Here is a 51566-nt window from a genome sequence, read left to right on the forward strand (position 1 = left end):
CTTTCTCTTAAAGCGACGCTTACTAATATATCATGTGAATTCGCTATATGTCAATAACTTTTTCAATGATTTTTGTCAGCTTGATTGCTTGCCGCTCTTAAAGCGACAAATAATAATTTACCATGGTTCCGTGATTGAATCAAGGATTTTTTCATAAAAAATTAAATCCCTTTTCTACAATAGAAATAAAAAAACTCGGCCGCGTTTAAGGCCGAGTTTCTATATTGAGTATTAGTCACGATTACGCATTTGCGGGAAAAGCAACACATCTCTAATGGAAGGAGAGTCTGTCAGCAGCATGACTAGACGGTCGATCCCTATACCTAGTCCACCAGTTGGAGGCATTCCATATTCTAGAGCCTCGATGAAGTCTTCATCCATCATATGCGCTTCGTCGTTTCCTTCTTCCCGTTCTTTCAATTGCGCTTCAAATCGTTCACGCTGATCAATTGGATCATTAAGCTCAGAAAACGCGTTGGCATGTTCGCGTCCTACGATGAATAGTTCAAAGCGATCCGTAAAACGCTCATCCTCTGGATTTTTCTTCGCAAGCGGAGAAATCTCGATCGGATGTCCATAAATAAATGTAGGCTGAATAAGCTTGTCTTCTACACGCTGCTCAAAGAACTCATTTACGATATGACCAAATGTCATCGTATCTTTAATTTCAATCCCATGTTCATGAGCAAGTTCCTTAGCTTTTTCATCACTCATCTGTTCCCAGAAATCCACGCCAGTGTATTCCTTAATAGCATCAACCATGTGCAGGCGTGTCCATTCTGGCTCTAAATCAATTTCCTGTTCATTATAAATGATTTTCGTGCTTCCAAGAACATCTTTCGCAATGTGAGCAACCATATTTTCAGTCAAACTCATCACATCATGATAATCTGCGTAAGCCTCATAAAGCTCAAGCATCGTGAATTCTGGGTTATGGCGCGTAGAGATTCCTTCATTACGGAATACCCGTCCGATTTCATATACTTTTTCCATTCCACCCACGATTAAACGTTTTAGGTGCAGCTCAATAGCAATACGCATGTACAGCTGCATATCCAATGCGTTGTGGTGAGTAATGAACGGTCGTGCTGAGGCTCCACCTGGAATGCCGTGCATTAATGGCGTTTCAACCTCTAAGAAGCCCAAGTCATCCAGGTATCTTCGCATGGACTGAATAATTTTACTACGTGTGACGAACGTATCGCGGCTTCCTGGGTTTGTAATCAAATCTAAGTAACGCTGGCGGTATCGCTGCTCTACGTCTTGTAAGCCATGGAATTTCTCAGGAAGAGGGCGCAAGGATTTTGTAAGCAAGTGGAATTCACCAGCTTTCACAGATAATTCCCCTACTTTTGTTTTAAACATAACACCTGTTACCCCAACAATATCTCCAAGGTCGGCGGTTTGAAAAATCTCATAAGCCTCTTCGCCAATAGCGTCTTTTCTAATATATAATTGAATTTGTCCCGTCAAATCCTGAATGTGAGTGAAGCCAGCTTTTCCTTTTCCGCGCTTCGTCATAATTCGTCCAGCAATAGTCGCAGGGATTTGCTTCTCTTCAAGCTCCTCTTTGCTGTACTGGTCATATTTCTCTTGAAGATCTTTAGCATAATCTGTTCGTTCATATTTGCTGCCGAAAGGATCCAATCCTTGTTCGCGGTAGGAATTCATCTTCTCCCGACGCACCCGCATATGTTCGTTGAGTTCTTCTGACACTGTAATCACTCCATTCTTCATCTATTTTTAGATCGTAAACAATCCGTTTCAATAAATAAAAACTGCCAGCTCTGTACTGGCAGTATTCTAACTATGATTTAGTATAGAAAAGTCCCTCGATCGTGTCAATCTAAGTAGGGATTTAGGACACTTTCATACTCTCTTCCAGCTCATTAGCAGATTCATTAAAATATTCAGCATCGTTTCGTGCAACAATCTATATCAAACTACGGTTTAAAATTAAACCTCTCCCCATATACGCATGCTTTCCACTTCCTCTGCAGGAAGCCCTCGCAAGATTTCTTCTGCACTACGATTCATGTGAGGAAGGATTACTTCTGGAGCGAGTTCAGCTAAAGGAACCATTACAAAGGCGCGCTCATGCATATGTGGGTGAGGGATCATTAGACGCTCTGCTTTCATATTTTCGTGATTATAGAGTAAAATGTCAAGGTCTATGGTTCTTGGTCCCCATTTTACGATCCGCTCACGACCTAATTCTGCTTCTATACTCTGACAATGGTCGAGCATCTGCAAGGGCTGTAAAGATGTAGTCACTTTCACTACCATATTTAAAAAATCACTTTGATCTGTGTAACCGACAGGAGCTGTTTCATAGACCGATGATTTTTCAGTTACTTGAATTTCACTGTGTTCTTCTAACATCTCGATTGCACTTTTTAAAAAATCTTCTCTCTCTGCAATATTGGACCCGAGTGCGATGTAGGCCGTGTTCATTCGTCTCTGCTCCTGTATATTTCAATAGCAACTGATTTATAGTGACCAGGGATAGGAGGGTCCGGCTTGTACACTTTAACGAGACACGCATCAATAAGAGTAAACTGTCCAAGCAGTTCTCGAGCTAATTTCTCAGCCACAGTCTCTACTAAGTCATACGCTTCTCCTTCCACCACTTTTTTCGAAGTTTCATAAAGCGCACCATAGTCAACTGATTTTGTCATATCATCAGACTCTGCTGCAGGTTTCAGATCAAGCTCCAATTGTAAATCAACATAAAAGCGTTGACCAAGCTTGTTTTCTTCCGGAAAAAGCCCATGATATCCCCAGAATTCCATTTGATTTACATAAATTTTATCCATTCGATTCACCCTTTCCGATCATGGCATCCATCATTTTTGTCATTCGTACAATTGGTTTGACATCATGTACTCTCACAATATGCACCCCCTGGGAGATTCCATAACATACAGTGGCACCAGTACCTTCCATCCTTTCTTCCTTTGGAAGGTCTAGTGTAAGGCCGATGAATGATTTCCGTGAAGTTCCTAAAAGCAAAGGATAACCCAGCTCATGAAACTGGTGGAGATTCCGCATAACGACTAAATTATCTTGAGGAGTTTTAGCAAAACCTACGCCAGGGTCTAAAATGATGTGATCATCCCTAACTCCAGCACCTTTGGCAATCCTTATGCTATCTTTTAATTCTTGTTTCATATCATCTACTAGTGATTCGTAATTCTTCTCTTTTCTATTGTGCATCAGGATAATCGGTACCTCGAATTTTGCAGCAACCTTAGCTATTGCGGGCTCCTCTTTCGCACCCCATACATCATTGATAATAGATGCTCCAGCTTCTATAGCCTGTTTTGCTACTTCAGCTTTGTACGTGTCTATAGAGATCGGAATGTCCAATTGTTCTTTCAATGCACGTATGACAGGAACTACTCGGTTGAGTTCTTCTTCTTCCGTTACAGGCTCGTGCCCGGGACGGGTCGACTCTCCTCCGATGTCGATAATATGAGCACCATCGCGCTGCATGGCTAACGCCTGAGTGACAGCGGCATCTATCTCGTTGTACTTACCTCCGTCTGAAAAAGAATCTGGAGTAATATTTAATATTCCCATAACTAAAGACTGGGTGGACAAGTTGTATGTTTTTTTATCTGTCGTTAGAGTAAATCCCATGAAGCGTTCCCTCTTTCCGTCAAATCTTCTTCCCCTATCTTACATCATTTTAAAAATTCTATCACTCCACAGAACAAAGGGGCAACCTCACTGTTAGCCAGCAAAACGGCAGGCGGAAAGTGATTCCCCCTTACGCAGAACGGGTTACTTATACTGCTAGACGCTGGGCGCTTGAGCCCGAGCTCACTGCCCAGGACAAAAAAGTAATAATGTTATAATTTTTCACCCAACAAAAAAACTACGCCCTGACTAAAGGACGTAGTTTATGGTTTATTCTTCATCAAATTGATATAGAGGAGTGGAAAGGTAACGCTCTCCATTACTCGGTATAATCGCAACGACTTTTTTACCTTTTCCTAATTTTTTCGCAACTTGTTTAGCAACATGGATCGCTGCTCCTGAGGAGATACCTCCAAGGATACCGTCTTTTCTAGCAGCCTCACGTGCTGCAGCGAAAGAATCTTCTGTAGAAACCTGAACCACTTCATCATACACTTTTGTATTCAAGATGCCTGGAACAAAACCGGCCCCGATCCCTTGAATTTTATGCGGTCCCGGATCTCCTCCAGATAGTACTGGTGAGCCTTCAGGTTCAATGGCATAAATTTTGACATCTGGATAACGTTCTTTCAATACTTTACCTGCACCACTAATCGTACCGCCGGTTCCAATTCCAGCAACGAACGCATCTAATTGATCACCCATTTGTTCAACAATTTCAGGACCAGTGGTTTTTTCATGAATGAGAGGGTTCGCTTCATTGTTAAATTGCTGCGGCAAGTAGTATCCATGCTTATCAGAAAGCTCGGCGGCTTTCTTAATTGCACCCTTCATTCCTTCACTACCCGGTGTTAGAACTAGCTCTGCGCCATAAGCGCGCAATAGATTCCGACGTTCTTGACTCATCGTATCCGGCATAACGAGTACCGATTTGTATCCTTTAGCTGCTGCGATCATCGCCAGCCCGATTCCTGTGTTACCACTTGTCGGCTCAATGATTGTGTCGCCTTCTTTCAAATTACCCGCTTTTTCAGCTTCTTCAATCATTGATAAAGCAATACGGTCTTTTACGGAGCTCCCTGGATTCATGTATTCAAGTTTTAAGTAAATGTCTGCGCTGTCTTCATCAGCACTCCCTACAAGCTTAACCATAGGGGTTTGACCAACTAATTCACTAACATTATTTGCTATTCTCATTTTCTCACTCCTAAAACCAAGTATTTTAATAGGATTTTCATCTAATGTACTTGACTTGCCTTCTGTTGTCAAACATTTCAGTAAATTGACCATCATCTAAGTGAATATAGAAAAGGCGAAACAAACCCTCTTTTAAATTGAAAGATTTGTTTCGCCTTTTATTATATCATCGAACCTATACCCATATGCTATTCTGCAGCATTTGATTGCAGTTCTTTTAATTGTTCAACATCAAACTGATAATCTTCGTTACAGAAATGACATTTCGCTTCTGCCCCTTGATCCTCATCAATCATACGCTGTATCTCATCGTCACCAAGACTTGAGATGGCGACTTCTACTCGTTCGCGTGAACAGTGACACTTGAATTGAACAGGCATGGAATCCAGAATTTGAACATTTTCTTTTCCTAATACAGTGTGCAGGATTTCTTCTGGGGTTTTACCATCACGAACCAAGCTTGAGATGGCTGGCATTTCTGTTAATCTCTTCTCAATTTGGCTTGTAGTCTCCTCATCCGCTCCAGGCATCATCTGAACGATAAATCCACCAGAAGCAAGAATAGAATAATCCGTATCAACAAGTACCCCCGCTCCTACAGCCGAAGGAACTTGTTCAGAGTTAGCAAAATAATATGTGAAGTCTTCACTAATTTCCCCGGAAATAAGCGGCACTTGGCCTGTGAAGTGATCTTTCATACCAAGGTCTTTGACGACACTTAGTGTACCACTGGTCCCTACGGCACGAGCAACATCGAGCTTGCCTTGATCATTTAAATCGAAATCAACATGAGGGTTCTTAACATAACCGCGAACTTCACCTCTAGAGTTTGCATCAGCGATAATAGCCCCGGCCGGTCCATCTCCTTCAACTTTTAGAGTGATTTTATCGTCACCCTTTAACATTGCTCCCATCATGGCACTAATTGTAAGGGTACGACCAAGAGCTGCAGAAGTTGTAGCCCATGTATCTTGTCTGCGGCGTGCTTCTTCTACCGTATCTGTCGATTGGACAGCATATGCACGTACTTGTCCGTCAAAAGCCATCGCACGTACTAAATAATCTGCCATTCTAAATCATTCTCCTTTATAAGCTTTTTTCTCTTTGTTGCGTTGATATATTTTATGAAGCCCTTTAAGTGTGAGGTAAGGATCAACATGCTCAATTGTATTGGACTCACCCGCAATCAATGACGCCAGCCCTCCTGTAGCAATAACCGTAGGGGTTTGATCTGCTGTGGCCTTCATTCGGCGAACCACTTCATCAACTTGACCAACGTACCCGTAAAAGACACCCGATTGCATGGCTTCGACCGTACTTTGTCCAACGACATTCTCCGGGCCCTTGATTTCAATTTTCGGAAGCTTAGCTGCCTTTGCATATAGGGCTTCCATAGAGATGTTGATACCAGGAGCAATAGCCCCTCCTACATACTCTCCGTTTTCGTTGATATAACAATACGTTGTGGCTGTACCAAAATCAATGATTACCAGCGGCAGCTTGTATTCATCAATCGCTCCTACTGCATTTACAATCCGGTCTGCACCAATTTCATCGGGATTTGGGTATTTCATTGCCAGGCCGTGATCTACCTCTCTAGCTCCAATAATCATCGGCTGCTTTTTAAAATAATAACGAGACATTCGCTCGAGCGCAAACATAATGGGAGGAACCACCGATGATATGATGACTCCATCCATATCTTCAAACCTTAAACCTTCATGATCAAATAAAGATTTGATCAGCATACCAAATTCATCTTCTGTTTTATGTCGGTCTGTTTTTATTCTCCACTGGTATTGTAAAGAGTCTTTATCAAAAACACCTAGTACAGTGTTGGTATTTCCCACGTCAAGAACAAAATTCATATTTCTTGCCTCCCGCGTCATTTCCTTCGGCTACCATCATACCATATTCTGCCCAATAAACGCTTTAGAGTGATTTCAATCCTTTCGTAAATAACGGAAGAAAAGCCACACCGCCTATTGACGGTGTGGCTTTTATACTTATTATTAAGAACGGCGATCCTCAGAATCATCATCGTCTTTTGACGTTTCATTGCTCTCTTCGGTATCTACAGAAGTTTGTGCATCCTTCTGTTCAGATTCATCCGCTTGTTCTTCTTTTGATTTTACGTTCACCCTTACATCCTCATCCGTTGAAGATGTATTATTCTTGATTTTTGCATTGTGCTCACGAGCAAGCTCTTCTAATTCCTCATCTGTCGGAAGACGACCTTTGTCAAACAGGGAGCGAATTTGAGTCGCATCGAGAGTTTCAACATCAAGCAAGGTTTTCGCAATGAGTTCTAACTTATCTTTGTTATCTGTAAGGATCGTTTTCGCACGATCGTAACAGTAGTTGATGAAGTTTTGAACTTCTTGATCGATTTCGTAAGCGATTTGATCACTGTAATTTTGTTCATTCTGGATATCGCGTCCAAGGAATACTTGTCCGCCAGAATTAGAACCGAATTGAAGTGGTCCGAGTTTTTCACTCATTCCATACTCTGTAACCATCTTACGAGCGATGCTTGTTGCACGCTGGAAGTCGTTATGAGCACCAGTGCTCACTTCACCAAACATAATTTCTTCAGCGACACGACCGCCAAGTAGACCTGTGATTTTATCAAACAGTTCAGGCTTCGTCATGAAGTAGCGATCTTCTTTTGGAAGCATGACCGCATAACCACCTGCTTGTCCACGAGGAACAATCGTTACTTTGTGAACCATATCGGCATCATCCAGTACCATACCAATAACGGTGTGGCCACTTTCGTGATGGGCAACGATATTACGTTCTTTCTTGGAAATGACACGACTCTTCTTAGCTGGACCAGCGATGACACGATCGATCGCTTCATCGACGTGCTCCATTGCTACTTTGGTCGCGTCTGCACGGGCAGCAACAAGCGCTGCTTCGTTCAGCAAGTTTTCCAAGTCTGCACCTGAGAAGCCAGGTGTACGGAGTGCGATTGTTTTCAAATCAACATTTTCAGCTAACGGTTTGTTTTTAGCGTGTACAGCAAGAACTGCTTCACGGCCTTTCACATCTGGGCGATCAACCGTGATTTGACGGTCAAAACGTCCAGGACGAAGAAGGGCTGGGTCTAGAATATCCGGGCGGTTGGTTGCTGCAATAATAATGATTCCTTCATTGACACCAAACCCGTCCATTTCAACTAGCAATTGGTTCAACGTTTGTTCACGTTCATCGTGTCCTCCGCCGAGTCCAGCTCCACGCTGACGACCTACCGCATCAATCTCATCAATGAAAATGATGCCTGGGGCGTTCTTTTTCGCGTTTTCAAACAAGTCACGCACACGGGAAGCACCGACACCGACAAACATTTCAACGAAGTCAGAACCACTGATTGAGAAGAATGGTACGCCAGCTTCACCGGCTACGGCACGAGCAAGTAATGTTTTACCTGTACCTGGAGGTCCCACTAACAGGACACCTTTTGGTATACGCGCCCCTACAGCAGAGAATTTGCGAGGGTCTTTCAAGAAATCGACAACCTCAACAAGTTCTTGTTTCTCTTCATCTGCTCCGGCTACGTCTTTGAAACGAACCTTTTTCTTCTCTTCCGTGTACATCTTCGCCTTACTCTTACCAAAGTTCATGACACGGCTTCCGCCGCCTTGAGCCTGGTTAAGCAAGAAGAAGAATAAGATGAATATAATTACGAACGGAATAATGGATGTAAGAAATGTCACCCATGCGCTCGGCTGTTCTTCTTCTTCAACGTTTAAGATACTCTGTTCCTGACCAGTCTCGGTGACGTTCGCAATGACTTCATCATTGGATGGAAGCTTAGCAGTAAACGTCCCTTCACCCTCCTGACTATCAGCAAGCTGTCCGGTGACACGGATCACCCCATTGACAGGCTGTATCGTCATTTCTTCGATTTGACCGTTGTTTAGTTTATTGTAAAACTCGTTAACATTTAGTTCTGTTTGTGGCTCACCTTGACCTCTAAATAGACCGACGACGCCGATAACTACGAGGAAGATAAGTAAATAAAAAATAGTATTACGAAATATCCGGTTCATTGCCTACCTCCTCCCAAGCGAGAAAACTATAGTAAATCGTACCATAACAAAAACTGACGAGACAACTAATTAACCTTAAAAAATGAACATTGAAAGCTAAGGTATGAGAGCGTTTCATTATCCACCGTAAACTTCTGGTTTCAGAACCCCAATGTATGGCAGGTTACGATACTTTTCTTCGTAATCCAATCCATATCCTACAACAAATTCGTCCGGAACTTCAAAGCCGATGGTATCTGCTTTGATATTTGCACTACGGCCCGCAGGTTTATCCAAAAGGGTTACGATTTTGATGGACTTTGCTTTACGATATTTGAACAAGTCAACTAAATAACTAAGTGTCAGTCCGCTATCAATGATGTCTTCAATTATTAAAATGTCACGACCTTCGACTTTTGTATCAAGGTCTTTAACAATTTTAACTTCTCCAGAGGATTTCATACCTCCGTGATAGCTTGAAACGTCCATAAAATCCATTTCCAAATGCGTTTCTACCCTTTTCAGAAGATCTGCCATAAAAGGAGTGGCCCCTTTCAGCACTCCAATCGCTAACGGAAAGCGCCCTTGATACTCTTCCGTCAACTGAGCACCGATCTCCTTACACTTTTCCTGGATTTCTTCCTCAGAAATCAAGACCTTTTCAATTTCGTTATGCATGTTTGCTCCTCCTACGTCTCTGCATTATTTTCATATTTTATCCGAAGCCATGTACCTGAGGAATTCCTCGTACATTCTCCACCTTTTTTTAAACCTACAAGCCAGAGGATTTCACCGTTACGATCTGTAACTAGTGGCCATGTGTCACGAAGTTCTGCAGGGATCTTTTGGTCAATAAAAATATCTTTTACCTTTTTCGACCCGTTCATTCCCCGCAGTCGCATTCGGTCTCCATTTCGTCTCGAACGTACGATGAGAGGTAATGTTACGTGATGGGAATCACAAATAAACACGTACCTTCCCTCTTCACTATGCTTATCAATCCGTTCTGCAATCAATTGGGAACCGTCAGCAAGCTCTACTTTCTCTCCTAAAGGAAGGAGCAAATGGAAAGCTTCTTTTTCGTCTTTCCCTTTGAAAGAAATCGTGACATCCTCATAAGCCCGGACCGCTTTTAACCCCCGGGGCAAATCTATCTCCGCATTCGGTTTATGATCATATAAAAGGCTCAAAAACATTTCCTCATGCAAATAGGAAATATCTTCTGTTTGATTTACGTACAGATAGTTCAATATTAGATGAAAGGCACTTCTTTGTAAAGCAAGCGGGAATGTTTTGAAATCTTCAATAGAAAATTGTACGAATTTATCCATATTTGAAGAAAATTGTACCTTTTCCAAAACTTTTTCCGCCTGTTCCTTTATGTATGAATGGTCTTCCCTCATCCTCTCACTCATTGACTGCATGTGGATATTTAACTTCGGATTTTGTTCTTTTAAGAAGGGCAAAACATGTTTTCTGAAAGCATTTCGAGTATAGTCTGTATCTTCATTGGATGCGTCGATTCTTGGTTCGATGTGATGTTTAGTAATATACTGGCCGATCTGATCTTTAGACAGACACAAAAATGGACGGATGATTTTTCCTTTTCCAAAAGGTCTTTGAACAGGAATCCCCTGAAGTGCTTCAGGTCGAGCACCGCGAGTCAATTGCATGATCATCGTTTCCGCCTGATCATCTCCATGATGCCCAGTAGCCAATCCATCTGCTTTTTCCTCGTTCATGACTTTCTTAAAAAATTGATACCTCAAATGACGAGCAGCCTCTTGTGTGCCCATTCCCGTCTGCTTCTTATACGATTGGACATCTACAGAAGTACCGACAAATTCCACCTGCCACTCTTCGCACATTTGTTTTACATAAGAAAAGTCTTCAGCTGATTCCTCCCCTCGAAGCCTGTGATCGACCGAAACCGCCACGATCCGTAAATGCCATGAGTCTCTCAGCGAACTCAAAAAATGAAGAAGAGCAATAGAGTCCGGCCCTCCTGACACCGCAACGAGAATGGTTTGGTGAGGGTGAATAAGCTGATGTCTTCTAATGAACGAATGGACAGTCTGATCCATCAATGGTCACTCCTGTTTTGGCTAAATCTACCTGCTGTTACTATCTCTTATCGTATCACTCTTCATCGGTTCTGCAAAAGAATACACTTACATCCAGAAACTTAAAATAGAAATCCCTAAAAATAATGTGGTACTTATCGAGAAAACCAGCAGTTCCTTATTCTCCGACCCATGTTCCCGTCTTCTTTGCCTGCGTGAATTTGAGATGGATTTCTGTTTTTTCATCAGAATTTCAGACAACGCGAGTTTCATATCCGAAGCAGTATGATACTTTCCCTTCCAGCATTGCAAGATCAAACGCTGGTAAGGACGAAGAGCAGAAGAAGAAGCTAGTTTTGACTCCAGAGTTTTCTTTGGATTGCCCGCTTTTTCAAAGCGCTTTGGATAAGCCATTTCAAGCATAATCATCGTAACAGCGAACAAATCATAAGTCGGTTCTGCTTTCCGAGTTCCCATTCCCCAATAACCTCTGTCATAAAACTCGGTATACTCCTTGATCGCCCTGCCGATTTGCGTAACACCTCCGACATCAATCCAGCGAACAAGCGAATCGGACATAAGCAAGTTATCCGTTTTTAAATCACCGAAAACGTAGCCAGCCTTATGAAGGTGCTCCAATTGACTCAACAATTGAATAGCACAGATCCCTATCCATTCCTTTGATTTTCCATTTAGAAAAGTGCTAAGAGATTCACCTTCAACATATTCCATCACGTAAAAAGGGTACGTTTTCATTGAATTCCCTGCCCAGTCATCGACATCAACGAAAGAAGGCCCAAGTTTGACCCCTTGGACCTTACCGAATTTTTTGAGCATATTTACTTCAAGCATAAGGCGTGAACTATCCGTACCCAGCTTGAGGGCATACGTATCCCCCTGCTCTGAACGGCACAAAAAAACCGTGCCGCAAGCCCCTGAACCGAGTACCCGAATGATGGTGTAGGCGTTCCCATTCCATTTTCCACGCAAACTAGTGCCTGGACGCAAATTAAAATCCGGTTTCTTCATAAGGATCTACTCCATCTTGCATACTTTGAAACATCGGTTTTTCTGTAAATGCATACAGCGCTTCTTTCAAAGCAGGCCCAGTCGGAGTGTACCCTCCACTCAATAGTTTCGAAAAGATCCCGTTGATTTCACCTAATTCAGGCGTCCAATCCACCATTTTTCTGATCGTTTTCTTCTGATCTGGGAATGTATACACACTAAATTGATTGGAACCCGTTCTCGCATTTAAACTTAGAGAGAGATCATATAAGGCTTCTTTGACCGTCGGAAGTTTGTGATGCATGCTTGCACTTGTATCCACGAGTACAAGTACTTCAAGATCACAACGTTCCCCTAAATCATCGACAACCTCGACCACTTCCCCTCGTTTCTCAGGTGGAAGCTCCTCAATGGTCTGATCTTTCCCTAAGATTTCTTGTAATTCTTTATTGACGACTCCTTGAATCGTTTGAGTCATCGCCTGTCTTGTCACCATTTGCACAGTTTGAGACAAGCTTTTTTGGTAGACGATTTGACTGACGCCTCCCCCTGCCTCGGCAATCGATTCGACTTCATCAAGCCCCTGTGGCTTGCCTTGCTGCCGATCATCAAGGACGCCAATCACATTCACCGTAATCCCCTGATTTCTTGCGAGAGCTGCTACAGCGATAGGGTCCTCTCCATGATTCGAGCACCCATCAGTTAACAAAAGAATTTGCTTTAGTCGGCCTGGTTTCATAATGGTGATCCCTCCTGTTTCATTGTCACCATCATCGCCGAAAAGGAGGAATTTTATACTCACCTTCAGGCCTGTTTTTTCTGTGTGGGAATGGATTTCCACTCCGGCATGTAGCGGTCGATTCTTGCGACGAGGATCGTCATATCATCGTGAATTGAACCAGCCTGGGTGCGTATGACCTCTTCTAAAAGAAGGTCAGCAATCACCTGCGGATCATCAGTCGTAACCTCCCTTATTTTCCTCTTGATCCACATTTCCACGTTCTCCACGTATTTTGGCCCTTCCAAAATTCCATCGCTCATCATGATTAGAAGGTCGCCTTCCTCGAGTTGTTCACTAGTCATATCGACATCTACTTCCGGAATGATGCCCATAGGCAGGTTCCCTGACTCTACGGTAAAAATTTGATCTCCTCTCTTTATAAAGCTTGGCGTGCTGCCAACTTTAATGAATTTAGATGTTGCTTGATGTAAATCAATAACAGCCAAATCGAGCGTTGAAAAAATTTCATCGTTCGTACGTAAGGAAAGAATCGAATTGATGGACTGGATGGCGACGGACTCCTGTATTCCTGACTGTAAAATTTGTTTTAGCAGTCTTAGAGTTTCCATACTCTCCTCGTGAGCTCTTTCCCCATTCCCCATTCCATCACTGATTGCAAGGGCATACTTACCTCTTCCCAATTCCATCATTGTAAAGCTATCTCCGGATACAATCCCTCCCCCTTTAGCCGCATGAGCTACTCCCGTTTCGATGGAATAATGCTTTGCTGATCCGAAATTTAAATAACACCGCCCGCTCGGATAAGGAGAAATTTCTTCCATTGTTACAACAATTGTTTCTCCTAAGATATCAGAAAGCACAGGAGCAATTATTTTTGCTCCTTCTCCGCGGTAATTTTCGATTTCCACAATGAGTTCCATATCAATGTTCCCGGCATCTAAAGAATAGATTTCTAGTTTCTGAATAATCATCCCCATTCTTTCTAACGCATTATAGATAACTTGCTCTTTTTTCTCATGGTGCTCCCGTTCTTTAACGATTTCCTGTGCAAAATTGCTCATGACCTCAGAAACTCCTTGAAGTTGTTCCGCTACGAACCTGCGACTCTCCAACACTTGTTTTTTCAATTGTTTATTCGCATGGTAGAAGGACAACTCATATTTCATCGTGTCAATTAATTTTTGCGATTTTACACAGTGTTGATCTACAGCTTTACGTACAACCCGATTCGGTTCCCCCTTCTCATCCAGCTCGTGCATCAGTTCCGTCATCATGTCATGGGTCTGATCGAACATGTTGACCCAGCACTTCTCCTTCTTAAAACAGGATTGGCACGTTTTCTCCGTAACATGACTGAGGAAGTAGTCTACCTCTTCCTTTTCTTCTACATCTGCAGGCGGACGCTCTAAATAATTGAAACTTTTGGATAAAGCTTGAAACACATCGGAAAACTTCCCCACTCTGACAGCAGTAACATCGCGGACCTTTTGTAAATATTTTTGTTGTTCAGAATGATGTTCATCGGTCCCTGGGACAAACCGTGATAGTTGGCTAATCCACGAATTTGGAGTAAACACAAAGAAGAGGACTGCCCATGCCGTTGCCCAAAGGGATGAGGGTAAATTGGCCCCATTACTGACATAAAACCCGATCAATAATGTCCCCACTACGAGCCCGGCGCTCACTCCTGCCTTCTTTCCTTCTTTTAATAAACCGCCTAATAAGCCTGAAAATGCGAGCAGGCTCATTTGATAGACGTGATCCATATTCGAAAGGCTCAGCACTAGTCCTGTCACGACTCCCACGGTTGAACCAATAGCTGCTCCTGCAGTAAAAGCAAGCAGGATAACAAGGTAACGCGAAAAAACATCAACAACAGCCACACCTTGAATTTCCCAGCCGATCAAGCCGGTTAACACTGAGGCGAGTAATATGATTAAGCAGACGATCTCCTCATTTTTCAACGTTGGTTGATATCTTTGGGGTGTTAATAAAGGAAGACTCTGCATAAAGATAAGTACAAGGATAAAACTAAGTACCCCTTCCGCGACCATCAGGGTAAGTTCGTAGAGCTGCCAACGGTCGAGCAGTGCCAGACTGATCATACGTGGAACGACACTGGCCATCAGCGCGAGCATCGGCAGCCATCTCTGGAGGTGACTTATTTTGTACAGCCCCAGAGTTAAGAGCAAAAAAGTCGCCGACGCTCCTGCAATAAAACCCGCATGGCCGTAACTGTATGTAGACGCCCCTGCGGCCATCATAATAGTTACTGGTATGACAAGAGGACGCTTTAGCCACCAGATCACGGCCAGGAAAGCCACACCGAATGGAGCCATAGATGATAGAATAATAGCTCTTCCCAATAATAGGGCCAGGACCATATGGAAGACCCCTTTGTTTGACATGAAAGTAAATAATCCTAATGATGCCTTTTTCAATCCTCTGCTGACGTTAGACTGCTTTAACGTGTTCTGGCGATCTTCTCGTTTCGTCATCGTACCTAACATTTATTAATCACACTCCTTTGTTATGGATTCTATTAAATCACATGGTAGACAAGCATTTTGTCAAAACAACAGGAGAGCAGAAACAAAAACTTCGATGCTTTTTTCAACAACTGCATCCGTTTCTACAAATTATCCCTCCCCAACCTTCGAGAGTATCCAAAAACCTCCTTCTTTCCCTAGCGAAATATACATACAATTCTGATATTTTTATTTTGTATTGACACTTTTTTTATAATGGTTTACTATATTCCTTGTGACTTTGAAAAAAACATTCTTTCACATGGCGGTGTAGCTCAGCTGGCTAGAGCGTACGGTTCATACCCGTGAGGTCGGGGGTTCGATCCCCTCCGCCGCTACCATTTTCATCACATACATACTAGGCCCGTTGGTCAAGTGGTTAAGACACCGCCCTTTCACGGCGGTAACACGGGTTCGAATCCCGTACGGGTCATCGAAAACATTCTTGTCCAAAAAAACTCCGCATTCTCGAATTCGAGAATGCGGAGTTTTTTATTATTTATCACCCTGATTAATAGAAAACATCAAATTGATCCCAAACGGTTTCGAGTCTACCTAACTTTTCATCAAATTCGTTTTTCCTTTCCTTCGCTGTATAAATCACGAGGGCATTGATCAAACTCAAGGGAGCCACAAATGAATCAATGAAAGCAGGCATTTGACTTTCTGCTGTCAGGGTAACATCCGCATATTGAATGAGCGGGGATAACAGACCATCAGTCAAAGCAAGCGTCATCGTACCTTTCTCTTTTGCGTAGGAAAAGATGTCGACTGTACTTCTTGTGTAGCGTGTAAAACTGATTCCTATGACAAGATCCTCTTCACGTAAATCATAAAGCAAGTCTGAATCTTTCTCGATCGAATCAAGCATTACAACGTGGTCCAGTATTTTTTCCAAGTAATAGTGCATGAAAAGACCTAAGGCTGCTGCACTGCGATTGACAACGATGTACACCCTTTTTGCCTGCAATAAATACTGGATCGCTCTACGGAAATCTTCTACATTTAAATTCTTCATCGTCTGCTGGATGTTTTCAATATCCCCACTTAGCACATGAGGAATGTCTTGATCTCCTTCCCCATACACCTCATTAGACATTTGCAGCCTTTCCGCTGTGGTTAATTGCTGCTGAACAGATGATTGAATGTGTTCCTGAAACTCAGGATATCCTGAAAAACCTAAAAATACAGCGAATCGCACAACCGTCGCATCACTGACATTCACAAGCTTCGCTAACTTACTCACATTTAAAAATGGCACTTCGTTCGGTTTCTTGAGAATATATTGAGCAATTTTTTTGTGCGACTTACTCATCTCCGGCATTTTTTCGTAAATAATCTTGTACACATTTATATCCATGTCAAACCTCTTTCTTTCCTCAATCTACCCTTAAGCTTAACATGTTTCTTATTTAGAAGGTTTACCATCTATTTCAGGCGGTTTAGTACTGTTCTTATCGCCTGTTCATGTGCTTCTACAGTTCGAGCAATGTCTTTCTCTGTATGTGCCGTAGACAAGGAATAACGATTAAGTGGCTTCGTGTAGACACCAAGCTTCAACAATTCATAATCGATCTCTTTTCTTAGTGATGAATCAGCTTTAGCCATATCTCGATAATTCTTAATTTCTCCTTGTGCCAAAATGATATTGAAAATGCTTCCCTGACCAACCGTCTGCATCGATATACCATACCGTCTGTATAAGTCTTCAAGTTGGTTTCTAAGCGATTTCGTCATAGCAATAAGATCATCCATTGTATCTTCACTTTCAAGTAGTTCAATTGTAGCAAGCCCAGCTGCTAACACAGTTGGATGGCCATTGTACGTCCCACTATGAAACAAAGCGTGATGTTTATATTGGTTTTCAGCTCCAGCTGTCAAAATATCCTTACCGCCATCTGGCGCAAGAATTCCCATAATTTTTTTTGAACCGCCAATCGCCCCTACAGGGAAACCTCCTCCAAGCACTTTTCCTAGCGCTGTAAGGTCTGGTTCAACTCCATAAACCGCTTGGGCTCCTCCTAAAGATAAGCGGAATCCTGTTTTCACTTCATCTAAGATGAGCAGAATACCAAGTTCCTCTGTTAAAGACCGTAGACTCTTCATAAACTCTTCTTCTGCAGGGATGAAACCACCCTGGACAGGTTCCATGATGATGGCAGATATTTGTTCTGAGTTTGCACGTAAAATTTTTTCCGTTGATGGGAAATCATTAAACGGAAGAATGATCGTATTTTCTTGATAATATTCCGGTAACCCCAGTGATTCTGGAACAGGGTTCGGCTTTACAGTCTCTCCTGCTTTTTCATGATCTGGATTCACACTGAGTAAAACCTGGTCATATCCACCGTGATAATGACCTTCAAATTTAGCAATTTTTGATTTACCTGTATAAGCCTTTGCAACTCTAAGGGCAAGTAAAGTAGCCTCTAAGCCTGAGTTCGTATATCTGACCATTTCCATTCCTGGATAAAGTGATATTAATTTTTCAGCCATTGTAGTCTCTAATTTGTGAGGTGTACCGAAAATCGTCGTACCAGCTTCTTGCATTTGCTTCATTACGGCTTCATATACGGCTTTATGTCCATGCCCATGAATCAAGGCCCCATAGGATAGAAGATAATCAATGTACTCGTTCTGATCGACATCATATAACTTACTTCCTTCTGCCTTCTCCATAACAATTGGATGGGGGTCGATATATTTAATATTCGCTGTGACCCCGCCTGGAATAACCTCTTTCGCTTTATCAAATAGTTCTGCTGATTTCTTCATCTTTTCGTCTAGTGGATGTAACTCTGTAGGCTTCAAGAATAGAACCTCCATGATTATCAATATTTATTTCAAAAATAATATAACATGAAATAAATATTTCATAAATAGATAACTATTATTAGCATTAATCTACCGTCAGATAAGTCTCCCATCCCTGAAGACTCAGTTTCAAGATGACTATTCACTGTGGGGAGATTGTTTCCGTTTTCTAGCACCAGGAAAGGCGAGAGGGGAAATAGTTCGCTTTCCGAGGGGATGACGGCAAGCCTCCTCGATCGCTATGTGAAGTGAGCGAGGAGGCTCGGTCGTTCCCCCACAGGAAAGGGAGTTATTTTCCAGCCATCCCGAACACTTTTACAAATAAAAGCCCATGATACCTCGGAATCAAATCTTTCAGAATACTGCTATATAAGTGAACAAGTCCTTTTAAGCACTACATGTGAAAGATTGACTGTAAATAAAAAAGAGCAGGTCCATATGGTATGGACCTGCTCTTTGTATGAAAACGTGCATCTTTTACTCATTGTCACAGACAGCAAGCTATCCTCTTTTAGCACCTCGACCTCCACGTTTGGATTCGGTGTGCTTCTTCAGTGATGCTAAGCGCTCGTCGCTATCTTTCATAAAACGGCTCATTTTCTGCTCGAATGATTCAGCCGGTTTACGAGGTTTTTGCGGGCGACGATTGTGGTTTTCTTTTGCTTTTTTGATGGATAAACCAATCTTACCATCATCTCCAACATTAATAACCTTCACTTCCACCTGGTCTCCCTGGCTTAAGTGTTCATTAATGTCTTTTACATAGTTGTCGGCAACTTCACTAATGTGAACGAGACCGGTCTTCCCATCAGGAAGCTCTACGAACGCTCCGAAATTAGTGATACCTGTTACCTTACCCTGCAGCTTGCTGCCTACTTCAATTGACATAAAAAAAATGCTCCTCCTTAAATTTTCGATAAAAAAATTATCCTTCTTATATATTATATATAAGCTTTGAAAAGAGTGTCAATATGAAGGGTCTTCATTTGGAATTTTAAAGATGATTTCGCCTTCTTTTGAAAAGAAATAATTCGTCCTGGCAATCTGCAAAACGTACTCTTCATTATTTAAGAGCTCAATTTCCTGTTTCAACTCTTTCTCCTCTTTTTCCAAAGCGGTCTTCTCCTGTTTTAACTGTTCGTACTGCTCAAACTTTTCTGCGTACAGCCTTTGTTGTTGCACGTGGTAGATCACCATGGAACTCGCTACGATCGTTACTAACAGGGCAAACAATACCAGTCGGCGAACTAAACGCTTTTTCTTTTTCTGGTGTCTCTCCAGATAAGCATCGTAGTGTTTCATGTATGTAGAATCTAAGCGCGCAACCGATTCCGGCTGTTTTTTTGCCATGCAGTTTGACCTCCTTTACTTATTGAATCTTTTTTTCCATTTGCTCATTGTATTCTTGATTTTATCCAGAAACCCTGCTAAATGCCTTAAGTAATTTTTCATGTTTTTCGGCACCAATCGCCAAATCAAACGAAAAATAAGCTTAATTGGATAAAATACGACAAGAAACAATAAGAATATACCCTTTAAAAGTATCTTATAAACAACAATAAGTAAAGAAAAAATTAGGAAAATCATGGATTTTATCGGCCATATGACAAGATGGTAAATTATTTTTTTTATTATTCGCAGAATGGCTGAACCCACTCTTATCATCACTTCAAGTGCTTTTAAGTAAAGATTCTGAAAGAGTGCACGGTATGTTGCGTAACCACAAGCAAGAGCAACAAACACATAAACACGGAGCTCACCATAGTTGGCTAAATAAAGAATATAAAAGAGAAAAGCAGCTTGAATCAACCAGAATAACAGTTGATAAATGATTTCAAGCAAGCTCTTCTTATTTCGATTATGAAAAAATCGCTCAAACGTGTCCACAGAAGCTCCGACAAACATCCCCCCAGCAAGCATGGTGAAGATCGTTACGAACTGAGTGGTGAGGGTCATTTGAACAGCTTGCTAAACAATCCTTTAGCTTTCTCCCCTTGGTTCTCGTCCAAGTAAGACATCTCATACATTTTTCCCTTGATAGACACGATGCCTGAGTCGAGATCTAGATTTTTCATTTGAAGGTTCTGGCCTCTGATGACCAAGTATCCCATTGAAGTTTGAAGTAAGAATTCTTCACTATCAAAGCTGTCCACCTCTTTGACTCCTGAAATTTCCATGTTTCTTCTATTCCAAATTTTAATATTATGCTCAGCTTGTTGATGACTGCGGACGTTTTGGTTTTTATCATACATTTCCATCTCTAACAGCCCCCTTCTCTAGTACAAGCTATGAGAAAAAGCTGACTTTTAGAACGATGGAAAATAAGGAGTTACTCCCTCGGAAAGTGGGCGATTGCACTAAACAGCTTTCCTGACCCTAGATAACTGAAACAGGAGAACCCAAGAATAAAAGGAAAGAACCACTGCTAAGCGCAGTGGTTCACTCTTATTTCACGGGTTCTTCTTTTTTGATTTCGTATAAGGAAGCTGCTTCATTTTTGTTTACATTCTCTTTTAATGATTTCACTTCGATTGTTAAAACTTTCTGGCCGAACTGTATGGTAAGTTCATCTCCGATTGCTACGTTACTCGCTGCTTTACTTTGATTGCCATTAATGCTGATCCGTCCTTGGTCCGCCACTTCTTTTGCCAAAGTCCGCCTTTTAATCAGGCGTGAGATTTTTAAGAATTTATCTAAACGCAATTCATTCCACTCCTTTATGTTGTTCCTTCGCTTCAACCCAAAGTTCTTCCAGTGCATCTAAATCATAATCGTTCAAGGAACGCCCTTTACCTTGAGCTGATTTTTCCATAGCAGACAGTCTTGTTCTGAATTTTTGGTTTGTCCTTTGGAGAGCACTTTCACTATTTATATTGTAATGTCTGGCAAGATTCGCAATGGCAAACAGCCAATCACCGAATTCCTTCTCCATCTCTACCTGATCTCCCTGATCACGTGCTTCTTGGAATTCTTGCCACTCCTCCTTCACTTTTTCAATGACTAGATCAGCAGAATCCCAATCAAAGCCTACTTTGGCAGCTTTCTTTTGAAGCTCTTCCGCTTGTAATAATGCAGGAAAACTCCCTGGTACAGCATCGAGGATTGAGGACGGCTTTTCGCCTTTCTCTTCCTGTTTAATGGCTTCCCAATTTGTCACAACTTCCTCTGCATCGTTAACGGTAACATGCTCAAACACATGCGGATGACGACGAATCATTTTATCTGTTACCGATACTATTACGTCATCAATAGAGAAAAACCCTTCATCTTCCCCAATTTGGCTGTGCAGCATCACCTGAAGCAACACATCGCCAAGCTCTTCCACCATATGCTCGTCATCTTGTCGATTAACTGCATCAATGAATTCATACGCTTCCTCTATCAAATATTTACGTAAGGATTCATGGGTTTGCTTTCGATCCCAAGGACAGCCATTTGGTCCTCTTAAGATCCGAATGACTTCTCTTAAACGGAAAAACTGATGATTCAGCTTGTCCTTTGGTACGGGAGGGATATAGACACTCGTCAGATTGTTGACCTCCACATTACGGTCAAGCTCCTCTAACGGCACAGTAGTCACCTGCTCCTGGCTGCTTCCCGCCGCTGTTACGATCGTAACAGGATAGGCAGGCGGCAAATCTTCCAGAAGTGTTATCTTTACTTCAGATGCGATCATCGAATCATAGACTTGGCACAATATCGTATGGTTCACCAATTGCATTTGTTCTCTGTGGAGATCATTAGCGTCTAAAAATTGAAGGCCTTCAATCGGATCAATTTCTAAAGCGGTAAACGTAGCATCTAAGAAACTTTGGCCTCCCTGGATGTTTAAATGAACATGACCGTGGTCACGCTTTTCTATTAAAAGCTGGACCGTCCGCTCTGCAAGCATCGGGTGCCCAGGGACGACATAAACCAGGTCTGCCTCCTGCGCTGCTTGAACCAGCTTTTCAACGATCGTCTTATAAACATCTTGAAATTGGGTCTGCTTCTTATATACATCATCAAAACTCTGGAAGCTCAGTCCGTCATTTTGCAGCTCAACCAAGACGGGATGGTCTAGCGTCCGTACGTAAATAGGTTTGTCTTTACTCGTTAACTGGCGGTAGATGCCTAATGGAAGCTGTTCTTTGTCTCCTGCACCTAATCCTATTACCGTAATCGTATTCATGATTTCAATCCTTTCGGAAGTAGTCGTTGCACCGTATTATAAAAAGGCATAGGCTCGAGCTCTTTTTTTGTGAAAGTACCAAGCATCAATAATAATAGAAAGTATACTAGGCCTCCAAGAGCCGTCATTATAAGTGTATAAATAAGTAAGAGAACGCGCCCATCGGCCATGATCCTCTCTCCAAAATCATGGAACAAGATCAAAAATAAGATCATTCCCGTAAGGGCAGCACCAATTTTCAACCAGGGCATGTTCAACCATCGATTTAGCGGTATTTCTTTTCCTAAGAGTACGATATTTCCCGCTAAAACGAAAGCTGTAGCTATTGTGGAAGCTGCTGCTGCCCCATGTAAACCAAAAGCCGGGATAAGCAAGTAATTGCCGAAGACTTTTAGGCCAATGGCTAATAGAATCAAAGTGGCGGTATGATGTACATATCCCAGACCCTGCAATACAGATGCTGTCGTTAGAGACAGAGAAGCAAAAAGAATGACGAGCATCATGACCCTTAGAGCACTTGTTCCTTCAGTATTTTGAAAAAATAGCTGGTTTATCTCTGGAAATAAAACAATCAGTCCGGCTGTTGCACCCAAAGCCATGATCAAACTGATTTTCGTTGAATTGTACATATAAGTTTTGACATGTTCAGGATCCTTTTCATAACGTTTCCTCGTCACTGAGGGAATTAAAGCTAAAGCTACTGAGGAAGCAAGGACGGTCCCTAGTTGAATCAAAGGCTGTCCTCGATCAAAAATTCCTTTCAGCACTCTTGCCTTTTCCATCTCTACTCCAAACTCCAGAAGTCCAGGCACTAGTGAAAGTGAGTCAACGAATTGCATAGATAGTAACAGTGTATAGTTTAAACAAATAAATAATCCGTAAAACAAAATAGTTCGTATGTAGGAAACAGATGTGCTCCATCTCTCATTTTTCCAAATGGACTGTTTTTTTACGTAAAGTAATAACACACCCAGCCCTCCGCATGCGCCTAGAAAAGAGGCGGCTGATGCTCCGATCCCAACGGCATAAAGGCGGTCAAATTTTATGACTAAAACGGCAGTAGCAATAATTGTGCTCACTCGAATGAGCTGATCTACAACTTGGGACACCGCTGTTGGTTTCATTTGATTCATACCTTGGAATACACCCCTGAATAAAGAGATGATAGGCACTAGTAAAAACACAAAAAAAGCCGACCGTAAAGATGGAATGAGTTTTTCATCCCCCATGACAGCAGCTATAGCAGGTGCCTGAGTAAACCCTATTACAAAGATCAGGCCGCAAATTCCCATTAGCCAGGAGAATACCGGCAAATAAAAAGAAGGGAGAGATAGGAATGATTTTTCTTCCCTTAATTCTGAGACAAGCTTTGAAATGGCCGCTGGAAATCCATACAAAGAAAGAATTAAGGCTACGCCTAGAATAGGATAGACTTGCTGGTAAACATAAAACCCTAAATCTCCTGTAATATTTTGCAGTGGCACCCGATAACCTGCACTCAATATCTTACTGATTAATCCTGCAAAGGTTAAGATTAATGCTCCTTTAACGACGGATTGCGATGTTTGATTGGTCATTGTGGACCCTTTCTCTGTATGATGTATATTCTTCCCCATTATATCATACGAAAGGCCAGACCCTTTACCGTTAAGGACCTGACCTCATTGTCTATTCCATCTGTTTAGCAAGAAAGCTGGCTGCTGTCTGAACCGCTTTGTTTGAACCTTCATCAAGTGGAGATCCTTCCTTGTTAAAAGCGACAACACAACCGATTGGATCACCCTGTGCGATAATAGGTTGAATAATGTATGATATGACATCCTCTTCTTGTCCACGGACGAATTCTACTGGAGTCGGATGTTTCTCTGAAGCCATGCTTCTAGAGTCCATCACCTGCTCTACTTTCGAACCAATAGAACGATTCATATAATCTTTCTTCGCTCCACCAGCTACCGCAATAAATTCATCTCGGTCACAAATCAAAACAGGCATTTCAAGGGTTTCACTTAGAGCATCTGCATATTCCTTTGCGAAATCACCCAGCTCACTAATTGGGGAATACTTCTTCAGAATGACCTCACCTTCTCGATCAACGAAGATTTCCAGTGGATCCCCCTCGCGAATCCTTAAAGTGCGACGGATTTCCTTGGGAATAACAACACGACCTAAATCATCTATACGACGTACTATACCAGTTGCTTTCATTCTTATGCTGCCTCCTTTTCTTTGGTGATGTTCCTATTACTATCCTATGAAGCGCATGCAGAATAAGCGGGTGATTAAGGATAGTATGATACAGCAGAATAAACCTATACATCCTTGGTATGGATTTTTTTATAATATACCGGGTAATTTGGATAATTTTGTTAAGAATTGCAGATAAGAGTTTCTAAAAAGATACCCCTCGCCTTGAAGGCGAGGGGTAGAATGATGATTATGCCGTTGTCGTTTCCCGTTCCATTTCTGGAAGTTTACTGATGAACTCCTCTACAATGTCATAACGCTTAGGCTGGGATTTTCGATCCCAATTGAAGGTTACTTTTAACTGGTTATCTTCCGTCCCCAGCTGGACAATCCGTCCGTATTTATTAGCAAACTCAAACAGTTTTGCCCCATCAATTTGCTGACTTTGTTCAGATTCCATAACCATTTCAAGTTTTTTCTTCTTCTCAGATATGGACTCAATTCTCGCCTGCTTCGCAAATAGGCGAATGGAAGAAACACGGAATAGATTCTCTACCTCTTCTGGATAATCCCCGAATCGGTCAATAAGTTCATCACGAAGATCATGGATATCTTCCACAGATTCTATCGCCTGGAACTGTTTATACATGTCGATTTTCTGCTTTTCATCACGGATGTATTCTTCAGGGATATAGGCATCCATGGACATATCAAGTTCAGGTTGGAAAGGCTGTACGGCTTCTGGCTCTTTGCCCTGACGTTTAGCCTCAATAGCATCCTTGAGCATTTGAGAATACATATCAAAACCTACTGAATCAATAAACCCATGCTGCTGTGCGCCTAAAAGGTTACCGGCTCCACGGATGGATAAGTCGCGCATCGCAATCTTAAATCCGGACCCAAGCTCTGTAAACTCCTTAATCGCCTGCAATCGTTTCTCAGCAACTTCAGTAAGAACTTTGTCCTTCTGATAAGTAAAGTAGGCATAGGCGACTCGGTTGGAACGTCCAACACGTCCTCGAAGCTGATAAAGCTGACTGAGCCCCATCCGATCGGCATCATAAACGATTAAAGTGTTTACATTCGGAATGTCTACTCCCGTTTCAATAATTGTCGTGCTGACGAGCACATCGAATTCCCCTTCTAAGAAGGAAAACATGACATTTTCTAGCTCTGTTTCATTCATTTGACCATGTGCAAACGTCACACGGGCTTCAGGGACCAGTTCAGCGATTTCCTGCGCCATCCGCTCAATATTCTCTACTCTATTGAATAAGAAAAAGACTTGCCCGTCGCGCGCCATTTCCCGCTCAACGGCTTCCCTCAGGAAAATCGGGTTATACTCAAGCACATAAGTTTGAATCGGGAAGCGGTTTGCAGGCGGTGTTTCGATGACTGAAAGATCTCTTACACCAAGCATGGACATGTGGAGTGTCCTCGGTATCGGCGTGGCGGTTAAAGTTAAAACGTCAACGTTATGCTTCAACTGTTTTATTTTCTCTTTGTGCTTCACTCCAAAACGCTGCTCTTCGTCTACAATTAATAAACCAAGATCCTTAAACTGCACGTCTTTGGATAAAATTCTATGAGTACCCACTACAATATCATCAAGACCTTTTCTTATTCGTTCTGTGGTCTCTTTCTGTTGTTTTCTCGTCCGGAAACGGCTCATAAGCCCGATATTAATCCCAAACCCTTGAAAACGTTCCTGAAGGGTTTCATAGTGCTGCTGAGCTAAAATCGTCGTAGGGACTAAAATAGCGACCTGCTTTCCATCTACTATGGCTTTGAAGGCTGCACGGATAGCGACTTCTGTCTTTCCGTACCCTACATCGCCGCAAAGCAGACGGTCCATCGGTCTGATTCGTTCCATATCTTCTTTGATTTCTTCGATACAGCGAATTTGGTCTTCTGTTTCTTCATAAGGGAAAGCTGTCTCAAATTCTCTTTGCATTTCATCGTCTTCACTGAAAGCATATCCTTTCGATGCTTCACGCTCTGCATATAGTTGAATCAAATCATCAGCGATATCCTCAACAGAGGATTGAACACGGCGCTTCACCTTGTTCCATTCACTGCCGCCAAGCTTATACACTTTCGGCTCTTTTCCTTCTGAGCCCACATATTTTTGGATCAAATCTATTTGGTCGATAGGTACGTAAAGCTTATCGTTTCCGGAATATTTCACCATCAAAAAGTCTTTATGGTTGCCATTCATTTCAAGAGTTTCAATTCCGAGATACTTACCTATACCGTGGTTGGCATGAACGATATAGTCGCCCACTTTCAACTCTTGATAATTCTTAATCCGCTCCGCATTGGACATTTTCTGTTTCCGCTTCGGTTTAGCAGTTCGTTTCTTAAACAGTTCATTTTCAGTTAGAACCGCTAGGTTGTGCATCGGCCATTCAAACCCGCTGCTTATGTTCCCGATCATGATCGTTGGCTTAGTGAGCGGTAATTTTACTTCATCCTTGGCAATGACTGCTTCCATATCATAATCATCGAGTACGGACTGGATTTTTTCCCGGCGATTCTCATCAGGAGCTAGAATGATGACAGAGTAGTTCTGCTTTTGCCAGCGGTCCATCTCGCTTTTAAGTAAATTCATCTGCCCGTGAAACTGCTGCATTTGTCTGCTGGATATATTGACGATATTTTGCGGGTGCGTGTTTGGAATATGACGCATGAACACAGACATATAAAGGCGCGGATGTTCCATCTTCGCCCATGTATCATGCCAGTCATAGGAAATCTTCAAATTACGAACCATTTGATTCGCTTCCAATAAACTTTGGTGCCATTCAGCCTCTTCCTGATCGAGCCGGTTCGCCGTTTCCTGAATCCGACTCATTTCATCAAGAACGAGCAGACCATTTTTTGGAAGATATTCTAGTAAACTTACAGGCGAGTCATAAAAGTAACCAATATATTTATATATTTCCTGAAAACGTTCCTGTTGTTTAAGCCGATCCAGGTCCTCTTCAATGTATTGATTCAACGTTTCTTTTGCCTCGGTTTTAGTCAGCTTCTGCAACGAATGGCTAAGCGCTTCCTCCAGGCGGTGATACGCCCTGGCATAGTCTTCATCCCTCAGCAAAAGCTCAGTAGCCGGGCCTATAAAAACCTCTTTCAGCTTTTCATGTGAACGCTGAGTTTCTGAATCAAATGTACGGATCGAATCCACTTCTGTGTCGAACAGTTCTATACGATAGGGATATTCAGCAGTCAATGGATAGATGTCCATGATGCCGCCGCGCAGCGAAAACTCCCCGGGGGTCGCCACCATCTCTGTCCGTTCATATCCCATCCTGACAAAACGTCCGAGATATTCATCTAAATCGATATCTTCTCCAACACGAAAAGGGAGCTGATTGTGCTCCCAATAGGATTTCGGTGGCATAATCCGTTTTAATGCAGCCACAGGGGCAATAAGTATGCCGGTATCTTGTTTGAGCCATTGGCTGAGAGAATCGATACGCTGACTTCGGAGCTCTGGGCTTGCAATTGCAATCTCAGAAGCGATCAGTTCATTCACAGGGTAAAGATGAACTTGATTTGATTCAGTCAGCTCTTGAAAGTCCTCATACAGCTGCTGGGCTTGAACCAGTTGGTGGGTGACCAGCAATACCGGACGATTCAACGATTCCTTGATTAGGGATATCATTAAACTTCGGGAAGCTCCCGACAACCCCGCTACCATCTGTTCATTCATCCCTGATTCAAAACCCTCAACAACTGACTGGATATCATCCTGCGGATATAAATAATCCTTAATTCCTTGCATAACGAACTCCTCCACCATCCTGTCAAGCTCTTCGCCTGGAAAAGCTTTCAGGATTTACTGAATAAAGTGATCTAACTCATGGTAGTGTGGATTCTGATCAAGTGTTTCTTTGCACGAATCACAAATCGTTTTAATATCCATATTCCCGTTTCCGTTCATATGAACCATTTGTTGTTGATCTTCATTATTTAAAAGGTCAAAACCTAATTGTGATACGTCTACATGTTCAGCATCCAGCTCACCAACTTGATTGTTGCAATGCCGGCAAAAATAACGAATTTTCATATCCATCCTCCTAAAGGCTTGATGGTATTTAGTTTTGCCGGCTTACATAGGGCTTATACAGAATCAGTAAACCATTACTGCCAGTTACTTTACATTAAATTCATTCATAACTTCATTAAATGGCTGCTCAATCCATGCTTCACAGGCTTTAACAGCGTCCTGGATGCTGTCCTTTACAGCCATTTGCTGATCTTTATCAAAAGTTCCTAAAACATAATCAATGACAGACATGGGAACACTCGGTCTGCCGATTCCAATTCGCAATCGTTTAAATTCCTTTGTCCCCAATTGGTCAATGATATTTCGTATACCATTATGGCCGCCATGACCTCCTTTTTTACGCAAACGATTTTTTCCGGGAGGTAAGTCTAAATCATCATATACAACCAGAACATCATCTAACTCAATATCAAAATAATCCATGAAAGCCCTCAAGGACTCCCCTGATAAATTCATGTAGGTCTGGGGTTTCAAAAGAAGCACCTTTTCCCCATTCACATGTTCAGTTGTATATACACTACGAAACTTCGTCTGGCTCAGGGACCATTGATTTTGGCGTGCCAGCTCATCTATGACCATGAATCCTACATTATGGCGTGTCTGTTCATATTTTTTACCTGGATTTCCAAGTCCGACGATACACTTCATCAAAAACTTCCTTTGCTTTATAATGCTATTTCTCAATTATATCAAAGCTCTTACAAAAAAGTTGTCTAATTCTATCGACGAGTAAGAGCCGTTCGATACCCTGCACTACATCATAGAAAAGGGGCGGGCCTTCTGGCCTCACCCCTTGATCATGACTTCGTTTATTCTTTATCTTTATCTTCGTCTGCTTCTTCTCCTTCTTCATCATCACTTTTCTCATTGATGACTTCAGGTTCAGCATCCGCATCTTCTGTTTCAGGCTCTTCCGGCATTTCCTCTGGAGGAGTGACAGATACAATTGTCGTATCTTCATCTTCGGTGATTTCATAACCCCGCGCTTCCTTCAGATCCCCTACAAGGATACTGTCACCGATATTCAACTCAGACACATCGATAAGGATTTCTTCAGGAATATCAGCAGGTTTTGCACGAACTGCAATTTCATAAAGAGGCTGCTGCAATACGCCGCCTTCTTTCGATCCAGCTGCTTCTCCTTCCAAGTGGATAGGAACTTCAACGTCCATTTCCTGACCCATATTAACAACGTAGAAGTCTGCGTGAATAAGCTCGTCCTTCAAAGGATCGATCTGGTATTCGTGCAGCATGACATCAACGCTGTCTTTACCTTCGATATCAAGTGAGATGATGGCGTTTTTACCTTCATCACGAACAGTTTTTAGTAACTCTATGCTGTTAACAGCAACTGTAATCGGTTCTTTATCTTTCCCGTAAACAACGCTGGGTACGCTTCCTTCAAGTCGTAGTTCACGTGTTACAGATTGTTTGAGATCTTGTCTTTGTTTTGCTTTTAATACGTTAGCCAAATTCATCAACCTCCAATAAATTTACCAATCATTTATAACAGTTTCCCGTTATTGACAAGAGTTAAACCCATTTTATTAAATTTTTAATCAAATAAGATACTAATGGACTGACGTTCATGAACTCGGATGATCGCTTCACTGATCAACCCTGCTACGGAAAGCTCTGTAATTTTATCGCTGGTTTTATCTTCACCGAGCGGAATGGTGTTCGTTACAACCAACTCTTTAATCTTAGAGTTGTTGATACGGTCGATGGCTGGACCAGAAAGCACAGGGTGCGTACAGCATGCGTACACTTCTTTTGCTCCATTTTCAACTAGAGCATTAGCCGCAAGTGTAATGGTTCCTGCAGTATCAATAATATCGTCGATCAAAATCGCCGTTTTTCCTTCAATGTTACCGACAATGTTCATTACTTCGGAGACATTTGGACGCGGACGGCGTTTATCAATAATGGCAATTGGCGCTTTCAAGCGATCCGCCATCTTACGAGCACGCGTTACACCACCGTGGTCCGGAGATACGATAACAATATCTTCAAAATTCTTTTCTTCGAAGTAGTCAGAAAGGATTGGGACACCGACGAGGTGATCAATCGGTAAATTAAAGAATCCTTGAATCTGTGGTGCGTGGAGATCAAGCATAAGGACGCGAGATGCTCCAGCCGTTTCCAGAAGATCTGCCACAAGTTTAGCTGTAATCGGCTCACGAGCTCTTGCTTTACGATCTTGTCTAGCATACCCATAATATGGCATAACGATATTGATCGTACGTGCAGAAGCTCGTTTTAGTGCATCAATCATAATCAACAGTTCCATGATGTGCTGGTTCACTGGTTCGCATGTAGACTGAACAACATAGACGTCGCACCCACGGATACTTTCCTCGATGTTGATTTGAATTTCGCCATCACTGAATGATGTTACGGTGCATTTCCCTAATTCCACTCCGATATTTTCAGCAATCTCTTTGGCCAATTCAGGATTAGAGTTCAGTGAAAACACCTTTAATTTTGAATCCTTGTACCCATTTTCCATGGATCGAACCCTCCGTTAATCTTTTTTGATCGACTTCATTTTATTTGCATAACCTTCTTTATTCGTCTGTCTTGAACGAGCAATGGACAGAGCTTCTGCAGGTACATCTTCATTGATTGTAGATCCAGCCGCTACATACGCCCCTTCACCTACTGTGACAGGAGCAATCAAGTTTGAGTTACAGCCAATAAATGCATCATTCTCAATCGTAGTCAGGTGCTTATTTTGTCCATCATAATTCACTGTTATTGTACCACACCCGATATTTACCCCGCTTCCGACTTCAGCATCGCCGATATAACTCAAATGAGAGGCTTTGCTTCCATCACCAAATGAAGCTTTCTTAACTTCCACAAAATTTCCTACCTTTACATCGTCTCCGAGAGAGGATTGTGGTCGGATATGTGCGAAAGGTCCGATCTGTACACGTTCTCCAATTCGGCTGTTCGCCGCTACACTTTGTTTCACCACAGTCTCTTTTCCTATATGACAATCTGTAATCGTAGAGTGAGGGCCAACGACTGCGTCATCGGAAATCTGGGTATCTCCTTCAATGACACAGCCTGGATATATCACTACATCCTGTCCGATCTTGACATCAGGACCAATATAAGTCTGCTCAGGGTCTACGATTGTTACACCGCTTCTCATATGTTGCTCATTGATTCGTTGTTTCATGAGTTTTTCAGCTTTAGATAAAGCAACACGATCATTAACCCCAAGTGATTCAGAGAAATCAGGCGTTTGATAAGCACTGATGACTTCGGCTTGATCCTTAAGAATTTCGATCACGTCCGGAAGATAATATTCTCCTTGAACATTGTCGTTGGATACGTTTTTTAACGCTTCAAAAAGCGCAGCATTATCAAAGCAATACGTACCTGTGTTGATTTCCTGGATTGCCTGCTCTTCTTCTGAAGCATCCTTCTGTTCAACAATTCTTTCCACTTGGCCGTTTCCTCCGCGAATCACACGTCCGTAGCCAGATGGATCTTCAGCATGAGCTGTCAGAATTGTAGCCTTTGCCTTCTGTTCATCATGCTGATCTAGAAGCTTTTGCAACGTCTTACCTGTAAGTAGAGGAGTATCTCCACAAACTACAACAGTTGTTCCTTCTTTATCTGCCAAAATATCTTCTGCTTGTAAAACTGCATGTCCTGTGCCTAGCTGCTCTTCCTGAATGACATAATGGCTATCTTCACCTAATTGATCTTGGACTTTCTCAGCACCAAAACCAACAACCGTAATCAATTCTTGTAAATTAAGTGTATTTAACTGGTCAACAACATGCTGAACCATAGGCTTTCCGCATACCGGATGCAGAACCTTATAAAGCTTTGACTTCATACGTGTACCTTGGCCAGCTGCTAAAACTACAGCATATCGATTAGTCATGAACGTACCTCCATCCTAATTATCCACTATGAATAATATCTTAAAACAAGCATGATTTCAACAATTCTCCCTATAGGTAAACAGTCATGTGAAAGTATGCCAAACACAAATACATTTGGACTAAATGTACTCACTGAGAAGGGTGGATAAAAAAGGAATAATAAAAAAGAGCCTAACCTCGCAATTGAGGTCAGACTCTCTTTGTTCATAAGTATTAGGAAGCTCCGGCTTCTTCAAATTCTGCCTCTGCTTCTTCTGCTTCACCAGCACGGTGGTATTCCTCAAGAACTGCATCTTGGATTTTACCTCGTGTACCGGAATTGATCGGGTGTGCAATGTCTCTGAATTCCCCATCTGGGGTACGTTTACTTGGCATTGCTACGAACAACCCATTGTTGCCATCAATCACCCGTATGTCATGAACAACAAACTCCTGATCTAAGGTAATAGAAGCAATTGCTCGCATTCTTCCATCGGTATTAACGCGTCGCAGTCTTACGTCAGTTACTTCCATTATCATTCACCACCTTTTTCCCAAAAAGAACTTATGTACATGAATTCCACAAAACGGTAGAAATTCCTGCCTATTTTCAAAAAAATTTTTATAATTAGGATATTCTAATAATTCACATAGATTCTTCTAGCTTTTTTCTAATTCCATATATGAGGAATAATCTTATCTGGACTTAATTTCTAAATAACTTAGGTTTGAAGGTTCACGTTGCCAATTAGATGTAGAATCCGTGGGTTCGCTGCTCTTCTCAAGTTTGCCTTCCCGGGTCTAACTTATCATGCCGGATGTCGATAAGAGTCTCAACCTTCCCGTACCTCCTAACACTCTTAAGAAATAAGGTACTCTAAGGGGTCACGTTACAAACTACTTTGAAATTGATTATATAACAGGATCTATGCCCGTGAAGACTATGAAGGAACTAGGCGAGACCCTACAAGGAACAAAGCGACTGAAGAGGCTTGCCAGTTCCCCCGCAGGAAAGCGAGTGGCCAATTTTTTAACAACATAACTCAAGATTTATTTACGAATCAAGCTCAGACTATAAAAAAGAAGGTCCTCCATTGCGGGGTGGACCTTCTTTATAGAGCCTAACTCTTATATATAATTTAGTAGGTTGCCAGGGCGAACTTCAATGGTTTGACGACGATCATCAGCATTCATAATTTGTACAACAGAAATATAATCGTCGACCACCCGATCCTCTTCTTCATCTTCTGCTTCAGCAAGCACGCCGATCCCGACAACTTCAGCATTAAATTCTTTCAACAAGTTCCGCATCCCACTAATAGTTCCGCCAGCTTTCATAAAATCATCGATGATACAAACCTTAGATCCTTCTTTCAAAGATCTTTTTGTTAAGACCATCGTCTGGATCTTTCTTGTTGATCCTGAAACATAGTTAATGCTAACCGTTGAACCTTCTGTCACCTTCGGGTCGCGTCGTGCAATGACCACGGGTACATTCAAGTAAGAAGCCACAGCATATGCTAGTGGAATTCCTTTTGTAGCAACGGTAATAATAGCATCGATCTCTTTATCTCTAAAGGCTGAAGCAAATAAGCGTCCAATATTTCTCGTCGTTTCTGGATCGCCAAGGATATCGCTCATAAATAAGTATCCTCCGGGAAGAAGACGATCAGGATCTTCTAAACGTTCACAAAGCTGATTAACAAAAGTATCACTGTACGACCTAGAAAAAGCGGGAATATATTTCACTCCTCCTGCAGCTCCGGAGACGGATTCCAAGTAACCGATTCCTTCATGCTGGAACATCTTGTTGATGATACCGAGATCTTCACTAATGGAGGATTTAGCTGCTTCATAATTCTCAGAGAAAAATGGGAGGGAAATCAATTCACGCGGGCGTTCTAAAATAAAATGAGTCATTGCAACCAACCGTTCACTTCTTTTCATGTAGTAGACACCTCAAAATCCGAATATTATTTACTAATATACCAAATTTGTACGGATTTTATCAAGTGTTCTCCCGATATCCGAGCATACGCACCATATATACTTCATGGCAAAACCCTTTTAAACTGTTATAAATCCGCTGAGCACGGGCATCTTGATCTACAAGTGAAAAAACCGTCGGGCCGCTGCCGCTCATTAACACAGCGTCCGCCCCTGCGTGATGCATTTGATCCTTAATCTGTCCTACTTCGTCATGCAGCTGGAGCGTTACCCCTTCTAATGTGTTTCCTACATGCGCACAGATGCCTTCAAAATCGCAACGTTGAATAGCAGCAATCATTCCTTGTGTATCAGGATGTAAAGCTCCTTCCAAATTAAGGTTCTGATAGACCGTCTGAGTAGAAACCCCAACGGGAGGTTTGGCTAAGACTACCCAGCATGGAGGAGGGGCGGGTAATGCTTTTATTTTTTCACCGCGTCCTGTCGCATGCCCAGTACCTCCATAGACACAAAAGGACACATCAGATCCAATTTCAGCTCCCAGCTCGGCTAATTGGTCTATACTCAAGTTCAGCCCCCAAAGCCTGTTCACTCCTCGCAGCACGGCTGCCGCATCACTGCTTCCTCCAGCAAGCCCGGCAGCAACAGGGATATTCTTCTCTATAAAAATCCTTACACCTTGTTCAACTTCATAACGGTCTTTAATCAGCTTGGCAGCTCGATATGCCAAATTCCTTTCGTCATTCGGAACAAACCGACTTTCCGATTCAACACGGATATTGCCGTCTTTAAGAAGATTGAGCTCGATTCGGTCAGCTAAATCGACGGTAGTCATAACCATTTCCACTTCATGAAAACCGTCCTCACGTTTATATAAGACATCCAAAGATAAATTAATCTTAGCGGGAGCCTTTTCAAATAATTGCATGTACGTAAGCACCTCAACTTCACTGTTTATCTTCATGCATTGTACCATATTTTCGCTTGAAGAGGCGCGGAGATTAACGTCGCAAGCTTTACACGTCAAAAAAGCCCCCAGATGCTTAAGAGCACCTGGAGGCCATTTCTTTATAGCTGATCTTTCATCATTTCTTCTTCTGCCATTTGAATTGCCCGTTTTACCATATTTCCGGCATCACGTGTTGTAATACCGCCCCATCCATCCTGCTGTACCTTGTCGTAAAAACCAAGTTCTTTCGCGATCTCTTCTTTCAACGAATCGGACATTATTCCTCTTCTGCGTCCCATCGTCTTCAGCTCCTTTCGCCTTCAACTTGATACGACAATAGTAGTATGCTTCTTTTTGTTGTTATCATCACAGCAGATGTATGTAAGGATGGGAAGCTTTTCTAGTGTAAGATCTCTAAAAGTGTGCAAAATAAAAAGCAGTAAACTTAGCGTTCACTGCTCAAGAGCCATTGTCTGCAAATCATCGAAGTTCAGTTCTACTGTTTCTGTAAGAACATCGGCATAGCTATACGAAACACGTTCAAAAGCATTTTCTTCTTGGTCTAGTTCTACAATAAAAACGGCAGGATATGTTTCTGCAAGAATTCCTGAGCGTTCAATCGTTTTACGACGACCGCCGTTCGCTTTTAATGTTAGTCGTTTACCAATTTGCCCTTCCAGGGATTGCTTAATTTCCACTAACGTTTTAGCCACTACACTCCACCTCACTGTTTTTTATCTTACCATAGAACTGGGACAAAGTCAAATAAACATCACATTATACCAATAGCTATAAAAACATGTCAATCATAATATTTTTAAATAGCTTCTCGGATAGGTTATCCATTAAAAGGAAATCTATGCACCAAATAAGAAAAACTTGTAAATTATGAGGTTTTATAGCGGCTTTTCTGTGTCCATAAAAAAGATCCACATAAGGTAAGGGTATGAAAACTTTTTTGAAATATGAATGAAATCGATGGAAAAAACCGCTGCTGAACATTCTTACAGCAACGGTTATAGATTTTCCCCTGTCTCCTCTGTTCCTTCAATTTCTTCTGCTTCTTCTGAGTATGGAATTCCTATTCTTAAAAGTCCTTTTGTCTCTACTCCGCCGAGACCTTTTTCGCCACTAATTGTATTTCGGATAACTTCCCATATGTTAATATGATCCATAAACGACGTATAGGCTACCCGAGCGGCTACATAAACGGGATCGATAGCATGAATATTCACACGCGCAGGTGAACTGGCAAAGTTTGCTCCTGCTTTAATAATCGATTCAAAATGAGACTGACATGCGCCCGCAAAAATAACGAGCTGATCAAAATTAGGATACTTGCGCCTAATATTTCTGACCGCTTCCACAAAGTAACGAGAATGACGGTAGGCTTCCAGTTCCCTGGTTGTTCCTTTAGCTTTCGAGTAGGAATCGTGACCAGTTAAAACGACAATTTGTGGATGGACTTTTTCAACCAAATCCATGATCCGGTGCGGCATTTCTTTTTCATGGAGATATTGCCCATGAACCTGCAAGCCTAATTGTTCATACAGCGCAATACATTTTTTCAAAAACAGAGGATCTCCATCAAGATGAAGAATACGGGGAGGGATTTGAAAGTACTTGGCTTCTGTTCCAGTCTGATATCCATTTCCTGCTTCCGCATCTCTTTTCTCTTTTAATAACCGGTAATCTTGCCGGAAAAGACGATAGGAGTAGGCTTCCTGTTCATCTACTTGCTGTTTACGTCTATGGTACTCTGAGCCTGAAACCTTCTCCAAATCATCATATGGAGCATCGGCTTCAAGGCGGATATGCTCTCCCATGAGCTTAACTATTGGACGATCGGCTGATTTCACTCGAAAAATAATATCATGTTGATAGGACTTTCTTGTAACAAGATCTCCATTCACTATCATGAACTCCCCACCTCACACCAAACGTTACTGTAGTCTATGTGAGAATGGGCATGATGTGTCCCGGTTTATTCAGAATACAAGCAATCCGCTAGCTTTGCGAACTCTTGCATCGTTAACGACTCCCCACGTCGCTTAGGATCGATATCGACAGAATCTAATTTTTCTCGAAGTTCTTCTTTATCCATCTTTCCTTTAAAATGACGGGCTAAGTTATTCATAAGCGTTTTTCTCCTTTGCCCGAATGACGCTTTAACTAGGTCAAAAAAGAACTCCTCATCCTTTACTTCAACAGGAGGGGAAGATCTCATTTCTAAATGGAGTACAGACGAATCGACATTTGGCTGCGGCATAAACACGGTCTTAGGCACATTCATAGAAACATTTGCCTCTGTGTAGTATTGAACAGCGATGGATAATGAGCCATAACTCTTCGTATTCGGTTCAGCAGCCATTCGATCTGCCACTTCTTTTTGAATCATAACTGTAATGCTGTCAATCGGCAGGCGATCCATCAACAGCTTCATTAGAATAGGAGTTGTGATGTAATAAGGAAGGTTCGCAACTACACGGATTGGCTGCCCTGGTTGGAAATGCTCTTTAATCACTTCTCTCACATCAGCCTTCAGGATATCCTGGTTGATGATTTCCACATTATCGTATTCGGATAAAGTGTCATTTAAAATAGGCAGCAATCGCTGATCGATTTCAAATGCTACAACTTTTTCAGCATTCTGAGCAAGCTGTTCGGTAAGGGCTCCAATCCCTGGACCAATTTCAATAGCCCCTGCAGAAGCATTTATCCCTGCGTGGTCAATGATATTCCTTAGAATGTTTACATCAATCAAGAAATTTTGTCCCAGGCTTTTTTTAAATGAAAACCCGTGTGTCTCCAAAATTTCTTTCGTACGTGTTGGTGTTGCTACTGCTTTACTCTTCATTTCTTTCCTCCTGAATTATATCCATCATGGCTTCATTCAACTGTTCCTTCGTAATTTGAAACATGTTTAAGCGACGAAGCAGCTGTTTACCATTTGTTTTACCTATATGAAGTTTGATCCCAAGTTTCTGTCTACGCTGGCGGGATAACCTCCCCCCAAGCAGGCCGTACGATATTAAATCATCTTTTGTAATATGTTCTTCATACTCTTCAACAAGCTCGTACACAGACGAAAGAGCGGTACGAATATCCTCAACCGAGGCATGTTCAATCCCTATGCCTTTATCTAGCTTGGCACGCGCTAAATGCTTAGGAAGAAAAGCGTGCTTACAGCCTGGTACTTGCTCAGTAACGATGTGTCTGATTCGCTCTCCTGGATAATCAGGATCGGTAAAAATGATTATTCCTCGTTTGTCTTTCGCATGACGTATCTGCTCAAGGACGGTTTCATCAATCGCTGAACCGCCAGTTTCTATTGTGTCAGCATCTACTGCCTCTTTAACACGGGCTGTATCATCCTTGCCTTCCACTACGATGACTTCTTTTATCTTCACCTTATTTCCTCCTGCTTATGTCGGCCATTATCTTTCCATAGCATACCACGTGTGCACAAGCGAAAAAAGCAGAGGAGTCATTCCTCTGCTTCAACCATCAGTCTAAAATTTTTACTTTCACGTTCCGGCTCCCAAAACTTAAAGCTTCGCTTTTAGAAGACATAAACAAGTCAATACGGTTTCCATTAATGGCACCGCCTGTATCACCAGCGACAGCATATCCATATCCCTCGACCCACACTCGACTTCCGAGCGGAATGACACTTGGATCGACAGCGATAACTTTTTTATCTGGATTCTCTTTTAGGTTAATCCCAGTTGCTGTTATCCCTGAACACCCTGAACAATTTGCTGTATAAGCTGTTGCATGCATGGATAGGGTTTTTGATTCGCTCTTATCACCACTTGAAGAGACAGTAGTCGCTTCATCAGAAGATTCGGAGCTTGAGGAGGTTGACTCCTGAGAACTTGATGAATTTGATGCTGCACGAACAGTTTTTTCTACTTTAGTGCCGATAGCTATGATCTTCTTCTTACTTTCTTTCTCCACCGTCTCTTTTATCAGTTCACGATCTGTTTCTTCCCCATTTGTAAGAGTGACTTCATACTTCTTGGTCACTACCCCTTGTTCTCCATCGGAAACGACTTTCCTTTCCCCTTTAGGCAAAGAGTCATCTTTACGGGTTTCTACTGAATAATCCACGTCTTCCTCAATTATATCTGTCACTTTTTCAACTCTGGTTATTGAAACGTTAGTATCTTCTGTTAATGATTCACTTTTTGCTGGTTTCAATTCATCCAGTTCATTCAATGTGACTTCCTGATTTTCCAGGAAATCTCCTACAGTCGAAGCCGTTGTCCAAACTTTCTCTTCTTCTCCAGCATCATCTAATACGACTTTAACCGCTTTATCGATTTGAAGATCCATTCCTGCTTCAATCATAGTATCTGTTTGATGTGACACCTCGTCTTGTTTCTTAAGGCTTAACTCTTCTTCTTCGATAAAATCACCGACTGTATCTGCAGTGGTGTGGTATTTCTTTTCTTGTTCATCTATCGTTACACTTATAGTTTTAGAAGGTATGTACTCAACATCCATTCCATCTTTAACTTCTGCGGATAGTTTATGGGAAAGTTCATCATGTGGCTGCACTGTGACATTTGCCTCTGATAGTAAATCGCTAATAGTATTAGAATGAGTGCGAATAATTTCTGATTCACCATCAATAGTCACTTCTACCGAAGCTTTAGTAGCTTCATATGTTACCTTTGTCAAAAAGGCCATGCATAGGATTGCAATTGTAAATGCAAAAATCAATTTACGTTTCGAAATTGATTTGAAACCATTCTTAATCCCCATCATTTTTGCCTCCTTTCTAAACTCAGCGTAATCTTGCAGTTATGCAATTGTAAAAATTAAGCAGGCTTCCCTAAATAAAAAGGAGCCAGCCTCAGATTCGCTGACTCCTCCATTATGCATTTTTGCCTATTAGATTAACATAACAATCATGTTACAATTCCCATACAATTTTAATAAGTCTTTGTAACATTAGATCAAAAGTCCTTTATCTAGGCTTTAATCCCGAAGAAATTCAGCGCATTTGCTGTTGTAACTTCACTCACTTCTTCGAAAGAAAGCCCCTTTAATTCAGCAACTTGTTCAGCAACTAGTTTAACGTAAGCAGGTTCATTGCGCTTCCCCCGGTTAGGGTGGGGTGCAAGAAATGGACAGTCCGTCTCGACAAGCAAATGTTTCATATCTACGGCTTTGGCTACTTCTTTAGGAAGCTTTGCATTTTTAAATGTTACAGGGCCACCTAAAGAAATCATAAAGTTCATATCGATACATTCCTGCGCTGTTTCGACCGGACCACTGTAACAATGCATGATTCCTCCAACTTCCCCGGCATTCTCTTCTTTTAGAATTTCAACAATGTCATCTGTGGCTTCCCGATTGTGAATAACAATCGGCATATTCACTTTTTTAGCAAGACGAATTTGCTTACGGAAAACATCTTTTTGAACATCGGCAGGAGATTTATCCCAATGATAATCCAATCCCATTTCTCCAATGGCGACTACTTTCGGGTGAGAGGAAAGTTCTTCGATCCAATCTAAATCCTCTTGTGTCATATCGATGGCATCAACGGGATGCCAACCGACCGCTGCATAAATGTGATCATGGTTTTCAGCGATCTCCATCGCTTTCGGGATTGTTTTTCGGTCAAAGCCCACAACTGTCATATAGTGAACTCCAGCTTCTTTTGCTCGCTGGATCGTTTCTTCTAAATCATCTTCAAACTGATCTGCGTTTAAATGGACGTGGGTATCGAAAAGCATCAAAATACCACCTTTCTTGTAATAGAGTTTCTGTTAGATGTAGTTGTAATTAATAAACAACCTGAATCCACAGTTTCGTGTTTTTTGAGAGTTCCCATTTACGAAAAGGTGGAGGATGGAACGTTAACTTCATGACAGATGGTGTGGCAAAATGTTATTTAACGGAGTCAAAGCCTATAAAAAGGGAAAGCACATCTGCTTCCCCTTTTTATGTTTTATTTAACTTTTGTGCCGTTGCTTAAAGATTGATCGATGGAAGCTAAAGCGAGTTTGCCGTTTTCATCTTCTCCAGCAAGAATCATTCCTTGAGAGAGCTCTCCACGCAATTTCACTGGCTTCAAATTCGTGATACAAATCACTTTTTTACCGACGAGTTCTTCAGGGGAATAGTGTTCAGCAATTCCTGAAACAACCTGTCGCTGCTCATCAGTTCCGAGATCAAGCTGGATTTTCAAAAGCTTGTCCGCTTTTTTGATTTTATCCACTTTGACTACTTCTGCTACACGGAAATCAAGCTTGGCAAAGTCATCAATCGTAACTTCTTCTGCTTTCTTCTCTTCCTTTTTCTTTTCTTCCTTTTGAGGAGCTGGCTTTTTCATCATATCTTTGATGATTTGCGTTTCTTCTTCAGCATCCAGGCGAGGGAAGATTGGGTCATCTTTTTGAACGTTTGTCCCTGTCGGAATCGCTCCAAATTGATTCAAGCTTTCCCAAGACTTCTGTTCGTCAGAAGTTACGCCCAGCTGGCTGAAAATACGCTCTGGCGTTTGAGTTAAGAATGGGCGAAGCATAACGGCGATTTGGCGAAGTGATTCCACTAGGTGAGCCATAACGTTACCGAGGCGGTCTTTCTGACTTTCATCTTTTGCAAGCACCCACGGCTGTGTTTCATCAATATACTTGTTTGTCCGGCTGACAAATCTCCATAGATCCGCGAGAGCTACAGAGAATTCCATGTTTTCAAGAGACTGTTCGACAGACTGGCGAGTCTCTTCAGCAAGCTGCTCAAGGTTTTTGTCATACTCATCTTCGCTAAGTGTAAGCTGAGGAATTTCCCCATCAAAATACTTACTGACCATGGCCACTGTGCGGTTTAACAGATTACCTAAATCATTAGCAAGATCATAGTTCGTCCGTTCTACGAATGCTTCAGGTGTAAAGACACCGTCAGAACCGAATGGAACTTCACGCAGCAAGTAATAACGCAGTGCATCTAATCCATAACGATCGCTCAATTGAACGGGATCTACGACATTCCCTTTCGACTTGGACATCTTCCCGTCCTTCATTAGGATCCATCCGTGAGCAAAGACTTGCTTAGGTAGTGGTAGATCAAGTGCCATCAGCATGATCGGCCAATAAATCGTATGGAATCGTACGATTTCTTTTCCTACAAGCTGAACATCTGCCGGCCAGAATTTCTGGTAACGCGTATCGTCATCGGAACCGTAACCCAGGGCTGTAATATAATTACTCAAAGCATCAATCCACACATAGATCACATGCTTTTGGTTTCCAGGAACACCTACGCCCCAATCAAATGTGGTACGGGAGACAGCCAAGTCCTCGAGGCCAGGCTTAATGAAGTTGTTAATCATTTCATTCTTTCGGCTCTCCGGCTGAATGAACGTTGGGTTCTTTTCGTAGAATTCCAGCAGTTGATCTACATAGTTGCTCATTTTAAAGAAATAGGATTCTTCCTTAACTTTTTCAACAGGTCCTCCGCAGTCTGGACAATGGCCTTCGTCCAACTGACGTTCCGTAAAGAAAGATTCACACGAAGTGCAATACCATCCTTCGTATTCGTCTAAGTAAATGTCCCCTTTTTCCATCAAGTAATCGAAAATCTTAGCGACTACTTTTTTATGACGCTCTTGAGTCGTACGGATAAAATCGTCGTACGAGATATCTAATTTATCCCATAGATCCTTAATACCACTAACAATATCATCCACGTACTCTTGAGGGGCAACCCCTTTCTCTTCCGCTTTACGTTGGATTTTCTGACCGTGCTCGTCCGTTCCTGTCAGATACATCACGTCGTACCCTCTTAAACGTTTATATCGAGCCATAGCATCACCAGCTACAGTCGTATAGGCATGCCCTATATGCAAATTCCCGCTTGGATAATAAATTGGGGTTGTAATGTAAAAAGTATTCTTCTCCTCAGGCATCGTTTTCCCTCCTCTTAAATTCCATACAATGAATGCACTTTGTTATTCATAATGATTATTGTATCATTCTATCGATTTATTTTCTGTATTTCCATTCCTAACATTAAAATATACCGAATTTTATGTAAAACTGTCAAAAACAACGAATATTTACATTTAACATATGTAAATACTCTGGTAAAATTATATGTAAATCTATAGATGGATTTTTCAACCATTTATGGAATACACACTATAGCGAACCATTCCGGAAATGGCCTCGGATTGTTGTCATCTTCCCTTTACTTTTATACCCTACGCCGTATATAGTACTGGAAATAAAAATACAGTATAAAGAATTGACACGTCTGGGAATGGTTGGTACTATTATGTCGAGACATATGTCGAAAGATGACGAAAATACTTTTGATTGAGGGGAGACAGAAAAATGAAATCTACAGGTATCGTACGTAAAGTTGACGAACTCGGTCGCGTGGTTATCCCGATTGAGCTTCGTCGCACACTAGGAATCAATGAAAAAGACGCTTTGGAAATTTATGTTGATGATGATCGCATCGTCCTTAAAAAGTACAAGCCTAACATGACTTGTCATGTGACTGGAGAAGTTTCAGACGAAAATCTGAAACTTGCTAACGGCAATCTTGTATTGTCTAAAGAAGGCGCACAAATGCTGTTGCAAGAAATTCAGTCAAACCTAACTAAATAAAATAGAGAAATAGAAAGAGAAACATAGAGAGACGACTACAAAGGTTACTCATTGACGACATGACATATGTTCTAACAAAACCCCTTACTGTTCACAGGCCTGACAGTAAGGGGTTTTTATGACGTCTTTAGTCTTTTTCGACATGGTAAGCTTGGTAGACATCTCTTTTTGACATCTTACGGTCCACGGAGGTTTGTTTGATGGCTTCTTTACTTTTCATATTTCCCGTTTCAATATAATGATTGACATGATCAATAATGGATAAATGGGTCCACCAGAAATCATCTTCCCCTTCATGTTCCTCTGCTCCCTCTACGATGATGCAAAACTCTCCTCGAACTTCCTCCTGCTCAGCCCAATTAACCAATTCTTCCAGGCTCCCTCGAACATATTCTTCATACCGCTTCGTCAATTCGCGGGCTAATGAGGCCTGCCGATTTCCGAATATCTCCCTTACATGACGGAGCATCTCTTTTAGACGATGGGGAGACTCATAAAAAATAATAGTCGCTGATATGTTTTTAAGTGCTGTTAATTCGGCTTCACGCTCTTTCTTTTTTCGTGGCAAAAAGCCACAAAATTGAAATTGCTCTGTTGAAAGCCCCGAACCAGCTAGTGCCGGAAGAGCTGCATTTGCCCCAGGTAAAACGATAACAGGAAGATCTTCGTCAATTGCCTGCCGAACCAAATCCGATCCTGGGTCAGAGATTCCCGGCATCCCGGCATCACTCACGACCGCAATCCGATCCCCATTCCTTATTTGATCAATTAATTGAGGCCCTCTCGTTTGTTTATTATGCTCATGATAGCTAATCAGAGAGCTATGGATATCAAAGTGGTTCAGCAGTTTTTTAGTATTCCGAGTGTCTTCCGCTGCAATAGCGTCAGCGTTCTTCAACGTTTCTACTGCACGAAAAGTCATATCATTTAAATTCCCAATAGGGGTCGGCACGATATAAAGAGCTCCCTGCTCCTCATCCTTAAAGCTATTTTGTATCTTCATCCACCATGCTCCCTTCTGATTCTCGAATAATCCACGCTTCTTTTTGGGAACGAGACATTCGCTTTACCCTATATTCCTCCCGCATCGCTTCTTTCTTCGTTTCGAAGGTTTTTACAGCTTCTACAATGAAGGGACCTCTCCCACGAGTGTATTTCGCGCCTTTTCCTTCTTCATGCTTTTGTAGACGCGCCTCAAAGTTATTCGTGTAACCTGTATAAAGGGTTCGATCTTTACACCGGAGTACATAAACAACATGTTCATTTTCCATAAAGGATTTCCTTTAATTCCGGTGTATATTCGTCCTCATGCGTAAGTGCGTATAAAGGGGGCAGGATCGTAAGACCTGGTTTACCGTCTCTTGTCCCTTCAATCAATAAAATATTTGCTTCTTTGCCCTCTTTAGGATAAACGAGACGCATGCGCTTCGGCTCAAGCTTATACTTCTTAAACAGCTCGATAATTTCGACCAATCGATCAGGTCTGTGGACCATCGATACCTTACCGCCAGATTTAGCAAGACGGCTGCAAGATTCGATGACATCTTCAAGCGAACAATAAATCTCATGTCTGGCGATGGCGAAATGCTCATTCAAATTCTGTTCATCTGATTTTGGAGTTGGAAAATAAGGGGGATTGCATGTCACAAGGTCAAACTTGCGATTCCCATAGTAGGCAGGCATGTCTTTTAGATCCCCGTGAATCATGCTTAGCTGGTTTCCTAGTCCATTTAATTCTACATTACGGAGAGCCATATCGTAGAGGCGTTCCTGTAGTTCAACCCCTGTAATCGGTACACTTGACCGTCTTGACAAAAATAAAGGAATGACTCCATTTCCTGTACATAAATCTAAAATTTTTCCGCGCGTTTTCGGTACGTACGTAAAGTCTGCGAGCAAGACGGCATCTAAAGAAAAAGCGAAAACGCTGGGGCTTTGGATGATTCTCATATTTTCTTCAGCTAATAGATAATCGATTCGTTCGTCTCCATACAATTGAACCATATTTTCTTTTCCTTTCTTGTACTAAAAAAATGGGGAAATGATGGTGAATGGGAAAACGCATCCCTTTCCGTGGGCATGTGCTGAGCCTCCTCAGACTTCGTCTTCCGGGGTCTCACCTATCATGGTCATCCCACAGGAGTCTCGGCGTTTTCCCATTCACCATACGATAATAAAGGAGCTCAACTATTATTGTATAGTAGAGGGTTTTCAGACTATTAATGTTGTAGTCCCGTGCTACAAACGGGTGATCCTTCAATCTTGAGTAGGAAAAGAGAAAACCCCTTGGGATAATAGCATAAGATTAGATCCCACAGGGCATAAGGCCCAGGAAGTCCTCCGTACGCCCACGGAAAGTGACTCCTTCCCCACTACCCTCTGCTCTAAATTTAATAAAGTTAATTATAAAAAGGAAGCCCTTCCTCGGTTGAGCAAGGAAAGGCTTGGACCTGGGATTATTTCTTTTTGTTTAGAAACGATAAACAGAATAAACAATCTTCATCTCTAGGGCTGCCAAAATGTAAATTACAAATATGAAAACCTTCTTCGTAGAGTCGTGCTAAATTATCGTACCCTTCTCCAACAACCGGTCCCCGGTCTTGTTTAGAGTTGGATGACTTTTGTTTTTCCTGTTCTGTTTCCTTATCTAACCGCTGCCTTAAATGATGATTTTCAAGCGATAAATGCTGGTTTTCTTCCAGCAAATAGGCAAGTTGCTTTTTTAAATCGCCAAGCTGTTCATACAGCTCGCCAATCTGGCTTTCTAAATGGGATACATGTTCAAATATGGCTTTCTTTTTCACGCTTGACTCCACCCTTTTTACTCTGTGGCTTCTGTTTGAACGACTCCTTCATCGATCAACTCTTGTAAGGAGTACTCAAGAACACGTTCTTTATCACGGAATTCGATTTGGACCATACGCTCAAGCATATTCAAGCCAACCACTTTTCCTTTTCCAAAAGAAGTCGCAATGCTTTCACCCAAATCAGGCAGTTCTTTCTTAGCGATTTCATAATCATCATTCTCATATTTAAGGCAGCACATCAAACGACCGCACAGGCCGGAAATTTTTGCTGGATTTAAAGACAGATTTTGGTCTTTTGCCATTTTTATGGATACAGGTTCAAAGTCACCTAAGAAAGTGGAACAGCATAGCATGCGTCCACACGGACCAATTCCACCTAACATCTTCGCTTCGTCCCGCACCCCGATTTGACGCAGTTCAATTCGGGTTTTAAATACCGAAGCTAAATCTTTTACCAATGTACGGAAATCGACCCGTCCATCAGCTGTAAAGTAGAAAATCACTTTATTACGGTCAAACGTATATTCAACATCAACAAGATTCATGTCCAATTTATGTTCACGAATTTTCTTTTCACAAATGCGGTAAGCTTCTGAAGCATTGTCCTTGTTTTCATCCACGGTTACTTTATCTTTATCATCTGCAATACGGATGACTTTTTTAAGAGGTAAGACGACATCTTCTTCGTCTACGGATTTATTAGCAATGACAACTTTCCCGAACTCAATCCCGCGAACTGTCTCGACAATAACATAATCTTCTGTCGTCATTTTCATTTCGCCAGGATCAAAATAATAAATTTTCCCCGCTTGCTTAAATCGGACACCTACAACTTCGATCACTCGATCATCACCTCTGTAGTTGAAGGGTAAGTTGCTCCATCACTAAGTTAGGATGGACATTTTGATTTATCTTTCGTTTCGCCTCAAGTATATAACTTAAGCATTGAGCGGATGATTGACGTGACCATCTCATCGCTGCCTGTTCCAGTTTTTCTCTCTCTGTAATAAACACAATAGAATCTTCCCGGTCCAAATATTGATTAATGATATCCTGGAACCAAAGCATCAACACGTCAAGACCGCGCTGTAAATGCTTACGTTCTTTAAAATGAGGCATCCACTGGTGGTTGATAAATAAAAGTCCTTCATTTGGTTTATTTTGAAGCACTTCAATTAATTGTATCACTAATTTTCGGACATTAGCAAACCACTCATCTTCATTCATTTCCAGGGCTTCTGTCAAATTATTTGTAAGAGCAGCCAATAGTTTTGCGTTCGATTCAGAAACGCCTTCTGCTATGAGCATTTCTTCCGCTCTTCTTGAATTCAGCGGCTGAAGAGCAAGTAGCTGGCACCTGGATCGAATCGTATCCAAAATGGTCTGTCCACTTTCCGTTAGTAGCATCGCAGTTGTTTGCTGGCTCGGCTCTTCCAAAAATTTAAGAAGACGATTGGATGCGTTTGTCGTCATCTTGTCTGCGTCTACGATAATATAAACTTTACGGTTAGACTCCATCCCTGTATAAGTAAATTCTTTTTGTAAGTGAAGGATCTGTTCTTTTTTAATGGACTGTCCTTCCGGTTCCACCCAATGAAGATCCGGATGATTGCCGGTATCGATCCGATGGCAGTCTCTACACTCTAGACAAGGTTCAGCTCCATTCCGGTTTTTACAAAAGATGCTTTTAGCAAATAATACACTCAATTCTTTTTTGCCGGTTCCTCTGCTCCCCTGAAAAAGATAGGCGTGAGAAATTCGGTCTTTTTTAAAGCTGTTCATAAGCATCTGGGCAGCTAGAGGCTGAATTTCTTTCATCTCTTTCCATGTCTGCATAAAACCATTCCGTCCTTACGTATATAAATTAATCAGCAGACCTTTGATTTCTCCGATCATCCCTAACAAATCAATCGATCGCCTTTCTTGCTGGAAGATTATTTCTTAGCTGAGTCCAACTGTGTCCACATTTGTTGCCTAACCTCATTCTAAAGCTCCTTGGTTAGAAGTGAAAAAATGATTCGATTGGAAGAACAAATACGGTTGCTCCACCTACTTCAACCTTAACTGGTTTCGGAATATAAGAGTCGGCATTTCCTCCCATTGGAGAAATAGGAGCGACCATTTGCTCACGCTGGCTGCAATTTTTCTTGATGATATCAAGCGCATCTTCCACATCTTTATCGTCACAGCCAATCATGAACGTCGTATTTCCCTCTCTCAAGAAACCGCCAGTCGTTGATAATTTGGTAGTTTTGAATTTATTTTCCGCTAATGCATCCGTCAACCGATTACTGTCCTTATCTTGAACAACAGCAATGATCATTTTCATCGGAAAACCCTCCTGGTTGGGTGTTTATCCCTATTATAACAAACTCATTCATGCTTTGATGGAAGATAATTCTTCAACACTTCTTCCGCTTCCTCTTTTACTTTGTCAAAAGCCTGACCAGCATTGACGATTTTTATACGATCCTGATAACGCTCAGCTAACTGATGATAGGCGTCATAAACTTTTTGATGAAAATCAATCTTTTCCAAGTCAAGCCTGTTTTGTTCCCGTCTTTTATTAGCAGCGATTCGGCGCAGGCCCTCTTCGGGATCTATATCAAATAATAAAGTCAGAGTTGGCATGCAATTTTCAATAGCAAAGTCATTAATTTTGTAAACTTCATCCATGCCTAATCCTCTTGCATAGCCTTGGTAAGCAAGACTTGAATCAATGAAACGATCGCATAGTACGATTTTTCCTGCCTGGAGCGCAGGTACCACTTTCTCAACGAGATGCTGTCTACGGGCTGCTGCATAGAGTAACGCTTCTGTACGACCGTCCATTGCTGTATGAGAGCGATCTAAAATAACCTCGCGTATCTTTTCTGCAATTTCAATCCCGCCAGGTTCTCTTGTCTCTAATACAGGGTACCCTTGTTCTCGTAAATCTTTCCCGATTTCTTGGAGCATAGATGATTTCCCTGCCCCTTCACCACCTTCAAATGTAACAAATAAACCCTTCACATTCATTCTCCTTTAAACACTCGTATCCCTTGCTCAATATTCTTATTCTGAAAGCGTGCGCCTCTTTGGACTAAAGAGAGCACACGGTTTTTATGCTCATCTGTAATACGTTCTCCTTTTAATAATAATGGAATTCCTGGTGGGTAAGGAATAATAGCTTCTGCTGATACTTTCCCCACTGCTTCATTCCAGTTCACTTTCTTTTCGGTACTTCCATTCATTTCGAAGTACTGCATTTCTAAAGTTTGAATTTCCGGAAACGAAATTTGATCAATGTTTATTGTAGCACGGTTTTTCTCGTATTTTAATTGCGAATCGACTTTATCAAGACGCTCTTTCAACTGGTCAACAGAAAGACTTGGAGCAAGTCCGAAAGTAAAAAGGATTTGATCGAATGTAGCCATTTCAGGATGGATATCTACTTTTTCAAATTTCTTCATGACTTCGAACCCTGTTCCCTCTTTAATCCTTAGAGTCATTTTTAAAGGGTCATCATAAGAGGTGACAGGAAGCACCGACCAATGGTCTTCATAGGATTCAAATACGTTTCTGACCTTCTCTATGAACTGGAGAGTCTCCTGTTTTTCTTCTTCATTCCACTGAGCCAGAAAGTAACGAGCTAAATCAAGACTTGCCATTAAAGGATAGGATGGACTGCTGGATTGAAACATTTGGAGATAATGTTCGATTTTCATTCGATTCACGCGTCTACCCTGTACATGTAAATAAGATGCCATTGTCATAGCAGGAGCCATTTTATGAGCGGATTGAACAACCATATCGGCTCCTATTTGTAAGGCTGAAAGTGGGAATAGGTCTCCCAACTGAAAATGAACGCCATGTGCCTCATCTACACACACGGGGATCCCCTGGGCATGGGCCTCTTCAATAATTTGCTGAAGCGGATAAGTTCGACCAAAGTAATCAGGGCAGGTTAGAAAAAGTCCTCGTGATTTGGGATGAGTTCTCAAAGCCTTACGAACAGCAGAGAGCGTTATTTTGCTGTACCGATTAGTATCCTCTTCATATTCAGGTCCTATGAATACAGGATTAGCACCTGCTAGTTCTAAGCCATTTAAAACAGACTTGTGGCAGTTCCGCTGTACAATGATTTCGTCTCCAGGACCGCATATAGAAAGAAGCATGGCTAAGTTACCTGAAGTTGTTCCATTTACTAAGAAATATGTATGTTCACATTGAAAGAACTCTGCAGCTAGCTTTTGCGCTTGCTCTATGACTCCTTCAGGGGCATGCAAATCATCCAGACCGTTAATTTCTGTAGCGTCTAAAGATAAGATTGCTGAATAATCTTCATTTCCTCGCCGGGAAAACACTTGGCCATATTTGTGGCCTGGTACATGAAAAGAGAGAGGATTTTTCTTTTTGTTTTCTACTAATGCATCATATAACGGAGTTTCACATTGACTGCTCATGGTTCTCACCCTTTTTCTATTTTCTTTCTCTCATTTATCGTACAGAAACCGTCCCTTTGCCGCAAACATACAAATATCCATCTCTTTTTGAGATGGATATCATAGCTGCTATGCATTTAAGATGGAATCATAGAACGATGCGCTTTTGTCATTTGCTCTACAAAAAACTGATATTTGGGATCATCGGCAGAAGTATTAATCATTTCTTTCTCACAAGAATAGCAAATGTACACCCTCAACAAGTAGATTCCATTTTCTGCTTCCTTGGAACAAATACTGCAGCATTGCTTCCTAGCCATTTTTATTCCTCCCCGTCAGCTTGCTTAAGCATTCTCTTAAACCAGGATGTTAAACAGTAGATTTATTTCTAGTATCTCCTAATCTATGAATAATATACGAGAAAAAATAAAAAACCTTAGAAGAAAATCTTCTAAGGTTTCATCGTTGAT

52 protein-coding genes and 2 tRNA genes are annotated in these 51566 nt (G+C 41.8%); 3 read left to right on the forward strand and 51 right to left on the reverse strand.

Going from position 1 to position 51566, the window contains the following annotated elements; all coding sequences use genetic code 11:
• Positions 1–231: 231 nt before the first annotated feature.
• From lysS to spoIIE, 13 genes are all read right to left on the reverse strand, one after another.
• A complete protein-coding gene (gene lysS / locus ACRYKC_RS19610; RefSeq protein WP_433809576.1) occupies positions 232–1716 on the reverse strand; it encodes a lysine--tRNA ligase in 1485 nt (494 codons plus the stop codon).
• Positions 1717–1956: 240 nt separating this feature from the next.
• Positions 1957–2454 carry a 2-amino-4-hydroxy-6-hydroxymethyldihydropteridine diphosphokinase gene (gene folK, locus ACRYKC_RS19615; protein ID WP_433809494.1) on the reverse strand — a complete coding sequence of 166 codons (498 nt, stop codon included), beginning with the start codon at positions 2452–2454 and terminating at the stop codon, positions 1957–1959.
• Positions 2451–2816 (reverse strand): dihydroneopterin aldolase, encoded by a 366-nt coding sequence (gene folB, locus ACRYKC_RS19620; protein WP_433809496.1) that lies wholly within the window; start codon positions 2814–2816, stop codon positions 2451–2453. The genes folK and folB overlap by 4 nt, the downstream gene beginning before the upstream one ends.
• Positions 2809–3642, reverse strand: coding sequence for a dihydropteroate synthase (gene folP, locus ACRYKC_RS19625; protein ID WP_433809498.1), 834 nt, complete (start codon positions 3640–3642; stop codon positions 2809–2811). Before folP ends, folB begins: the two co-directional genes overlap by 8 nt.
• A 270-nt stretch (positions 3643–3912) precedes the next feature.
• On the reverse strand, positions 3913–4839 hold the full coding sequence (gene cysK, locus ACRYKC_RS19630; protein WP_433809500.1) for a cysteine synthase A: 927 nt from the start codon (positions 4837–4839) through the stop codon (positions 3913–3915).
• Between the two features lie 188 nt (positions 4840–5027).
• Positions 5028–5909: an Hsp33 family molecular chaperone HslO gene (gene hslO, locus ACRYKC_RS19635; protein WP_433809502.1), complete on the reverse strand. Its 882-nt coding sequence runs from the start codon at positions 5907–5909 to the stop codon at positions 5028–5030.
• A 6-nt stretch (positions 5910–5915) separates the two neighbouring features.
• Complete coding sequence (locus tag ACRYKC_RS19640; RefSeq protein ID WP_433809504.1) at positions 5916–6707, reverse strand: type III pantothenate kinase; 792 nt, start codon at positions 6705–6707, stop codon at positions 5916–5918.
• Between the two features lie 144 nt (positions 6708–6851).
• Complete coding sequence (gene ftsH, locus ACRYKC_RS19645; RefSeq protein WP_433809506.1) at positions 6852–8894, reverse strand: ATP-dependent zinc metalloprotease FtsH; 2043 nt, start codon at positions 8892–8894, stop codon at positions 6852–6854.
• Positions 8895–9011: 117 nt separating this feature from the next.
• Positions 9012–9551: a hypoxanthine phosphoribosyltransferase gene (hpt, locus tag ACRYKC_RS19650; RefSeq protein WP_433809508.1), complete on the reverse strand. Its 540-nt coding sequence runs from the start codon at positions 9549–9551 to the stop codon at positions 9012–9014.
• 11 nt (positions 9552–9562) lie between these two features.
• Positions 9563–10957: a tRNA lysidine(34) synthetase TilS gene (tilS, locus tag ACRYKC_RS19655; RefSeq protein WP_433809510.1), complete on the reverse strand. Its 1395-nt coding sequence runs from the start codon at positions 10955–10957 to the stop codon at positions 9563–9565.
• An 87-nt stretch (positions 10958–11044) separates the two neighbouring features.
• Positions 11045–11965 carry a serine/threonine protein kinase gene (locus tag ACRYKC_RS19660; protein ID WP_433809512.1) on the reverse strand — a complete coding sequence of 307 codons (921 nt, stop codon included), beginning with the start codon at positions 11963–11965 and terminating at the stop codon, positions 11045–11047.
• Positions 11946–12683, reverse strand: coding sequence for a vWA domain-containing protein (locus ACRYKC_RS19665; protein WP_433809578.1), 738 nt, complete (start codon positions 12681–12683; stop codon positions 11946–11948). Before ACRYKC_RS19665 ends, ACRYKC_RS19660 begins: the two co-directional genes overlap by 20 nt.
• A 65-nt stretch (positions 12684–12748) precedes the next feature.
• On the reverse strand, positions 12749–15196 hold the full coding sequence (gene spoIIE / locus ACRYKC_RS19670; protein ID WP_433809514.1) for a stage II sporulation protein E: 2448 nt from the start codon (positions 15194–15196) through the stop codon (positions 12749–12751).
• A gap of 282 nt (positions 15197–15478) precedes the next feature.
• On the opposite strand from spoIIE, the gene ACRYKC_RS19675 reads away from it, so the two are divergent.
• Both ACRYKC_RS19675 and ACRYKC_RS19680 read left to right on the forward strand, forming a co-directional pair.
• Positions 15479–15555, forward strand: a tRNA-Met gene (locus ACRYKC_RS19675).
• A 20-nt stretch (positions 15556–15575) separates the two neighbouring features.
• Positions 15576–15647, forward strand: a tRNA-Glu gene (locus ACRYKC_RS19680).
• Positions 15648–15725: 78 nt separating this feature from the next.
• On the opposite strand, the gene ACRYKC_RS19685 is transcribed toward ACRYKC_RS19680, so the two are convergent.
• From ACRYKC_RS19685 to metG, 27 genes are all read right to left on the reverse strand, one after another.
• Positions 15726–16574, reverse strand: a complete 849-nt coding sequence (locus ACRYKC_RS19685) for a MurR/RpiR family transcriptional regulator (protein WP_433809516.1) — start codon at positions 16572–16574, stop codon at positions 15726–15728.
• A gap of 68 nt (positions 16575–16642) precedes the next feature.
• Positions 16643–17989, reverse strand: a complete 1347-nt coding sequence (locus ACRYKC_RS19690; protein ID WP_433809580.1) for an aspartate aminotransferase family protein — start codon at positions 17987–17989, stop codon at positions 16643–16645.
• 540 nt (positions 17990–18529) lie between these two features.
• Positions 18530–18916, reverse strand: coding sequence for a S1 domain-containing RNA-binding protein (locus tag ACRYKC_RS19695; protein WP_085026985.1), 387 nt, complete (start codon positions 18914–18916; stop codon positions 18530–18532).
• A 78-nt stretch (positions 18917–18994) separates the two neighbouring features.
• On the reverse strand, positions 18995–19378 hold the full coding sequence (locus ACRYKC_RS19700; protein ID WP_433809518.1) for an FtsB family cell division protein: 384 nt from the start codon (positions 19376–19378) through the stop codon (positions 18995–18997).
• A 15-nt stretch (positions 19379–19393) separates the two neighbouring features.
• A complete protein-coding gene (yabQ, locus tag ACRYKC_RS19705; RefSeq protein ID WP_433809520.1) occupies positions 19394–19984 on the reverse strand; it encodes a spore cortex biosynthesis protein YabQ in 591 nt (196 codons plus the stop codon).
• Positions 19981–20280 (reverse strand): sporulation protein YabP, encoded by a 300-nt coding sequence (yabP, locus tag ACRYKC_RS19710; protein ID WP_433809582.1) that lies wholly within the window; start codon positions 20278–20280, stop codon positions 19981–19983. The genes yabQ and yabP overlap by 4 nt, the downstream gene beginning before the upstream one ends.
• A 193-nt stretch (positions 20281–20473) precedes the next feature.
• Positions 20474–20731 carry an RNA-binding S4 domain-containing protein gene (locus ACRYKC_RS19715; protein WP_035543911.1) on the reverse strand — a complete coding sequence of 86 codons (258 nt, stop codon included), beginning with the start codon at positions 20729–20731 and terminating at the stop codon, positions 20474–20476.
• A gap of 1 nt (position 20732) precedes the next feature.
• Entirely contained in the window at positions 20733–22199 is a 1467-nt protein-coding gene (gene yabN, locus ACRYKC_RS19720; protein ID WP_433809523.1) for a bifunctional methyltransferase/pyrophosphohydrolase YabN, read from the reverse strand.
• The gene (locus tag ACRYKC_RS19725; protein ID WP_433809525.1) at positions 22196–23815 is read right to left on the reverse strand and encodes a putative polysaccharide biosynthesis protein; all 1620 of its coding nucleotides are present in this window, start codon (positions 23813–23815) and stop codon (positions 22196–22198) included. The genes yabN and ACRYKC_RS19725 overlap by 4 nt, the downstream gene beginning before the upstream one ends.
• A gap of 52 nt (positions 23816–23867) precedes the next feature.
• Positions 23868–24404, reverse strand: coding sequence for a stage V sporulation protein T (spoVT, locus tag ACRYKC_RS19730; RefSeq protein ID WP_085026996.1), 537 nt, complete (start codon positions 24402–24404; stop codon positions 23868–23870).
• Between the two features lie 229 nt (positions 24405–24633).
• Positions 24634–28170, reverse strand: coding sequence for a transcription-repair coupling factor (mfd, locus tag ACRYKC_RS19735; RefSeq protein ID WP_433809528.1), 3537 nt, complete (start codon positions 28168–28170; stop codon positions 24634–24636).
• 54 nt (positions 28171–28224) lie between these two features.
• Positions 28225–28455, reverse strand: coding sequence for an anti-sigma-F factor Fin (fin, locus tag ACRYKC_RS19740; RefSeq protein ID WP_085027000.1), 231 nt, complete (start codon positions 28453–28455; stop codon positions 28225–28227).
• A gap of 84 nt (positions 28456–28539) precedes the next feature.
• Entirely contained in the window at positions 28540–29103 is a 564-nt protein-coding gene (pth, locus tag ACRYKC_RS19745) for an aminoacyl-tRNA hydrolase (protein ID WP_433809530.1), read from the reverse strand.
• A gap of 161 nt (positions 29104–29264) precedes the next feature.
• Entirely contained in the window at positions 29265–29927 is a 663-nt protein-coding gene (locus ACRYKC_RS19750) for a 50S ribosomal protein L25/general stress protein Ctc (protein ID WP_433809532.1), read from the reverse strand.
• Between the two features lie 83 nt (positions 29928–30010).
• Positions 30011–30964, reverse strand: a complete 954-nt coding sequence (locus ACRYKC_RS19755; protein ID WP_433809534.1) for a ribose-phosphate diphosphokinase — start codon at positions 30962–30964, stop codon at positions 30011–30013.
• A 15-nt stretch (positions 30965–30979) separates the two neighbouring features.
• Positions 30980–32359: a bifunctional UDP-N-acetylglucosamine diphosphorylase/glucosamine-1-phosphate N-acetyltransferase GlmU gene (gene glmU / locus ACRYKC_RS19760; protein WP_433809536.1), complete on the reverse strand. Its 1380-nt coding sequence runs from the start codon at positions 32357–32359 to the stop codon at positions 30980–30982.
• A 214-nt stretch (positions 32360–32573) separates the two neighbouring features.
• Complete coding sequence (gene spoVG, locus ACRYKC_RS19765; RefSeq protein WP_085027010.1) at positions 32574–32873, reverse strand: septation regulator SpoVG; 300 nt, start codon at positions 32871–32873, stop codon at positions 32574–32576.
• 594 nt (positions 32874–33467) lie between these two features.
• Complete coding sequence (gene purR / locus ACRYKC_RS19770) at positions 33468–34286, reverse strand: pur operon repressor (protein ID WP_433809539.1); 819 nt, start codon at positions 34284–34286, stop codon at positions 33468–33470.
• A 61-nt stretch (positions 34287–34347) separates the two neighbouring features.
• Entirely contained in the window at positions 34348–35214 is an 867-nt protein-coding gene (gene ispE, locus ACRYKC_RS19775) for a 4-(cytidine 5'-diphospho)-2-C-methyl-D-erythritol kinase (protein ID WP_433809541.1), read from the reverse strand.
• Positions 35215–35354: 140 nt separating this feature from the next.
• Entirely contained in the window at positions 35355–35534 is a 180-nt protein-coding gene (locus ACRYKC_RS19780; protein WP_085027017.1) for a small, acid-soluble spore protein, alpha/beta type, read from the reverse strand.
• Positions 35535–35687: 153 nt separating this feature from the next.
• Positions 35688–35948: a biofilm formation stimulator Veg gene (veg, locus tag ACRYKC_RS19785; protein WP_035545428.1), complete on the reverse strand. Its 261-nt coding sequence runs from the start codon at positions 35946–35948 to the stop codon at positions 35688–35690.
• 303 nt (positions 35949–36251) lie between these two features.
• Positions 36252–37154 carry a sporulation peptidase YabG gene (gene yabG, locus ACRYKC_RS19790; protein ID WP_433809544.1) on the reverse strand — a complete coding sequence of 301 codons (903 nt, stop codon included), beginning with the start codon at positions 37152–37154 and terminating at the stop codon, positions 36252–36254.
• 65 nt (positions 37155–37219) lie between these two features.
• Positions 37220–38092: a 16S rRNA (adenine(1518)-N(6)/adenine(1519)-N(6))-dimethyltransferase RsmA gene (gene rsmA, locus ACRYKC_RS19795; RefSeq protein ID WP_433809546.1), complete on the reverse strand. Its 873-nt coding sequence runs from the start codon at positions 38090–38092 to the stop codon at positions 37220–37222.
• The gene (gene rnmV, locus ACRYKC_RS19800) at positions 38082–38645 is read right to left on the reverse strand and encodes a ribonuclease M5 (protein WP_433809548.1); all 564 of its coding nucleotides are present in this window, start codon (positions 38643–38645) and stop codon (positions 38082–38084) included. Before rnmV ends, rsmA begins: the two co-directional genes overlap by 11 nt.
• Before the next feature lie 97 nt (positions 38646–38742).
• On the reverse strand, positions 38743–40005 hold the full coding sequence (locus tag ACRYKC_RS19805) for a ubiquitin-like domain-containing protein (RefSeq protein ID WP_433809550.1): 1263 nt from the start codon (positions 40003–40005) through the stop codon (positions 38743–38745).
• Between the two features lie 209 nt (positions 40006–40214).
• A complete protein-coding gene (locus ACRYKC_RS19810) occupies positions 40215–40985 on the reverse strand; it encodes a TatD family hydrolase (protein WP_433809552.1) in 771 nt (256 codons plus the stop codon).
• Positions 40986–41200: 215 nt separating this feature from the next.
• Entirely contained in the window at positions 41201–43159 is a 1959-nt protein-coding gene (metG, locus tag ACRYKC_RS19815; protein ID WP_433809554.1) for a methionine--tRNA ligase, read from the reverse strand.
• Positions 43160–43586: 427 nt separating this feature from the next.
• On the opposite strand from metG, the gene abrB reads away from it, so the two are divergent.
• The gene (gene abrB / locus ACRYKC_RS19820; RefSeq protein WP_433809556.1) at positions 43587–43865 is read left to right on the forward strand and encodes a transition state genes transcriptional regulator AbrB; all 279 of its coding nucleotides are present in this window, start codon (positions 43587–43589) and stop codon (positions 43863–43865) included.
• A gap of 127 nt (positions 43866–43992) precedes the next feature.
• Here abrB and rsmI read toward each other — a convergent pair whose 3' ends face one another.
• From rsmI to ACRYKC_RS19875, 11 genes are all read right to left on the reverse strand, one after another.
• Positions 43993–44868: a 16S rRNA (cytidine(1402)-2'-O)-methyltransferase gene (gene rsmI, locus ACRYKC_RS19825; protein WP_433809558.1), complete on the reverse strand. Its 876-nt coding sequence runs from the start codon at positions 44866–44868 to the stop codon at positions 43993–43995.
• Entirely contained in the window at positions 44852–45136 is a 285-nt protein-coding gene (locus tag ACRYKC_RS19830) for a GIY-YIG nuclease family protein (RefSeq protein WP_433809560.1), read from the reverse strand. Before ACRYKC_RS19830 ends, rsmI begins: the two co-directional genes overlap by 17 nt.
• On the reverse strand, positions 45126–45869 hold the full coding sequence (locus ACRYKC_RS19835; RefSeq protein ID WP_433809562.1) for a tRNA1(Val) (adenine(37)-N6)-methyltransferase: 744 nt from the start codon (positions 45867–45869) through the stop codon (positions 45126–45128). Before ACRYKC_RS19835 ends, ACRYKC_RS19830 begins: the two co-directional genes overlap by 11 nt.
• Positions 45870–46321: 452 nt before the next feature.
• Positions 46322–46669, reverse strand: a complete 348-nt coding sequence (gene yabA, locus ACRYKC_RS19840) for a DNA replication initiation control protein YabA (protein WP_433809564.1) — start codon at positions 46667–46669, stop codon at positions 46322–46324.
• A gap of 17 nt (positions 46670–46686) precedes the next feature.
• Positions 46687–47514, reverse strand: coding sequence for a PSP1 domain-containing protein (locus ACRYKC_RS19845; protein ID WP_085027038.1), 828 nt, complete (start codon positions 47512–47514; stop codon positions 46687–46689).
• A 7-nt stretch (positions 47515–47521) separates the two neighbouring features.
• Positions 47522–48508: a DNA polymerase III subunit delta' gene (holB, locus tag ACRYKC_RS19850; RefSeq protein ID WP_433809566.1), complete on the reverse strand. Its 987-nt coding sequence runs from the start codon at positions 48506–48508 to the stop codon at positions 47522–47524.
• A 15-nt stretch (positions 48509–48523) separates the two neighbouring features.
• On the reverse strand, positions 48524–48610 hold the full coding sequence (locus tag ACRYKC_RS19855; protein WP_433809584.1) for a DUF327 family protein: 87 nt from the start codon (positions 48608–48610) through the stop codon (positions 48524–48526).
• Between the two features lie 61 nt (positions 48611–48671).
• Positions 48672–49001 (reverse strand): cyclic-di-AMP receptor, encoded by a 330-nt coding sequence (locus ACRYKC_RS19860; RefSeq protein WP_433809568.1) that lies wholly within the window; start codon positions 48999–49001, stop codon positions 48672–48674.
• Between the two features lie 44 nt (positions 49002–49045).
• Complete coding sequence (tmk, locus tag ACRYKC_RS19865) at positions 49046–49684, reverse strand: dTMP kinase (RefSeq protein ID WP_433809570.1); 639 nt, start codon at positions 49682–49684, stop codon at positions 49046–49048.
• Positions 49685–49686: 2 nt separating this feature from the next.
• Positions 49687–51117, reverse strand: a complete 1431-nt coding sequence (locus tag ACRYKC_RS19870) for an aminotransferase class I/II-fold pyridoxal phosphate-dependent enzyme (RefSeq protein ID WP_433809572.1) — start codon at positions 51115–51117, stop codon at positions 49687–49689.
• Positions 51118–51233: 116 nt separating this feature from the next.
• Positions 51234–51416: a sigma factor G inhibitor Gin gene (locus tag ACRYKC_RS19875; RefSeq protein WP_433809574.1), complete on the reverse strand. Its 183-nt coding sequence runs from the start codon at positions 51414–51416 to the stop codon at positions 51234–51236.
• Positions 51417–51566: the final 150 nt, after the last annotated feature.

This window comes from Halobacillus sp. A1-3 (assembly GCF_050971765.1).
In the GTDB taxonomy this organism is placed as follows: domain Bacteria; phylum Bacillota; class Bacilli; order Bacillales; family Halobacillaceae; genus Halobacillus; species Halobacillus mangrovi_B.

Coding starts and splice junctions, on each gene's coding strand:
- folK (WP_433809494.1), bottom strand. CDS start 2,454: ATGAACACGGCCTACATCGCACTCGGGTCCAATATTGCAGAGAGAGAA.
- folB (WP_433809496.1), bottom strand. CDS start 2,816: ATGGATAAAATTTATGTAAATCAAATGGAATTCTGGGGATATCATGGG.
- folP (WP_433809498.1), bottom strand. CDS start 3,642: ATGGGATTTACTCTAACGACAGATAAAAAAACATACAACTTGTCCACC.
- cysK (WP_433809500.1), bottom strand. CDS start 4,839: ATGAGAATAGCAAATAATGTTAGTGAATTAGTTGGTCAAACCCCTATG.
- hslO (WP_433809502.1), bottom strand. CDS start 5,909: ATGGCAGATTATTTAGTACGTGCGATGGCTTTTGACGGACAAGTACGT.
- ACRYKC_RS19640 (WP_433809504.1), bottom strand. CDS start 6,707: ATGAATTTTGTTCTTGACGTGGGAAATACCAACACTGTACTAGGTGTT.
- ftsH (WP_433809506.1), bottom strand. CDS start 8,894: ATGAACCGGATATTTCGTAATACTATTTTTTATTTACTTATCTTCCTC.
- hpt (WP_433809508.1), bottom strand. CDS start 9,551: ATGCATAACGAAATTGAAAAGGTCTTGATTTCTGAGGAAGAAATCCAG.
- tilS (WP_433809510.1), bottom strand. CDS start 10,957: ATGGATCAGACTGTCCATTCGTTCATTAGAAGACATCAGCTTATTCAC.
- ACRYKC_RS19660 (WP_433809512.1), bottom strand. CDS start 11,965: ATGAAGAAACCGGATTTTAATTTGCGTCCAGGCACTAGTTTGCGTGGA.
- ACRYKC_RS19665 (WP_433809578.1), bottom strand. CDS start 12,683: ATGAAACCAGGCCGACTAAAGCAAATTCTTTTGTTAACTGATGGGTGC.
- spoIIE (WP_433809514.1), bottom strand. CDS start 15,196: ATGTTAGGTACGATGACGAAACGAGAAGATCGCCAGAACACGTTAAAG.
- ACRYKC_RS19685 (WP_433809516.1), bottom strand. CDS start 16,574: ATGGATATAAATGTGTACAAGATTATTTACGAAAAAATGCCGGAGATG.
- ACRYKC_RS19690 (WP_433809580.1), bottom strand. CDS start 17,989: ATGAAGAAATCAGCAGAACTATTTGATAAAGCGAAAGAGGTTATTCCA.
- ACRYKC_RS19695 (WP_085026985.1), bottom strand. CDS start 18,916: ATGTCAATTGAAGTAGGCAGCAAGCTGCAGGGTAAGGTAACAGGTATC.
- ACRYKC_RS19700 (WP_433809518.1), bottom strand. CDS start 19,378: ATGGCAAAAAAACAGCCGGAATCGGTTGCGCGCTTAGATTCTACATAC.
- yabQ (WP_433809520.1), bottom strand. CDS start 19,984: ATGACCCTCACCACTCAGTTCGTAACGATCTTCACCATGCTTGCTGGG.
- yabP (WP_433809582.1), bottom strand. CDS start 20,280: ATGTATGATAAAAACCAAAACGTCCGCAGTCATCAACAAGCTGAGCAT.
- yabN (WP_433809523.1), bottom strand. CDS start 22,199: ATGAATACGATTACGGTAATAGGATTAGGTGCAGGAGACAAAGAACAG.
- ACRYKC_RS19725 (WP_433809525.1), bottom strand. CDS start 23,815: ATGGGGAAGAATATACATCATACAGAGAAAGGGTCCACAATGACCAAT.
- spoVT (WP_085026996.1), bottom strand. CDS start 24,404: ATGAAAGCAACTGGTATAGTACGTCGTATAGATGATTTAGGTCGTGTT.
- mfd (WP_433809528.1), bottom strand. CDS start 28,170: ATGCAAGGAATTAAGGATTATTTATATCCGCAGGATGATATCCAGTCA.
- fin (WP_085027000.1), bottom strand. CDS start 28,455: ATGAAAATTCGTTATTTTTGCCGGCATTGCAACAATCAAGTTGGTGAG.
- pth (WP_433809530.1), bottom strand. CDS start 29,103: ATGAAGTGTATCGTCGGACTTGGAAATCCAGGTAAAAAATATGAACAG.
- ACRYKC_RS19755 (WP_433809534.1), bottom strand. CDS start 30,964: ATGGAAAATGGGTACAAGGATTCAAAATTAAAGGTGTTTTCACTGAAC.
- glmU (WP_433809536.1), bottom strand. CDS start 32,359: ATGACTAATCGATATGCTGTAGTTTTAGCAGCTGGCCAAGGTACACGT.
- spoVG (WP_085027010.1), bottom strand. CDS start 32,873: ATGGAAGTAACTGACGTAAGACTGCGACGCGTTAATACCGATGGAAGA.
- purR (WP_433809539.1), bottom strand. CDS start 34,286: ATGAAAAGAAGTGAACGGTTGGTTGCAATGACTCATTTTATTTTAGAA.
- ispE (WP_433809541.1), bottom strand. CDS start 35,214: ATGCAATTATTTGAAAAGGCTCCCGCTAAGATTAATTTATCTTTGGAT.
- ACRYKC_RS19780 (WP_085027017.1), bottom strand. CDS start 35,534: ATGGGACGCAGAAGAGGAATAATGTCCGATTCGTTGAAAGAAGAGATC.
- yabG (WP_433809544.1), bottom strand. CDS start 37,154: ATGATAGTGAATGGAGATCTTGTTACAAGAAAGTCCTATCAACATGAT.
- rsmA (WP_433809546.1), bottom strand. CDS start 38,092: ATGAAGAGTAAAGCAGTAGCAACACCAACACGTACGAAAGAAATTTTG.
- ACRYKC_RS19805 (WP_433809550.1), bottom strand. CDS start 40,005: ATGGGGATTAAGAATGGTTTCAAATCAATTTCGAAACGTAAATTGATT.
- ACRYKC_RS19810 (WP_433809552.1), bottom strand. CDS start 40,985: ATGCTTTTCGATACCCACGTCCATTTAAACGCAGATCAGTTTGAAGAT.
- metG (WP_433809554.1), bottom strand. CDS start 43,159: ATGCCTGAGGAGAAGAATACTTTTTACATTACAACCCCAATTTATTAT.
- abrB (WP_433809556.1), top strand. CDS start 43,587: ATGAAATCTACAGGTATCGTACGTAAAGTTGACGAACTCGGTCGCGTG.
- rsmI (WP_433809558.1), bottom strand. CDS start 44,868: ATGAAGATACAAAATAGCTTTAAGGATGAGGAGCAGGGAGCTCTTTAT.
- ACRYKC_RS19830 (WP_433809560.1), bottom strand. CDS start 45,136: ATGGAAAATGAACATGTTGTTTATGTACTCCGGTGTAAAGATCGAACC.
- ACRYKC_RS19835 (WP_433809562.1), bottom strand. CDS start 45,869: ATGGTTCAATTGTATGGAGACGAACGAATCGATTATCTATTAGCTGAA.
- holB (WP_433809566.1), bottom strand. CDS start 48,508: ATGCAGACATGGAAAGAGATGAAAGAAATTCAGCCTCTAGCTGCCCAG.
- ACRYKC_RS19860 (WP_433809568.1), bottom strand. CDS start 49,001: ATGAAAATGATCATTGCTGTTGTTCAAGATAAGGACAGTAATCGGTTG.
- ACRYKC_RS19870 (WP_433809572.1), bottom strand. CDS start 51,117: ATGAGCAGTCAATGTGAAACTCCGTTATATGATGCATTAGTAGAAAAC.
- ACRYKC_RS19875 (WP_433809574.1), bottom strand. CDS start 51,416: ATGGCTAGGAAGCAATGCTGCAGTATTTGTTCCAAGGAAGCAGAAAAT.